This is a genomic window from Escherichia sp. WS1450 (genome assembly GCF_046487395.1).
GTDB lineage: Bacteria > Pseudomonadota > Gammaproteobacteria > Enterobacterales > Enterobacteriaceae > Escherichia > Escherichia coli.
In genome coordinates, this window is the sequence record NZ_JBJQJO010000001.1 from 345,081 (window position 1) to 402,751 (window position 57,671).

The 57,671-nt window shown below is 48.5% G+C and carries 50 protein-coding genes and 5 pseudogenes (2 of these 55 cut by a window edge); 25 read left to right on the forward strand and 30 right to left on the reverse strand.

What is annotated here, in order from left to right; genetic code table 11:
• Positions 1–1,097: the 5' portion of a VOC family protein gene (locus ACJHYR_RS01655; protein WP_000013828.1), read on the reverse strand. The gene continues 247 nt to the left of window position 1, outside the view; 1,097 of the gene's 1,344 nt are visible here — the first part of the coding sequence; it begins with the start codon at positions 1,095–1,097; its stop codon lies off the left edge, out of view.
• Between the two features lie 216 nt (positions 1,098–1,313).
• On the opposite strand from ACJHYR_RS01655, the gene ACJHYR_RS01660 reads away from it, so the two are divergent.
• Positions 1,314–2,237, forward strand: a complete 924-nt coding sequence (locus ACJHYR_RS01660; RefSeq protein ID WP_072837519.1) for a LysR substrate-binding domain-containing protein — start codon at positions 1,314–1,316, stop codon at positions 2,235–2,237.
• A 37-nt stretch (positions 2,238–2,274) separates the two neighbouring features.
• Here ACJHYR_RS01660 and trg read toward each other — a convergent pair whose 3' ends face one another.
• The gene (trg, locus tag ACJHYR_RS01665; protein WP_001587022.1) at positions 2,275–3,915 is read right to left on the reverse strand and encodes a methyl-accepting chemotaxis protein Trg; all 1,641 of its coding nucleotides are present in this window, start codon (positions 3,913–3,915) and stop codon (positions 2,275–2,277) included.
• A 398-nt stretch (positions 3,916–4,313) separates the two neighbouring features.
• On the opposite strand from trg, the gene hokB reads away from it, so the two are divergent.
• Positions 4,314–4,463 (forward strand): type I toxin-antitoxin system toxin HokB, encoded by a 150-nt coding sequence (gene hokB / locus ACJHYR_RS01670; protein WP_001309484.1) that lies wholly within the window; start codon positions 4,314–4,316, stop codon positions 4,461–4,463.
• Here the strand turns inward: hokB and yncP are convergent.
• The 3 genes from yncP to cybB all read right to left on the reverse strand — a co-directional run bounded on the left by yncP (position 4,441) and on the right by cybB (position 5,483).
• A complete protein-coding gene (gene yncP / locus ACJHYR_RS01675) occupies positions 4,441–4,509 on the reverse strand; it encodes a hypothetical protein (protein ID WP_212591405.1) in 69 nt (22 codons plus the stop codon). The two genes, hokB and yncP, sit on opposite strands and share 23 nt — an antisense overlap.
• Before the next feature lie 25 nt (positions 4,510–4,534).
• Complete coding sequence (locus ACJHYR_RS01680; RefSeq protein WP_000731851.1) at positions 4,535–4,708, reverse strand: hypothetical protein; 174 nt, start codon at positions 4,706–4,708, stop codon at positions 4,535–4,537.
• Positions 4,709–4,952: 244 nt separating this feature from the next.
• On the reverse strand, positions 4,953–5,483 hold the full coding sequence (gene cybB, locus ACJHYR_RS01685; protein WP_001306523.1) for a cytochrome b561: 531 nt from the start codon (positions 5,481–5,483) through the stop codon (positions 4,953–4,955).
• Between the two features lie 188 nt (positions 5,484–5,671).
• Between cybB and gap the strand changes: the two genes are divergently transcribed.
• Entirely contained in the window at positions 5,672–6,673 is a 1,002-nt protein-coding gene (gene gap, locus ACJHYR_RS01690; protein WP_000048648.1) for a type I glyceraldehyde-3-phosphate dehydrogenase, read from the forward strand.
• A 41-nt stretch (positions 6,674–6,714) separates the two neighbouring features.
• Here gap and aldA read toward each other — a convergent pair whose 3' ends face one another.
• From aldA to ACJHYR_RS01705, 3 genes and pseudogenes are all read right to left on the reverse strand, one after another.
• Positions 6,715–8,154, reverse strand: coding sequence for an aldehyde dehydrogenase (aldA, locus tag ACJHYR_RS01695; RefSeq protein ID WP_000115926.1), 1,440 nt, complete (start codon positions 8,152–8,154; stop codon positions 6,715–6,717).
• Positions 8,155–8,350: 196 nt separating this feature from the next.
• Positions 8,351–9,151: a DUF218 domain-containing protein YdcF gene (gene ydcF / locus ACJHYR_RS01700; RefSeq protein WP_001027939.1), complete on the reverse strand. Its 801-nt coding sequence runs from the start codon at positions 9,149–9,151 to the stop codon at positions 8,351–8,353.
• A gap of 115 nt (positions 9,152–9,266) precedes the next feature.
• Positions 9,267–9,332, reverse strand: a pseudogene (locus tag ACJHYR_RS01705) (hypothetical protein); the annotation flags it as partial.
• Between the two features lie 208 nt (positions 9,333–9,540).
• On the opposite strand from ACJHYR_RS01705, the gene ACJHYR_RS01710 reads away from it, so the two are divergent.
• Both ACJHYR_RS01710 and ACJHYR_RS01715 read left to right on the forward strand, forming a co-directional pair.
• On the forward strand, positions 9,541–10,035 hold the full coding sequence (locus ACJHYR_RS01710) for an SMI1/KNR4 family protein (RefSeq protein ID WP_000413852.1): 495 nt from the start codon (positions 9,541–9,543) through the stop codon (positions 10,033–10,035).
• Entirely contained in the window at positions 10,032–10,331 is a 300-nt protein-coding gene (locus ACJHYR_RS01715) for a hypothetical protein (RefSeq protein ID WP_001060290.1), read from the forward strand. Before ACJHYR_RS01710 ends, ACJHYR_RS01715 begins: the two co-directional genes overlap by 4 nt.
• A 105-nt stretch (positions 10,332–10,436) precedes the next feature.
• Here ACJHYR_RS01715 and hrpA read toward each other — a convergent pair whose 3' ends face one another.
• Positions 10,437–14,339, reverse strand: coding sequence for an ATP-dependent RNA helicase HrpA (gene hrpA / locus ACJHYR_RS01720; RefSeq protein ID WP_072837521.1), 3,903 nt, complete (start codon positions 14,337–14,339; stop codon positions 10,437–10,439).
• A gap of 200 nt (positions 14,340–14,539) precedes the next feature.
• Here hrpA and azoR point away from each other — a divergent pair, with 200 nt between their 5' ends.
• The gene (gene azoR, locus ACJHYR_RS01725) at positions 14,540–15,145 is read left to right on the forward strand and encodes an FMN-dependent NADH-azoreductase (RefSeq protein WP_000048937.1); all 606 of its coding nucleotides are present in this window, start codon (positions 14,540–14,542) and stop codon (positions 15,143–15,145) included.
• Between the two features lie 53 nt (positions 15,146–15,198).
• Here azoR and ACJHYR_RS01730 read toward each other — a convergent pair whose 3' ends face one another.
• From ACJHYR_RS01730 to ACJHYR_RS01765, 8 genes and pseudogenes are all read right to left on the reverse strand, one after another.
• Positions 15,199–16,491: a phosphatase PAP2/dual specificity phosphatase family protein gene (locus tag ACJHYR_RS01730; RefSeq protein ID WP_024174134.1), complete on the reverse strand. Its 1,293-nt coding sequence runs from the start codon at positions 16,489–16,491 to the stop codon at positions 15,199–15,201.
• A 13-nt stretch (positions 16,492–16,504) separates the two neighbouring features.
• Positions 16,505–18,261: pseudogene (locus ACJHYR_RS01735) on the reverse strand (bifunctional alpha/beta hydrolase/class I SAM-dependent methyltransferase).
• 15 nt (positions 18,262–18,276) lie between these two features.
• On the reverse strand, positions 18,277–19,173 hold the full coding sequence (locus ACJHYR_RS01740) for a phosphatidate cytidylyltransferase (protein ID WP_000890942.1): 897 nt from the start codon (positions 19,171–19,173) through the stop codon (positions 18,277–18,279).
• Positions 19,173–19,778, reverse strand: coding sequence for a CDP-alcohol phosphatidyltransferase family protein (locus ACJHYR_RS01745; protein ID WP_000177497.1), 606 nt, complete (start codon positions 19,776–19,778; stop codon positions 19,173–19,175). The genes ACJHYR_RS01740 and ACJHYR_RS01745 overlap by 1 nt, the downstream gene beginning before the upstream one ends.
• A gap of 170 nt (positions 19,779–19,948) precedes the next feature.
• Positions 19,949–22,249 carry a DUF2773 domain-containing bactofilin gene (locus ACJHYR_RS01750; protein ID WP_000476130.1) on the reverse strand — a complete coding sequence of 767 codons (2,301 nt, stop codon included), beginning with the start codon at positions 22,247–22,249 and terminating at the stop codon, positions 19,949–19,951.
• Between the two features lie 63 nt (positions 22,250–22,312).
• Positions 22,313–23,173 carry a pyridoxine 4-dehydrogenase gene (pdxI, locus tag ACJHYR_RS01755; protein ID WP_000069825.1) on the reverse strand — a complete coding sequence of 287 codons (861 nt, stop codon included), beginning with the start codon at positions 23,171–23,173 and terminating at the stop codon, positions 22,313–22,315.
• Positions 23,174–23,403: 230 nt separating this feature from the next.
• The gene (gene paaY / locus ACJHYR_RS01760) at positions 23,404–23,994 is read right to left on the reverse strand and encodes a phenylacetic acid degradation protein PaaY (RefSeq protein ID WP_001123440.1); all 591 of its coding nucleotides are present in this window, start codon (positions 23,992–23,994) and stop codon (positions 23,404–23,406) included.
• A pseudogene (locus ACJHYR_RS01765) lies at positions 23,976–24,128 on the reverse strand (phenylacetic acid degradation operon negative regulatory protein PaaX); the annotation flags it as partial. The pseudogene ACJHYR_RS01765 and the gene paaY, both read right to left, overlap by 19 nt.
• On the opposite strand from ACJHYR_RS01765, the pseudogene ACJHYR_RS01770 reads away from it, so the two are divergent.
• Positions 24,129–24,335, forward strand: a pseudogene (locus tag ACJHYR_RS01770) (helix-turn-helix domain-containing protein); the annotation flags it as partial.
• A gap of 171 nt (positions 24,336–24,506) precedes the next feature.
• Here the strand turns inward: ACJHYR_RS01770 and ACJHYR_RS01775 are convergent.
• From ACJHYR_RS01775 to ACJHYR_RS01785, 3 genes are read right to left on the reverse strand one after another with little or no spacing between them, the layout of a single operon-like run.
• On the reverse strand, positions 24,507–24,833 hold the full coding sequence (locus ACJHYR_RS01775) for a YdbL family protein (protein ID WP_001306533.1): 327 nt from the start codon (positions 24,831–24,833) through the stop codon (positions 24,507–24,509).
• A 7-nt stretch (positions 24,834–24,840) separates the two neighbouring features.
• On the reverse strand, positions 24,841–25,026 hold the full coding sequence (locus tag ACJHYR_RS01780; RefSeq protein WP_000698145.1) for a YnbE family lipoprotein: 186 nt from the start codon (positions 25,024–25,026) through the stop codon (positions 24,841–24,843).
• The gene (locus ACJHYR_RS01785; protein WP_000900920.1) at positions 25,023–27,662 is read right to left on the reverse strand and encodes a YdbH family protein; all 2,640 of its coding nucleotides are present in this window, start codon (positions 27,660–27,662) and stop codon (positions 25,023–25,025) included. Before ACJHYR_RS01785 ends, ACJHYR_RS01780 begins: the two co-directional genes overlap by 4 nt.
• A 207-nt stretch (positions 27,663–27,869) precedes the next feature.
• On the opposite strand from ACJHYR_RS01785, the gene ldhA reads away from it, so the two are divergent.
• Together ldhA and hslJ are read left to right on the forward strand one after the other, a co-directional pair.
• Positions 27,870–28,859, forward strand: a complete 990-nt coding sequence (ldhA, locus tag ACJHYR_RS01790) for a D-lactate dehydrogenase (protein WP_000762229.1) — start codon at positions 27,870–27,872, stop codon at positions 28,857–28,859.
• Between the two features lie 110 nt (positions 28,860–28,969).
• Complete coding sequence (gene hslJ, locus ACJHYR_RS01795; RefSeq protein ID WP_001306535.1) at positions 28,970–29,392, forward strand: heat shock protein HslJ; 423 nt, start codon at positions 28,970–28,972, stop codon at positions 29,390–29,392.
• Here the strand turns inward: hslJ and ACJHYR_RS01800 are convergent.
• Positions 29,389–29,655: a DUF333 domain-containing protein gene (locus ACJHYR_RS01800; RefSeq protein WP_001295715.1), complete on the reverse strand. Its 267-nt coding sequence runs from the start codon at positions 29,653–29,655 to the stop codon at positions 29,389–29,391. The genes hslJ and ACJHYR_RS01800 overlap by 4 nt on opposite strands.
• Positions 29,656–29,928: 273 nt before the next feature.
• Here ACJHYR_RS01800 and nifJ point away from each other — a divergent pair, with 273 nt between their 5' ends.
• The 4 genes from nifJ (at position 29,929) to ttcA (ending at position 36,634) form a co-directional block, all read left to right on the forward strand.
• A complete protein-coding gene (nifJ, locus tag ACJHYR_RS01805; RefSeq protein ID WP_072837522.1) occupies positions 29,929–33,453 on the forward strand; it encodes a pyruvate:ferredoxin (flavodoxin) oxidoreductase in 3,525 nt (1,174 codons plus the stop codon).
• Positions 33,454–33,814: 361 nt separating this feature from the next.
• Positions 33,815–34,948, forward strand: coding sequence for a porin OmpN (ompN, locus tag ACJHYR_RS01810; RefSeq protein ID WP_000837902.1), 1,134 nt, complete (start codon positions 33,815–33,817; stop codon positions 34,946–34,948).
• Between the two features lie 140 nt (positions 34,949–35,088).
• On the forward strand, positions 35,089–35,523 hold the full coding sequence (gene uspF / locus ACJHYR_RS01815; protein WP_001295593.1) for a universal stress protein UspF: 435 nt from the start codon (positions 35,089–35,091) through the stop codon (positions 35,521–35,523).
• Between the two features lie 175 nt (positions 35,524–35,698).
• Complete coding sequence (gene ttcA, locus ACJHYR_RS01820; RefSeq protein WP_000081418.1) at positions 35,699–36,634, forward strand: tRNA 2-thiocytidine(32) synthetase TtcA; 936 nt, start codon at positions 35,699–35,701, stop codon at positions 36,632–36,634.
• A 128-nt stretch (positions 36,635–36,762) separates the two neighbouring features.
• On the opposite strand, the gene dbpA is transcribed toward ttcA, so the two are convergent.
• The 4 genes from dbpA to ydaN all read right to left on the reverse strand — a co-directional run bounded on the left by dbpA (position 36,763) and on the right by ydaN (position 39,658).
• Positions 36,763–38,136: an ATP-dependent RNA helicase DbpA gene (gene dbpA / locus ACJHYR_RS01825; RefSeq protein WP_000123754.1), complete on the reverse strand. Its 1,374-nt coding sequence runs from the start codon at positions 38,134–38,136 to the stop codon at positions 36,763–36,765.
• 29 nt (positions 38,137–38,165) lie between these two features.
• Positions 38,166–38,339, reverse strand: coding sequence for a protein YnaL (ynaL, locus tag ACJHYR_RS01830; protein WP_001296046.1), 174 nt, complete (start codon positions 38,337–38,339; stop codon positions 38,166–38,168).
• Positions 38,340–38,613: 274 nt separating this feature from the next.
• Complete coding sequence (zntB, locus tag ACJHYR_RS01835; RefSeq protein WP_000387388.1) at positions 38,614–39,597, reverse strand: zinc transporter ZntB; 984 nt, start codon at positions 39,595–39,597, stop codon at positions 38,614–38,616.
• A 13-nt stretch (positions 39,598–39,610) separates the two neighbouring features.
• Positions 39,611–39,658, reverse strand: coding sequence for a protein YnaN (gene ydaN / locus ACJHYR_RS01840; protein WP_211180494.1), 48 nt, complete (start codon positions 39,656–39,658; stop codon positions 39,611–39,613).
• 193 nt (positions 39,659–39,851) lie between these two features.
• Here ydaN and dgcM point away from each other — a divergent pair, with 193 nt between their 5' ends.
• Positions 39,852–41,084, forward strand: coding sequence for a diguanylate cyclase DgcM (dgcM, locus tag ACJHYR_RS01845; RefSeq protein WP_001306539.1), 1,233 nt, complete (start codon positions 39,852–39,854; stop codon positions 41,082–41,084).
• 20 nt (positions 41,085–41,104) lie between these two features.
• Here dgcM and smrA read toward each other — a convergent pair whose 3' ends face one another.
• Positions 41,105–41,668 (reverse strand): DNA endonuclease SmrA, encoded by a 564-nt coding sequence (gene smrA / locus ACJHYR_RS01850; protein ID WP_001046824.1) that lies wholly within the window; start codon positions 41,666–41,668, stop codon positions 41,105–41,107.
• 329 nt (positions 41,669–41,997) lie between these two features.
• Positions 41,998–42,906: a LysR family transcriptional regulator gene (locus ACJHYR_RS01855; protein WP_000885449.1), complete on the reverse strand. Its 909-nt coding sequence runs from the start codon at positions 42,904–42,906 to the stop codon at positions 41,998–42,000.
• A gap of 175 nt (positions 42,907–43,081) precedes the next feature.
• On the opposite strand from ACJHYR_RS01855, the gene abgA reads away from it, so the two are divergent.
• From abgA to tnpA, 7 genes are all read left to right on the forward strand, one after another.
• Positions 43,082–44,392 carry a p-aminobenzoyl-glutamate hydrolase subunit AbgA gene (gene abgA, locus ACJHYR_RS01860; protein WP_000444920.1) on the forward strand — a complete coding sequence of 437 codons (1,311 nt, stop codon included), beginning with the start codon at positions 43,082–43,084 and terminating at the stop codon, positions 44,390–44,392.
• The gene (gene abgB, locus ACJHYR_RS01865) at positions 44,392–45,837 is read left to right on the forward strand and encodes a p-aminobenzoyl-glutamate hydrolase subunit AbgB (RefSeq protein WP_001156413.1); all 1,446 of its coding nucleotides are present in this window, start codon (positions 44,392–44,394) and stop codon (positions 45,835–45,837) included. Before abgA ends, abgB begins: the two co-directional genes overlap by 1 nt.
• Positions 45,838–45,873: 36 nt before the next feature.
• Positions 45,874–47,400, forward strand: coding sequence for a p-aminobenzoyl-glutamate transporter (gene abgT / locus ACJHYR_RS01870; protein WP_000062984.1), 1,527 nt, complete (start codon positions 45,874–45,876; stop codon positions 47,398–47,400).
• Positions 47,401–47,410: 10 nt separating this feature from the next.
• On the forward strand, positions 47,411–47,926 hold the full coding sequence (gene ogt, locus ACJHYR_RS01875) for a methylated-DNA--[protein]-cysteine S-methyltransferase (RefSeq protein ID WP_000945046.1): 516 nt from the start codon (positions 47,411–47,413) through the stop codon (positions 47,924–47,926).
• A 194-nt stretch (positions 47,927–48,120) separates the two neighbouring features.
• On the forward strand, positions 48,121–48,873 hold the full coding sequence (gene fnr, locus ACJHYR_RS01880) for a fumarate/nitrate reduction transcriptional regulator Fnr (RefSeq protein WP_000611911.1): 753 nt from the start codon (positions 48,121–48,123) through the stop codon (positions 48,871–48,873).
• 151 nt (positions 48,874–49,024) lie between these two features.
• Positions 49,025–49,975, forward strand: a complete 951-nt coding sequence (gene uspE, locus ACJHYR_RS01885) for a universal stress protein UspE (RefSeq protein ID WP_001262123.1) — start codon at positions 49,025–49,027, stop codon at positions 49,973–49,975.
• 190 nt (positions 49,976–50,165) lie between these two features.
• Positions 50,166–50,624 carry an IS200/IS605-like element IS200C family transposase gene (gene tnpA, locus ACJHYR_RS01890; protein WP_000526113.1) on the forward strand — a complete coding sequence of 153 codons (459 nt, stop codon included), beginning with the start codon at positions 50,166–50,168 and terminating at the stop codon, positions 50,622–50,624.
• 112 nt (positions 50,625–50,736) lie between these two features.
• Here tnpA and ACJHYR_RS01895 read toward each other — a convergent pair whose 3' ends face one another.
• Positions 50,737–50,994: a DUF2534 family protein gene (locus ACJHYR_RS01895; RefSeq protein ID WP_059328018.1), complete on the reverse strand. Its 258-nt coding sequence runs from the start codon at positions 50,992–50,994 to the stop codon at positions 50,737–50,739.
• Between the two features lie 243 nt (positions 50,995–51,237).
• On the opposite strand from ACJHYR_RS01895, the gene ynaI reads away from it, so the two are divergent.
• Positions 51,238–52,269, forward strand: coding sequence for a low conductance mechanosensitive channel YnaI (ynaI, locus tag ACJHYR_RS01900; protein WP_000559899.1), 1,032 nt, complete (start codon positions 51,238–51,240; stop codon positions 52,267–52,269).
• A gap of 50 nt (positions 52,270–52,319) precedes the next feature.
• On the opposite strand, the gene mppA is transcribed toward ynaI, so the two are convergent.
• Together mppA and pgrR are read right to left on the reverse strand one after the other, a co-directional pair.
• A complete protein-coding gene (gene mppA, locus ACJHYR_RS01905) occupies positions 52,320–53,933 on the reverse strand; it encodes a murein tripeptide ABC transporter substrate-binding protein MppA (protein WP_059328019.1) in 1,614 nt (537 codons plus the stop codon).
• Between the two features lie 336 nt (positions 53,934–54,269).
• On the reverse strand, positions 54,270–55,169 hold the full coding sequence (gene pgrR / locus ACJHYR_RS01910) for a DNA-binding transcriptional regulator PgrR (RefSeq protein WP_000817700.1): 900 nt from the start codon (positions 55,167–55,169) through the stop codon (positions 54,270–54,272).
• Between the two features lie 137 nt (positions 55,170–55,306).
• Here pgrR and ACJHYR_RS01915 point away from each other — a divergent pair, with 137 nt between their 5' ends.
• The 3 genes and pseudogenes from ACJHYR_RS01915 to mpaA form a co-directional block, all read left to right on the forward strand.
• Positions 55,307–56,227: an alpha/beta hydrolase gene (locus ACJHYR_RS01915; protein WP_014639165.1), complete on the forward strand. Its 921-nt coding sequence runs from the start codon at positions 55,307–55,309 to the stop codon at positions 56,225–56,227.
• Positions 56,228–56,297: 70 nt separating this feature from the next.
• A complete protein-coding gene (locus tag ACJHYR_RS01920; protein ID WP_000800177.1) occupies positions 56,298–56,936 on the forward strand; it encodes an SDR family oxidoreductase in 639 nt (212 codons plus the stop codon).
• Positions 56,937–57,226: 290 nt separating this feature from the next.
• A pseudogene (gene mpaA / locus ACJHYR_RS01925) lies at positions 57,227–57,671 on the forward strand (murein tripeptide amidase MpaA) (it continues 285 nt past the right edge of the window).

Genomic DNA, 57,671 nt, shown 5'->3' on the forward strand with positions numbered 1-57,671 from the left:
CCGGGATGAATCGCCTGACGATGCGCCTCACCTGAAGGCGTCAGACGGTACCGGAACCATGCCAACCCTTGCTGACGCATTAAAAACTCACTGTCAGGAAAAGTGCGGAAGGTTTCCTGTAAATGCATTTGGTGAGTGAGATTATCCTGCCCGGTTCCAGCGTTACGCAGAAGATCATCATACAGTTGTCGCCCTTTCGGCGTTAATGCCACACCACGCTGCTCTATTTCACCAAAGCGCGCGGTATGCGTGCCCTGTTTCTGCCCTGCAAACAACACCGTCTCTTCCAGTGCTTTAAAGCTGGTCTGGCGTAGTAAAATGGGTACCTCGCGGCGCGGCGGCCCTTCGATCAGAATTTTGGGTTCAATCCCGCATTCAGGCATCATCGACTGCACCCGGTCAATATCCAGCGTGCGTGGCGTCAGGTGGTTGATATGGCATCCAGGAAAACAGACCACATCAGCAATCAGCCGATGTTCGTTATGCAAGGCGCGATAGGTTACTTCATCCACCGTTGCTGACTGGTGCCAGCGAAACGTTTCCAAGGCTTCCTGCACAAACTCCTGTGCCTGTGTTTCGTTAAAACCGCCCCGCTGCTCATATTCCTCTAACAGTTGTCGACAACGTGGGGTGAAGATATCGCGCTGACGCAGAATCTCCGCCGCTTTCTGGCGCAAAAATTCGTTCTCGATAAGCTCTAGGCGGAGTAATGAGGTAAAAATGCGGAAGGGATTACGCGCCAGAGAAGCATCATCAATGGGCCGAAATGCTGTGGAATGTACCGGCACTCCCGCCTGCGAGAGATCGTAATAGCTCACCGGGTACATCCCCATAATGGCAAACATCCGCCGAAGAGTAGCAAGCTCTTGTGCAGTCCCAACGCGAATTGCCCCATGACGTTCAACATTCAGTCGCGCCAGCTCGTCTGCATTTACCATTTTTTCGTGCAGTTGAGGATTGTTTTCCAGCACAGTCAGATTCACATCAGCTACCAGTTCCAGCAGCGTGCCGTACTGCGGAACTTCTTGCTGGTACATGGCTGACATTGCCTGCGAAAACTGTTCCCGAATCTCATCCGCCGTGATGCTGTTCGCCATAATGTCTGCCTCCAGTGGTCAGTAATCTGGAGTGTAGGTAACCGCATTCACTCTGGCGGGAAGAATTTGCAAACTGTGATCTCGCCGCGAAAACATCAATATTATCCATTTTGCTGTAACATAATTGCTTTAATTGTTAATAATATTTTGCAATCAAGTTATCATAATCAAACAACTTCACTTGTCAGCGACACCGCTTCGTTTTTAACATCGCTTATGGAAAATAATAGTCTGTTTAGTCAGCGCATCCGTCTGCGCCACCTTCATACATTCGTAGCTGTCGCACAACAAGGAACTTTGGGGCGCGCGGCTGAAACCCTTAATTTGAGTCAACCTGCGCTCTCTAAGACATTGAATGAACTGGAGCAGCTGACGGGCGCTCGCTTGTTTGAGCGTGGTCGTCAGGGGGCGCAACTTACCTTACCCGGCGAACAATTTTTAACGCATGCAGTCAGAGTTCTTGACGCCATCAACACTGCCGGACAGTCGCTTCATCGTAAAGAAGGTCTTAATAATGATGTCGTCAGGGTTGGTGCACTACCTACTGCGGCACTGGGGATATTACCTTCGGTTATAGGTCAGTTTCATCAGCAACAAAAAGAGACGACCTTGCAAGTTGCGACAATGAGTAACCCTATGATTCTGGCGGGTTTGAAAACCGGGGAAATCGATATCGGCATTGGTCGGATGTCAGATCCTGAACTGATGACCGGGCTTAATTATGAACTGCTGTTTCTTGAATCGCTGAAGCTGGTTGTCCGCCCTAATCACCCGCTACTTCAGGAGAACGTAACGCTAAGCCGGGTGCTGGAATGGCCGGTTGTTGTATCACCAGAAGGCACTGCGCCACGCCAGCATTCAGATGCATTAGTGCAGAGCCAGGGCTGTAAAATTCCTTCGGGCTGTATCGAAACACTGTCTGCTTCTCTATCTCGTCAACTTACGGTTGAATACGACTACGTGTGGTTTGTCCCTTCTGGCGCTGTAAAAGACGACCTGAGTCATGCCACGCTGGTGGCCCTGCCTGTTCCGGGTCATGGTGCAGGCGAACCGATTGGAATACTGACCCGCGTAGATGCGACGTTCTCTTCTGGTTGCCAGTTGATGATTAACGCTATTCGAAAATCAATGCCGTTCTGAAAGGTGAAGGGATCTGTCGATCCCTCCTTCAACATTTTCACACCGTAGCGAAACTAACTTGTTCACCCGCTCCGCGAGGTTCTGCCGACACAGAATGTTTGTTCAGACGGAATACGTCCACCGCCTCAGTTAATCGTGCAGCCTGTTCTTCAAGGGACACCGCCGCTGCTGAGGCCTCTTCTACCAGAGAAGCATTCTGTTGCGTCACCTTATCCATTTCAGAAATCGCCTGGCTAACCTGAGTTATGCCTCTACTTTGTTCATCCGAGGCGGCGGCGATTTCCTGCATGATATGTGTGACACTCGCGACGGCATCAACAATAGTGCTCATGGTTTTCCCTGCCATTGCCACCTCATCCGACCCCAGGTCAATTAACCTGACTGATTCACTGATCAAGCCTTCAATCTCTTTCGCCGCCTGGGCGCTGCGGCTTGCGAGTGTCCGTACTTCGCTGGCGACAACGGCAAATCCACGTCCTTGCTCACCCGCTCGCGCGGCTTCAACGGCAGCATTCAGTGCCAGAATATTCGTCTGGAAAGCAATACTGTTGATGACGGCGGTGATCTCGGAAATTTTCTTCGAACTCGTGGAGATAGCGCCCATCGTTTTTACTACACCGGAAACCGTCTGCCCGCCATCGCTGGCTTTAATAGAAGCCTCCTGCGCCAGTTTGCTGGCATGATGCGCGTTATCCGCATTCTGTTTCACCGTCGCAGTGAGTTGCTCCATGCTGGCGGCAGTTTGTTCAATTGCCGCCGCTTGTTCTTCAGTGCGAGATGAAAGGTCCGCATTGCCAGCGGAAATTTCGCTGGTGCCACGATAAATCTCTTCCGCACCCTGTCGAACAGTCCCTACTGTCATCCCCAGTGAATGCTGCATTTGCTGTAAATGACGACTTAAGCGACCGATTTCATTACGACCCGCCGGTTCATCATTCATCGTCAGATCGCCACTGGCGATTTTTTCAATCCGTTGTGCGGCATGTTGCAGTGGACGAATGACGATCCGACGTAGCACCATAAATGTTATCAGCGTCATGACCAGGGCAAGCACAAACGCGCCAATCATGAACATCCCACCCAGGCGGGTGCGCTGATGGGCCAGTTCCGCCAGTTGGTTGGCTCTGGTGCTACGTATCTTAACGGCTTTGCTCAAAATATCGGTATAAGCATTATCCAGCGGTCGGATTTGCTCACTTTCATGATTGATAATCGCTTCAAACATGCCATTTTTGGCATATTTCAACATCGGTTGCATACCCGTGATATAAGCCTGGAAGCGTTGATTTAATTCAGTGTCAAGGGCTTCATCAGCAGGTGTTTTCACCGACCGATTCTGATAAGCACGATAACCTTGCTGCGACTGTTTAATCTCCGATTCGGCTTGCGCAATATTTCGCTTCATTGCTTCCATTTCAGCAATACGACTCGCAGCACCAGCCTGAATCATATTGATCCGGGCTGAACGCAAAAAATCTGAACTGTTCGCTAACCCGGTCCGAATCTCAATCTCCGCAGTAACATCACGCTGATCGCGATCGGCCTGCCAGAGGAAATAGCCAGCCAGAGCTGAACTTAATGCGAATAGAACTAAGATACCGCCAAGAATGCAGGCAAATAACGGAACCAGCCTGATGTGATGCAAAAAACCTAATCGCTGTGAGGGAGTTGTATTCATTACCGTTGTCTCTCGTCCAGGTTTACTCCTGATAGAAAGTCATCGGCACTTGACGATAATTACTTATGACCAAAAACCTCTTTGCGTCACATTTTTACAACAATTATTGTAGAGAAAATTAATGCTATTGGAATGAAGAGAGTAACGAATGGCTAAACTGGCTAACCCGAATGACGAAAAATTCTGGAAAACAGCACGCAATTTCGTCAGGTGATTATTTTCGTCCCTAAGGAAACCACATAGGATGCTCACGGGTGCCTGAGACTTTCTGTTTTCAGGCTAACCGGGAATCAGAAAGACGAAGGCCCCGACCGATATTTCTATCAACCGAGGCCAACGAATGAACCAAGCAATTCAGATGTTAGCCTCTTACCCGCCATCCGGCAAGGAGAAAGGCTATGAAGCGCAACCCTCTGGTGGTGTGTCTGCTCATTATCTGCATTACGATTCTGACATTCACACTCCTGACCCGACAAACGCTCTACGAACTGCGGTTCCGGGACGGTGATAAGGAGGTTGCTGCGCTCATGGCCTGCACGTCCAGGTAAGGGCAAGCGCGGGGATTTTCCCCGCGCATCTGACTAGCAGATTCATTTTCTCATGGCACCCCTTTTACACTTCAGTTAGTGCATGTTTTTTTCGATGCACTAATAGAACCATCATTACAGACAAATTTGCCGCCTGCCGTACAGTGTGAGATCCCCCCTTTCGAACCAGAACAGGGTTTGCGCCCGGCATCGGCATAAAAGGAAACAAGCGCTCCTATAACCAAGATGAGTGCCAGTTTTTTCATATAACCTCCATGGTTTATCGAATCTTATGTTCGATTTGAACGTTATACGCTGGTTTATTTTGATACCGTTGATGAGATCAAAGATCGGGTGAATTGATTAAAGATAAGCCAGATGGACGTATGGACCAGGATTATGGTTTTATTTGTCATACAAATAAATATAATAGGCGCTTCCGATGTAGGCCCGTATTCTTCGCCTGTACCACGGGTCGGTTTTAGTACAGGCGTTTTCTTTAAATATCCTTCAGGAACGTTTACGCGGCATCATGCGTAGAAGTGTGTTGTCCTTCCAGAAATAGTGGTGTGCCAGTGCAGCCGCAGCGTGCAACCCGATGACAAAGTATCCCAGATTCGCCAGCATTTCATGCCACGACTTTAAGCTATCAACCCGTTCGAAATTGGCCTCTGATGCATAAGGCATCGTCAAACCAAACGCAAACCACGGGTTGCCTCGGTTATACATCATCACCAAACCAATCACTGGCAGCGCAATAAACAGGAGATAAATCACCAAATGTCCCAAATGCGCCAGTCCCGTCATCATCGGTTTTGGCTTAGGTATAATCGGCGGGGTTGGGTATTTCAGCCTTAACAAAAGACGAACGACCATCAGCACGAGAATTGATATGCCACAGGAAACATGAATCATGTTGATGAGCGGCCGATCGCTACGTGGGAAGAAACCACGAAACTCCATTGCGCAATACGCTGCGATAACCAGCAAAAAGACCAGCCAGTGAATGCTGATTTGTAACCTTGAGTATTTATTTTCCATAACATTTCCTGCTTTAAAACAATTTGCCGTTAACATAACGAGCTTTTCTTAAAATTTCATTAAATATTGTTCACCCGTTTTCAGTACGTTACGTTTCACGGCAAGAATGTAGATTGCCCATCCCGCCATCCTGGTCTAAGCCTGGAAAGGATCAATTTTCATCCGAACGTTCCTGACAGGAGAAAACCATGAGTAAAGTTGGTATTAACGGTTTTGGTCGTATCGGTCGACTGGTATTGCGTCGATTACTTGAAGTCAAAAGCAACATAGATGTTGTCGCTATTAATGATCTCACTTCCCCAAAAATTCTCGCCTACCTGCTGAAACATGATTCAAACTATGGACCGTTCCCCTGGCGCGTTGATTTTACGGAAGATTCACTTATCGTTGATGGGAAAAGTATCGCGGTTTACGCCGAAAAAGAGGCTAAAAATATTCCGTGGAAAGCGAAAGGCGCAGAAATCATTGTCGAATGTACTGGCTTTTATACCTCCGCCGAGAAATCGCAGGCGCATCTTGATGCTGGTGCGAAGAAGGTGTTGATTTCCGCCCCTGCCGGTGAAATGAAAACCATCGTTTATAACGTCAATGACGACACACTGGATGGCAACGACACCATTGTTTCCGTGGCGTCATGCACCACTAATTGTCTTGCACCGATGGCCAAAGCCTTGCACGACAGTTTCGGAATAGAAGTCGGCACGATGACGACCATTCATGCCTATACCGGCACTCAGTCACTGGTGGATGGCCCGCGTGGTAAAGATCTACGCGCTTCACGTGCAGCGGCAGAAAATATCATTCCCCACACTACGGGGGCGGCAAAAGCCATTGGTCTGGTGATCCCAGAACTGAGCGGCAAACTGAAAGGTCATGCACAACGCGTACCCGTGAAAACCGGTTCGGTGACTGAACTGGTGTCTATTCTTGGAAAAAAAGTGACTGCCGAAGAGGTGAACAACGCGCTTAAAAACGCGACAAACAATAACGAGTCATTTGGTTATACCGATGAAGAAATAGTCTCTTCTGATATCATAGGCAGCCATTTCGGGTCGGTGTTTGATGCCACGCAAACCGAAATTACCGCCGTGGGCGATTTACAACTGGTGAAAACGGTCGCCTGGTACGATAACGAATATGGCTTCGTCACACAGCTCATTCGCACCCTCGAAAAATTCGCTAAACTCTGACGCACACAGGCGGAGGAAAAAACCTCCGCCTCTTTCACTCATTACGACTGTAAATAAACCACCTGGGTCTGCAGGTATTCATGCAGGCCATGTTTGCCATCTGCGCCGCCAATACCGGATTTACGCCATCCGGCGTGGAATCCTTGCATAGCTTCGAAGTTTTCACGGTTGATGTAAGTTTCACCAAACTTCAGCCCTTTAATGGCTTTCATCGCGACGTTCAGATTTTGGGTATAGAGTGATGAGGTCAGGCCGTAATCACTGTCATTAGCCATTGAGATAGCCTCTTCCAGCGTGTCAAATGCGACCACTGGCAGCACCGGGCCAAAGGTTTCCTCGTGCATAATCGACATTTCCTGGCGAACATCCAGCAGCAATGTCGGCGGATAATAATATCCTTTCCCCTCTACTGCCTTGCCCCCCAACGCCACTCTCGCCCCCTCTTCTACTGCGCGCGCCACTTTTTGCTCGACCCTTTCCAGCGCCGCGGCGTTAATCAACGGCCCCATCGCAATGTCGTTGCGCTCAGCGGGGTTACCAAATTGCACCGCCTGCATCGCTTCACCCAGCCGATTGACGAACTGATCATAAATGCCTTTCTGTACATAAACACGTTCTGCACAGTTACACACTTGTCCACTATTAATGACGCGTGAATCAACGATGGCTTTGACTGCCAGTTCAAGATCGGCATCGTCCATTACGATAGCTGGTGCTTTACCACCCAATTCCAGACACACTTTTGTGATGTTTTTTGCTGCAGTCGCCATGATCTTTTCACCTGCAGAGACGCTGCCTGTCATACTGACCATTGCGACCTTTGGGTTACCCGCCAGTTCTTGCCCAACGGTTTCACCACGCCCCAGCACAAGGTTAAACACACCGCGTGGAAGGCCTATTTCATCGACAATTTTGGCAAAAGCAATCGCATTGTTTGGTGTAAATTCACTGGGTTTAATGACGATGGTATTACCGGTCAAAAGAGCGGGAGCCATTTTGCGGGCAATGAGGAAGAACGGGAAGTTCCACGGCAGAATGCCGGTAGTCACGCCAAGCGCACGTTTAAACAGAAGAATATTTTCTCCTGGACGATCGCTTTGAATAATCTCACCTTCATAACGCCGTGCCCACTCCGCCATGTAATCGATATAGTCCGCAGTAAAAGCCACTTCAACTTCAGCCAGCTGCTGGATCTTGCCCCCTTCTTCAACAATCAGCGCACTGATTTCACCGGCGCGTTCGCGGATCCCGGCGGAGATTTTGCGCAACCAACTGGCGCGTTCAATGGCAGGCAACGCTTCCCATTCTGGTTGTGCACGTTCTGCTGCATCGATTGCCTTACGGGCATCCTCGGCCTGACCATCGGGTATGCGGGAAATGACCGCCTCTGTAGCAGGGTTTACCACATCAATCCATGCGTCTCCACGCCAGGTAACAAACTGTCCATCGATATACATAGGATGTTGAACGGGTACTGACATGGGCGACTCCTGTGATTTATATGTTTGTTTTTGGTAAATGCATTGTTAATTAACATCAATCATCATAGAGACGGCATCGTGAAAGGACAATTCTGTGAAGGGCTTCATAAAAACAAGTGTAAAAGGAATAAAAGGCAGAAATAAACGTCAGGAGTCATGCCCGTTTGCAAACAAGTGGTTCACAAACGGGCAATTTTTAACGTAACGAGCGACTTTCCATCGCCTCGATGAGCACCGCATCGTGTTTCAGCGTTTGCCATGCCTGGATGACTTCTGCCGGAAAATCAACGTGAACAATAAAATCTCGCCCGCGGGGACCGTAGCCATCGCTATCATCGTGTAAACGCGGCAGCTCGCCAGTGAGTAGTGATAGATAACGCTCAACCGGCCATAATCCTTGTAACTGATTAATAAAGATTACACTGTCTGCGTTATTTCCTAACTGAGGAACGAATCCGGGATAACTCAACCAGCGTGGTGCATCGGGATTGTCCCCGGTCATACGGCGGAACGTCGCCATCGTGCGCCGCTGCATGGTGGGGTCCTGAACAACGATAGCTGTGTGAACTCGTTCTACGGCCTGATTCAATAGCGCGATGCTAAAGCGTGCGTTTTCACCACAGTTTGTTGACTGGTCTTCAATCCAGATTTTTTCATGCGGAATATGCCAGAACTGATGAGCGATATCCGCCAGGATGGTCGCTTCTGCTCTGCCAGTGGTGCGGATAGTGTTGTAGTGCGGATGCTGTGCGATGGCGCTATACAAAAAAGTTGTCGAGTGACCGATACCACCACTAATCAGTAAAGGAATTTGCTGATCGCGAGCAATCTTACATGCCGCGTCGATAGTCGGCATAACCGCATTGCCTGCAAGGATCACGCAATCGGCCTGATACGGCACCTCACCGGAGAAATCATCCTGCGCCAGCCACTGTCCGATAACATTTATAGCATCTATGGTTGCCGGCGAAAGCGTCGGAAACGGGGTAATGTTCATGGTTCCTCCTTATCGTTCCTTTAAGAATACTGCGTGAGATAATAGTGAGAAGCGGAGCACTCTGAAAGGAAGATGATCCTTTTTCTATCGCGCCATCGCGAACCAGACACTGGTTTTAGTCATACTGTATTTGCGGAGAAACTGTTGATAAAACATCAATAACATAATGTTCTATCATTTTTAAGTGACAGATAAGTTGGTGTGATATTTATGAAATATTCATTCTTATATTTCTCAATCAATGGGAACATTTGCAACACGCTCATTAATGGGAAATCCTTAAATTTAAATTGAATAATATCTGGCCTGAGCTATAAACTACTATCCGTCTAAGGAGACAAATTGTCCTTTTTATTCATCAACATAATACTATATGTCGAGAAACATACATGGAAAAAATGTTTCAAATTTTAGAAACCGCCTGGCCTGCCGTAAAAACAACAGGACTTACAGGTTGCGTAACCGCTCCGGAAACTGAAGATAACCTTCTTTTATTTGAGGATAAATACGCAACACATATTCCAAAAGACTATCGGCAGTTATTGTCTCATTTTGGCGCATGTCATTTTGTCGATCCTCAAATTTATACTTTGAAGGATCTGGACAGATATTACCCTCTATTTTTGCAACAATGGGAAGATTATAAAAAAGAATATCCATTATTGAACAACATTGATCCTTTTCCTGTTGGCAGTTTTGGCGATGGGAGTGTAGCTTTTCTTGACCGCAACAGCCTAAAAATTTATATTCTCATTCATGATTTTGGTATATTTTCCGATGATGTCGGTGATTTCCCTTGTGAGTTATGCTTTGAAAATTTTGGTGAGTTAGTGGAAATGCAAGTTGAAATTATTCTTTATTTACAGCAATGTGGAGTCTCATGAATAATAAAATAATCGCTCCTATTCTTACTGAAAACAAAGTGAATTCGATAGCAGAAAAATATTGTAAAAAGTATAATCTTAATGGCTCGCTGGCATACAAAATCACTGCTATTAAATTTCTTCCTGATGGTATGAAATCATACGGCCTTGATATTCCATTATGGATGGTAGTCAGAGATGTTAAAGGTTGGGATGATATGGAAATTACGATTTTTATTTCTGACAAAAACAGTGAAGTTCTTTGTTGCAGTAATATTTGGTATCCAGTATATCGTCCTCATCAAGCAGATTTGTAATAAGCACGTAAGGAGTATCTCCCTTGCTATTTTTCAGAATTCATAAAGAAAAAACCCGGCGCTAAATGCTTACCGGGTTTTAGATTTATCAGGCAAATAGCAGTGTTAACCGCTAATCTGCTCCATCGCCTGCAAAATACGCTTATCTGAAATCGGATAAGGCGTACCAAGTTGTTGAGCGAAGTAACTAACGCGCAGCTCTTCTATCATCCAGCGGATCTCTTTCACGTCTTCATCCTCACGACGTGCGGGCGGCAGTTTGTTGATCCATTGCTGCCACGCCTGCTGGACATTTTCGACTTTCAGCATCTGAGCTCGGTCGCGATGTGGGTCAACCGCCAGTTTTTCCAGCCGTTTTTCAATCGCCTGCAAATAACGCAGCGTGTCGCCCAACCGTTTGAAGCCGTTACCAGTGACGAAACCGCGATATACCAACCCGCCCATCTGCGCTTTAATGTCAGAAAGCCCCAGCGCCATGGTCATATCCACCCGCCCTTTCAGACGTTTATTGATATTGAACACCGCAGTAAGGATTTGCTCGACCTGCTTCGCAATATCCACCACCGTGTCGTTCAGTTCAGCACGGACTTTTTCATGCAGCGCAGCAAAACCTTCTTCCGTCCAGACCGGGCCACCATTGGCGTCGATCAGTTGATCCACACCGCAGGAGATACAGTCGTCTATCAGCTCCAGCACTTTGCCATACGGGTTAAAGTACAGCCCAAGTTTGGCTTTGTTTGGCAACTTCTCATGCAAATACTTGATCGGCGATGGAATATTCAGCAGCAGTAGACGGCGAAGACCGTTCCACATTGCCTGTTTTTGCTCCAGCGGGTTATCAAACAGTTTGATCGCCACACTGTCGCGCTCATCCACCAACGCTGGCCACGCCTTCACTTTGTAGTTGCCACGCTTCTGTTCGTAGCTTTCCGGCAGCTGACCAAAACTCCAGATATGTAAGCCACTCTGCTCGATACCGTCATCCGCCACGGCAGATAGCGTTTCCTGTACTTTGCCTTTCAGAGCATCTTTCAGATCTTGTAATGAGCGCCCTTCTTTTAGCTTCTTGTTTTTGTCATCCACCACGCGGAATGTGATTTTCAGGTGATCGGGCACCTGATCCCAGTGCCAGTCTTCGCGGTCAACGGTGACGCCAGTCATCCGCCGTAGCTCTCGTTCAAGGCTGTCGAGCAACGGCAATTCCAGCGGTGTGACGCGGCCTAAAAACGCTTCGGCATAGTTTGGCGCAGGTACAAAATTACGGCGTACTGGTTTCGGCAATGATTTAATCAGTGCGATGATCAGTTCACGACGCAGGCCGGGGATCTGCCACTCAAACCCACTCTCCTCAACCTGGTTAAGTAACGGCAGCGGGATATGCACAGTCACACCGTCAGCATCCGCGCCGGGCTCAAACTGATAGCTCAAACGCAGCTTGAGATTGCCCTGATGCCAGAAGTTCGGATAATCCAGCTTGCTGATCTTTTCCGCCCCTTCTTTGATCAACATGCTCTTTTCAAAGTTGAGCAAATCAGGCGTTTCGCGGCTGACTTTTTTCCACCAGCTGTCGAAGTGACGTGCTGAGATCACATCGTGGCTGATGCGCTGGTCGTAAAACTCAAACAGCGTTTCGTCATCAACCAGAATATCGCGGCGACGTGATTTGTGTTCCAGCTCTTCCACTTCGGCCCGCAGTTTCAGGTTTTCACGGAAGAATGCGTGACGCGTCTGCCAGTCACCTTCCACCAGCGCGTGGCGAATAAAGAGTTCACGACATAACGCCGGATCGATCTGGCTGTAGTTGACCTTACGCGCAGCAACAATCGGCAAACCATAAACAGTGACTTTTTCCGTTGCCATCACCGCGCCCTGCGCCCGTTCCCAGTGCGGTTCGCTGTAGGTGCGTTTAATCAAATGCTGAGCAACGGGTTCTACCCATTCAGGGTCGATACGTGCCGCAATGCGCCCCCACAGGCGGCTGGTTTCTACCAGTTCCGCCACCATTACCCATTTCGGCGGCTTTTTAAATAAGCCGGAACCGGGGAAAATGGAGAAACGCGCGTTACGTGCGCCGGTATATTCTTGTTTATCGGCATCTTTCATGCCGATATGGGAAAGTAAACCCGTCAGCAACGCAATGTGAATTTCACGATACTCCGCCGGTTCGCTGTTAACCGGAATGCCAAGTTCTTTCACCACCTGGCGCAACTGGGTGTAGATATCCTGCCATTCGCGCACGCGCAGATAGTTGAGATAATCGGTACGACACAGGCGACGGAAGGCGTTGGAAGAAAGCGCCTTTTGCTGCTCGCCAAGATAATTCCACAGATTTACAAACGCGAGGAAATCGGATTCTTTGTCGTGGAAGCGACGATGTTTTTCATCCGATGCCTGCTGTTTATCTATCGGACGTTCGCGCGGATCCTGAATGGAGAGCGCGGACGTGATAATCATCGCCTCACGCACACAGCCATGTTTTTGCGCTTCCAGCACCATACGCGCCAGACGTGGGTCGACAGGCAACTGCGAGAGCTGGCGACCGAGCGGCGTCAGTTTATAGGCGCTGGCCTGTTCATCAGTGGTGATCGCGCCCAGTTCTTCGAGCAGACGCACGCCATCCTGGATACTGCGTTTATCCGGTGCTTCGACAAACGGGAACGCCGCGATATCGCCCAGCCCCAGCGCGGTCATCTGCAAAATAACCGAGGCCAGGTTGGTACGCAGAATCTCCGGATCGGTAAACTCCGGGCGCGAGAGGAAATCGTCTTCGGAATAGAGACGAATACAGATCCCTTCGGACACACGACCACAGCGGCCTTTACGCTGATTGGCAGACGCCTGCGAAATCGGCTCAATAGGCAAACGCTGCACTTTGGTGCGATAGCTGTAGCGGCTGATACGTGCTGTACCGGGGTCGATAACGTATTTAATCCCCGGTACGGTCAGCGAGGTTTCCGCGACGTTGGTCGCCAGCACAATACGCCGTCCGCTGTGCGACTGGAACACGCGGTTCTGTTCGCTGTTCGAAAGCCGCGCATAAAGCGGCAAGATTTCGGTATGCCGCAGATTTAGCTTGTTCAGCGCATCGGCGGTATCGCGAATTTCCCGCTCACCGCTCATAAAGATCAGAATGTCGCCGGGGCTTTCCTGACTAAGTTCGTCTACGGCATCGAAAATCGCCTGCAACTGGTCGCGTTCGGTGTCATCGGCTTCTTCAACAATCGGGCGATAGCGCACTTCCACCGGATAGGTCCGACCGGAGACTTCAATAATCGGCGCATTATTAAAGTGTCGCGAAAAGCGTTCCGGGTCGATAGTCGCGGAAGTGATAATGATTTTTAAGTCAGGACGCCGCGGCAGCAACTCTTTCAAATAGCCGAGCAGAAAATCGATATTCAGGCTGCGTTCGTGCGCTTCGTCAATAATGATAGTGTCGTACTGCATCAGCAGGCGGTCTTGCTGGATCTCCGCCAGCAGGATACCGTCGGTCATCAGCTTGACCATCGTGTTATCACTAACGTGATCACTGAAACGCACTTTGTAACCGATGCAACCGCCCGGCTCCGTTTTCAGCTCTTCCGCAATACGGTTCGCCACCGTTCGTGCCGCCAGGCGACGCGGTTGGGTATGACCGATCAGCCCTTTAATACCGCGCCCCAGCTCCATACAGATTTTCGGTAGCTGAGTCGTTTTACCGGAACCGGTTTCCCCGGCGACGATCACCACCTGGTGATCACGAATCGCTTCGAGAATGTCCTGCTTTTTCTGACTAACCGGCAAATTGTCCGGATAAGTGATTTCCGGTCGTGCCGCTTCACGCAGCAGGACTTTCCCTGCCGCATGGTCAATCTCTTTCGCCATCTCCTGGAAAATGGCCTGTTGTGCATCAGGATTTTTAACCTTCTTCACACCGTGCAGACGGCGTAAAAAACGCTGTCTGTCGCGCAGCATCAGCGAATCCAGCCGCTGCTGCAAGGCAGTAAAGGTCAATTTTTGTTGTTCTGTCATAACGTTAGTGGGCAGTAGTCTGCCTGATTAATTTTCTTTTAAATGATAGATATAGAGTACCACATCGCGGCTTTCTATGCGTTGTTCAATAAATTCGAACATAGGCTTCGATTTATTGCGCTATCTCTGTGGCAGGATTGTGAATAAAGTGTCAGCAAGCAACGGGGCATCGCCCATTCAAACATCTATAAGGAAACACCATGAGCAAGGTATTAGTTCTTAAATCCAGCATTCTGGCAGGGTACTCTCAGTCTAATCAGTTGTCCGATTATTTTGTTGAACAATGGCGCGAAAAGCACTCCGCTGATGAAATCACCGGTCGCGACCTGGCTGCAAATCCGATTCCGGTGCTGGATGGCGAACTGGTTGGTGCGCTGCGTCCGAGCGATGCACCGCTGACTCCGCGTCAGCAGGAAGCTCTGGCACTTTCCGATGAGCTGATTGCCGAGCTGAAAGCCCACGACGTTATCGTTATTGCGGCACCGATGTATAACTTCAACATCTCGACTCAGTTGAAAAACTATTTTGACCTGGTTGCACGCGCGGGCGTTACTTTCCGCTATACCGAGAACGGTCCGGAAGGTCTGGTAACAGGTAAAAAAGCCATCGTTATCACCAGCCGCGGTGGGATCCACAAAGATGGACCAACGGACCTGGTGACGCCGTATCTGTCCACGTTCCTGGGCTTTATCGGCATTACTGATGTGAAATTTGTCTTCGCCGAAGGGATCGCATACGGTCCGGAAATGGCAGCGAAAGCGCAGTCTGACGCGAAAGCAGCCATCGACAGTATTGTTGCTGCATAACCGGACACGGTCTTGATGTGGACTGTAGATATTCAGTCCACATCTCAATCCACTTACCTGTTTTCCCATAATCTCAGCATCGCTTTGTGCTCGTCTGTCAGCACAATCTGCGGGCGTCTGGCTCGAATATAGCTAATCGCTTCATTAACGGTTTTACAGTGTCCGTAACATAACAACCATGCCGCCACCACCAGCGCACTGCGCGATAATCCCAATGCACAATGGACCAGAACGCTGCCTTGCTCTTCGCGTAATGTTTCCAGCATCGCCACGGCCTGTCGGAGCTCCCCCTCTTCCGGAACCACCAGATCCAACATCGGTACACAAAAATAGAGTCGATCTTTTGTCGCTCGTCCGCGAGGGAATTCAAAGGTGACGTCCAGAACCGCATTCTGTGCCGGAATATGTCGTGGAAACGCCCCTAAATAAACACCAGCCGTAATTTTGCTTACCGGCTCCAGGCGAAGGCAAAACCAACGCATAGACAGCCACATCCCGATGCGCCATGGCAATGTCAGCCAGTAAACGGCGGGCGGGAGTTTCCCTTGACTATCTTTACCTGTTGTTATCGCGCCAAGCCCACCGTACCCACGGCCAATAATGAGTAGCGATAATACTGGCCAACATAACCAGACTGACCACCATAACTGAAGCATTATCATTAGCTCCATCAACACAATGCACGAGCACGCGCCTACGACATAGGGCAGTGCTATTTTGATTCGACGTTGATCAGGTTTCTGATAATTCCAACGACGGTCGACGGGCACCATCCAGTCAATTAACATACCTACCGCCAGCCCTGTGATGACATCAATAAAATGATGCTGCCAGGTCGTCAGCGTCGAAATGGCGATGAGTAAAAACCATCCGCCGCAGACTTTACGCCACCTCACAGCCAGATGCTGACGAAAGTGACGCCAAAGTAGCCAGCAGAGAATAATATGCAGCGAAGGAGACTGGTTATAAGGCAGATCAAACAATTCAAGTTGCGAAAATAACCATCCTGTCACCCCACTCACTTCAGGACGGATAAAACTAAACTTCAGCGGATAGAGAAAAAAACCGCAGCAGGCCATTACCGTTGCCAGAATAAGCCGGTGGACCAGTCGGCGCTGCTCAAATGTCGAGCTACAAACGAACAGCGAAAATCCATATAAAAGATCCAGACTCCAGTAAGGAACAATAGTCCAGGGAAGAAAAGGGATCGCCGTCTCCCAACCGAATACCTGACTGGGGATATCATGGTTGTTAAGATCCTGAGTCGCGGTGAACTGATTAAGAAATCCATAGGTGAAGAAGAAAAACGGGGCCAGCAACAATAACCAGCCAGCTCCTTGTAGCAATACGTTCCGGCGTTCAGTTGTCACGACGCACCGCCATCGAAACCGTAAAAATGCCCCACTCATCAATCCGTTGGGTGCATTTATCAAATCCGGCATCATGCACAAGCGAATCCATCTCCGCTTGAGAACGCACGCGCATTACCCACGGTTTACCATCTTTATGACTGGTTAACACCCCGGCAATCAGCTCCAGTTGTGGGTGCCACGGCTGCCCGGTGTAGATGAGAATGCCACCCGGTTCGATGGCCTTGGCAAGACCTGCGAGTGAGTTTTTTACCTGCTCATTTTCTGGAAAAAGCTCATACAGGCCAGAGACAATCGCCAGCGTAGGCCGCGGAGTTAACGTGCTGAGTTCTGCCGGATTAAACGCATCGCCCTGTTCAAAACGCGCCCGACCAGACATTCCCCGTTGGCAATCATCTCTTGCCCTTGTGCAACATTTACCTCACTGTAATCACGTAACAAAATATCGCTTACGGCAGGCTCGTTTACCAGCGCATCCAGTACATAGCGCCCATGCCCTGCGGCAATGTCAACCACGCGGACGGCTAAACCTTTGGCGTGGAGATGGGCAACGGCTTGTTTAATCAGCATTTGTAAATGGGTTTTGCGCTGGCGAATACCGCGCCAGCCAACACTGTTCAGGTAGATTTTGTCGATAAAGCGCCCGAATGCGTTACTGCCTTGCGGTTGATTTTGATAGACATAATCCAGCGAACTGCCTGAATCAAAGCCGGTACTCATTCCGAGATGCAGGCCCGCAGAGTGCGCCCCGAACAGTTTCATCGCCTTTCGCATAAAGCGATACGCCAAATCAACCGGCGATAATGGCACGGGTCCACCAGAAAGGAGCCGCCATCGATCCGCTGATGGTCCTGTGCGGTCTTCATGCTGATAATCAAATTTTTGCGACTTGTTAGCATATAAGCGACTAATAAAGCTTTGCATTTTTTCAAATGCCTGCGCCCTTTTCTCTTCACCCAACGTGTCGTGATAAAAGCCTGGCAGCAGATGCAGCTCTTTCAGAGGACTACGTAAACGCTGATAAAAATCAATCTGCGGTTGGCGATGCACCACATAGTCATCGCCTGATATCAGAAGTTGCGTGGGGAGCGTAATCGCCGCCGCATCGCTAACAATACGTTCAGACGTTTTATAGAGATCGAGCAAGATATTGACGGCAATCGCCCGTGTGATCAGCGGATCATTATTGAAACTCGCCACCCGTTGCCGATCGTGGGTCAGATAACGCCCTTTCACATAGGAATTAATAAAAAACAGACCACGCAGACGATGCCATAACGCCAGTCCAGGACGTGCCAGCGGCACATACAATTTAACCTTAAAGGCCGGAGATACCAGCACTAGTCCGCGAATAGCAGGCGCATAATCATGAACCCATGTGGCAACCATCACTGCGCCGACGCTTTGCGCGATCACAACCACCTCTTCCAGTCCGACCTGGCTGTCGCTGGCAGCAAAACGGACAAATTCATCGACATCCTGCACTGAACGCGCAAGAGACGGACTATAACCACGCGGCCCCGAAGTTTGTCCATGCCCTCGGGCATCCCATGCATAAAAAGCAGTATCTGGCATCGCCAGTTCATCAACGATATGTTGTAGACGACCAGAATGTTCATGACCGCGATGAAATAAGACGATGACCTTTTTCGCCCCTGGCTGTAAAGTGGGCCAGTGCCGATAAAACAACGCTGTATTATCACTGGTGGTAAAAAAATGTTCCCCAGGGATGCGTGAATTTTCCATTTTCTCTATTTTCCTTCAGTAACAGCAGTAGCGAATAAAATAAAAAAATACCGGAGCGGTGAAAATTAATGAGTCAATCCTGTCAAGGAGTCCGCCATGTCCTGGTAATAGTTTTCCACTATCTTTAACACCAATATCTCGTTTGATGGCTGACATCACTACATCGCCGCAAAAACCACTAATACCAATTAACAAACCCGCTAATAATGCCTGTAATGTATCTAGCGGTGTCAGCAACGGTCCAATAATCAGTGACGCAATCATGGTGGTGATTACGCCGCCCATCAGACCTTCCAATGTTTTTCCCGGGCTGACTTTAGGGACCACTTTTCTTCTGCCGCAGGATTTTCCCCATAAATACTGTGCAATATCGTTTGACTCGGTTAATGCCAAAAGAAATAACACCAGTAACGCCCCGCCCTGGATATTTGTGGTTGGCAACATTAATAACCAGGCGGCATGACTCAAGGCGAAAACGGTCATTATCCAGCCACAAAAAATGGCGCTCACGGTATGCAGAAAACCGGAGGGGTCACCCACTAAAACTCGCCAGGTGGCTAATATCAGAAACCCAGCCAAAGGTATAAATAACAGAAACAGCTCAAAGCAATTAAAACCGATAAGCAAATAGTTAAGAGGAATACCCCAATATAACCAACGCGGAAAATGTACAGATATAAGCGTACAATATTCTTTCAATGCCAGAAAACTTATCAGCGCAAAAAACGTCAACGTCATCCAGCGTGGACCTGAAATCACCATTGAAAAACAAATGACGATGCCCCACCAAGTACGAATACGTAATGTAACTTCATCCCCTTTTCTCTCCGGTAACCGCCATACCAGAAAACGGTTTATCAGCGTTGCTAAAATTAACAACGCGAAAAGTGTTGCAAGAGATTTTTCCAGCATTATCTTTCAGCGCTCATAAGAAGCACACTCCGACAACGATTAATCGCAGTCCAGAGAAGCAGAATTGAAGCAATGCTCCATAAAAGATTATTCCATTGCATCCATTGTGGATAAATGGCAATGGCCAGCCCCCACAAACCAAATATTAACGCGCGATCGCTTTTGCCAAATGGACCGACATAACTACGAATACCGTTAATCGTCTGCGCGAGTAAACCGCAAAACTCAGTCAATATGGTGCAAAATAACATGAGTATTACGAGTGATGCGTTACTTTCCGGTAAAAATAAAAACGGTAAATAAAGCGCAATATCGGAAATAACATCGCCTGTTTCATTCAAAATCGCCCCAAGATGTGTTTGCTGATTGCACTCACGCGCCATCATGCCATCCAGCGCATTGAGCGCCATACGGATAAAAAGCACGATAGGCAATAGCAAAAAGAGGATGGGTTGTGCCACCAACATCAACAGCAATCCGCTAAGAAGAGAAAGTGCCAGTGCAGCAAGAGTGATGTGATTCGCTGTAACATGGTGCTTATTAAGCCAAAACATCGTCGGCCTTAACAGCGACTGAAAGAGCGGTTTTATCTGGTAGAGCGTCATTATCAATCCTTGATAATTCGGTTTGCGCTATGGTGCATCAATTCCCCTGACGGAGATATCGTAACACGCCGCTTCATTAAAAATTCAGAATATATCAAGGTATTGGGGACTCACCGTCAGGAATGATTATCCCCAATAAATCAAGTGGTTAAAAATTATTACGCTGTTATTCAATACAACTCATCAAGTTTTCTCATCGCTTGTTCCCGTATTGCGCGCGTCTTACCGTTAAGCGCCAGCTGCCGAACTAAATCCAGTTCAGGGTTAACAAGCTCTAACGCCAGCAAAGGATCACGTTTCAGCCTCGCCTTTAATATATCAACTGGAAAACGGGGATTATTCATCGCCACAATCCACCACTCGGGATCAATTTCTGCCGCCAGTACTGCAGGCGGTGTGTGGTGGTTGTTAAGTGCGCCGAACTTGAAAAATGTGAGATTGCTTTTCGCCAGTGTACTCCACCATATACGATCCGGTTGTTTTGCCAGTTTATCCAGTTGTGCTAATGCATCGGGGTCAAGTGCATAATAAACACGTAACGCTTCGTTAACCTGCGCACGAGAGCTGTTTTCCTGCCTCAGAAAAAACTTCGCCCAAATATCATTGCGTGGCATATTTTGCTGTAATTCCTTGAGGACAACAGCGGGTAAATTATCCCAACTAACTAATGCACTCTCTAAAAAGTCCCAGCCTTCCGAACGTATCAGAGAGGTGGCATTTAATAGCATCTGGTCATCAACTTCACCGTGGCTAATCAGCTCAGACAAAATCATATCAGCGCTGGTTTCATATGCTGCAGAATCTGCTTTCGGATTATTTTTCCGATGCGATAAAGCACGTTGCCAAATTTTTTGTTTCATCGACGTGCTCAGATACTGATTTTTCGCCAAATTACTCCACCCCTCAGGATCGTTGAAACGTGTCAATAACCGTTGTAAAGCAGCGTCAGAGTGAATTATCTGCATATCCCGACAGCAAAAGTAGGCAGGGGATTTTTTCTCCATCCTTTTAACAAAATTAAACTGTAAGTTATCTGGCAACGCTAAAAATAACGTACCTATTAGATCATCGTCATTCTCGAATTTTTGGTATAAATATACTGCTATTTTGTCACTCTCTTGTGGTGTCATCCGCAACAATTGACCATGGTGTTTCATCTCTGCCAGCTTGAACGCTAAGTTTGTGACAACATTTTTTGATGAATCTTTCGCCAACTGCATTGCCTGATTGTAGGTGAGTTGTCCTCCAGCACCGACCTGACGAATTGTGGGATCATCACTGCGGATATAGCCATCTATAATGGATTCGGGCAATAACCATGCATCTTTATAAAGCCCCTCAATGACCCAATCTCTTTTCGCCAGAGTCATGACGATATCCAGAGGGAGATTTTCACGTAGCGCAAGATTCAACGGACCGGCACCATCAGGTAGATGGCTAATTCGCGTCATTATTTCGACAGAGAGCGGTTCACGGTTGAGCAACCCCAGAACCACAGGCTGGTAACCCAATTGCTGATCGGTCAACTCCAGAATCTCATTGTCAGGCATATATCTCGCCATACTTTCAATCGTTTGTTCATCATTGCTATTAATAAGTTGTTTGCGTAGGTTAGCTGAAATTCCTTTAAGCCTTGGGAGAGTTCGCATTATGGCAAGATCAAATGTCGCAATGTCTCGCCCTTCAAATGCAGCAACTTTGCCTTCATCCAGCATTTGCAATTCCTGCACTAATTCAGGTGAAGGCTTAGGGCGAAACAGCGCTTCTTTTTTCATCTGATTACAGACATTCCCTGCTATGCGAATATTGCTTCGCTTAAAAATTTCTTTCAGAGCATCTTCATCATTTATTAGGCCCCAATAATATGCATCAGGATTTATTATCGTCAGCGCTTTTTTGACATTTTCAGTGTCATTTTTGTCTCCCGCACGGACCATGAATTCACTATTTGTCGAAGACACAACAACAGGTGCAATTATGTCATTGATAAATATCCCACGCGCATTAATACTCCCCTTAATCGTAGACGGATTATCGTAATATGAGTCGATAAATACCAGTCCACTTGCATTTATCGAACCGGTAATTAACAGTGGTGAATCCGTAACTATATTCGTTGCCGTCACGTTACCGAGAATAATCCATGGATTAGAAAGAGAGAAAGTGGAAATATTACCTTTGACTGTCAAATTGCCAAGAACAATCAATTTTTGATTACTCTCTATATTACCGTCAACCACTAAATCGCCACGATGCACTTTCCAGTCCGATGCAGATAAACCGAAGGGGACAAGATTCACGCTACTGTTGATAGCTTGTTCAACTTGTTGTTTATCTTCAGCGGTAGCCGCAGAAAAAAATGGTTCAATATCAACTGCATTTGCAACACATCGAAGTTCCGCCTGTACTGGAAGACTCAGCATAAACAGGGGAAGTAAACCTATCCAGCTGCAAATCCTGGGCTTAAACATATGCACTCCATGCCATTAAAAAAGAAACAAAAGGGAAATGCATCTTTCCCTTTTGTATATTCGTTATTCTCGCGAAATACCATCCAACGTAGACAACACTTCCTCAGAAAGATGCAATTTTTCAGCAGCCATATTCTCCCGTAAATGCGCAACAGAAGACGTCCCTGGGATCAGCAAAATATTCGGTGAACGCTGTAACAGCCACGCCAGCGCCACCTGCATTGGTGTTGCGCCCAGGCTCGCTGCTACATCCGAAAGTGTGGAGGATTGCAGCGGCGTAAAGCCCCCAAGCGGGAAGAACGGCACGTAAGCAATGCCATCGCGGGCCAAATCATCAATCATTGCGTCATCAGCACGATGAGCAATGTTGTATTCGTTCTGCACACAGACGATTTCGGTAATCTTACGCGCCTCTGCGACCTGCGTCGGTGTGACGTTGCTCAGGCCAATATGTTTTACCAGGCCTTGTTGTTGCATCTCTGCCAGCACGGTCAGGCTGGCTTCAATCGATCCTTCCGCCGGGCCATGACCATCCCCCATCATGACGCGCAGGTTAACCACATCCAGTACGTCCAGGCCGAGATTACGTAGATTATCGTGTACCGCTTTTTGCAGCTCTGCCGGAGAAAATGCGGGCAACCAGGATGCGTCCTCTCCACGCCGCGCACCAATTTTAGTGACAATTGTCAGATCGTCAGAGTAAGGATAAAGCGCTTCGCGGATAATCTGATTGGTGACGTGCGGACCATAAAAGTCGCTGGTATCAATGTGATTGACACCCAATGCCAGCGCCTCACGCAGCACGGTTATAGCAACGTGGCGATCTCTTGGGGGGCCAAAAACCCCAGGGCCTGCCAGTTGCATCGCGCCATAACCAAGACGGTTAACGGATTTTGTACCGAGAGTAAATGTGTTGTTGCTCATCGCACCCTGCCCTGTAATAAAACGGATTAAGAAAAATCAGTATAGAAACGAAAAGAGATAAATAATGCGAAGGCGTAAACAAGATTACTGGATGAGTTGCTCTATTGCCCTGAAAGACACCAAAACAAAACGCGTCAAGTACCGCATCCGGCAATAAAAAACCGCAACCTGTATCAGCGTTGCGGTTTGTGTATCACATGCTAAAAATTAGAACGTCCAGCATCAGGACGTTACTGTTTCGGTCGCAGATTCTCATCAAATACCAGGCGCTGCCTGCCAGGTTCAACTTCCCGCAATGGCTCGACTTGATGTAACGTCTGCTTACAGCGTGTCACCAGCACCTGGTACTCATGCGCACCCTGCTTTTTCCATGCCAACTCCTGCTCACTGAGTTCACGAATCGCTTTCGCCGGGCTGCCGACAATCAGGTAATTAGCTGGCATTTCTGCTTTGGCTTTCACAAATGCGGATGCGCCAACAATGCTGTTCTCGCCAATCACCGCACCGTCTATCACTACCGCGTTCATTCCCACTAATGCATTGCGGCGGATAATGCAGCCGTGAAGGATAGCGCTATGACCAATATGTCCATCTTCTTCCACGACAGTATCCTGCTCGGGAAAACCGTGCATAACGCAATTATCCTGAATGTTCGCGCCATCTTTCACCACGATACGACCAAAATCGCCACGCAGGCTGGCATTTGGCCCAACGTAAACACCCTTGCCGAGAATAACATCGCCGATCAATACCGCTGTCGGATGAACAAAACTCTCTTCTGGCACAACCGGAGTCAGACCGTCTATCTGATAAATTGGCATAACGCGTCCTGTTCAATATTCAAGCCGCCAAAACGTTGAAAATACAGGCTTCCCGGCGCAGGCAGTTCACCGACCGAGGTTTCACCTTTTTCACTAACGAACGCTAAAGCAGCAGGCGCTACGCGCTGATAAAGTTTGCCGATAAAGGTTTGGTAGTCGCGCAATATATCCGTAACCGTCGTCTCGATTTTTGTGCAGATGCGATTCGCCATGCCGCAGATGATGAAAAACTGGCAGGCATTGGCTTTCATTGGGGATTTTCCGACCAGAGTCATTTTTCAACGGTATTTAATCAACGCTTTGGGATGACGCCAGGCGAGTATCGACGTAAATTCCGCTAACTAATTCGCGTTGCATGTACAGCAACGCGAATTAGTTAAAACAGATATTTGACTATGCATTTTTCAGGGCGAAAGGCAATTTGACAGGAATTTTTGAATATTCACCTTGTTTCCGGAAAATAGAATAATCGCCTTCTCCTGTAGCGTTATCCCGATATTGCGGTTTTGCTATTAAAATTTTCGCACCCATTTACCGTTTATCCCTTGTACATATTCCCCCGGTTTAGCCCGAGCTACGAGCTTTTGCCCGGCGAGTTTCGCGATATCATCTACCGAGACATTATTTTGCTTTGCCAGTTGTTGGTAACTCGCTTTACGTTCGGCATTAATGTCGTTTACTAATTTCTCTGTTTCAGCATCTGTTTTCAGCGCAACCAGATAACCATAAAATGTTTCCCCTACCCGCCCCTGAGTTCTGGCTTCATCCAGAGTCAATGCCATTACATTGCTGCTTACCAGCCCAACAAGAAACGCACAAAGAAGTAATGTTTTCTTCATCATCGCCTCAGAAAAGATCGCTACGAGTCTCAAGCAGCTCTTCGACATCTTTGTCTGCCTTGATGATGATCTCATGCTCAATTTTAACGTTCATATTGATAGTGATCGGTTCCTTAGGTGCAGCGACTTCAATGCGAGGCGTACAGCCAACCAGCATAAAAGATGACGTCAACGCAGCCAGTAAAATTTTCATTGTTTTTCCTCACACTCTTTTCCTTGCGGACAGTCATTTCCCGGCAGACGCGCGTTCTGCTCCAACCATGCCTGGAGATTATCGCCAAAGCGTAAACTGCGCCACAGCGTAAAAATATTCTCTTCGTGATGGTAATTAAGGTTTACCGTACCGCTTTTACCATCAACGCGACTGGTACCTGTAATGTTGGCCTGCATGGTTAATAAACCGAGATTATCTAAATTAATTTTTGTCGATGAACGGCTAATTTCCATATAGCGCAACCAGTTAATTGCTGAACCCGCAGTCATATTGTCTTTTACCACCGCATCTGCGGTGTCTTTATCCAGCCGCAAGGTCATTGGCCCGCTATTTGCCAGCCAACCATCTTTCACTATCCATTTTTCGTTGTTTAGCCATAACGGCAATGCACCACTAAATGCCCCGGACATGGCGAATTGTTTCGGATTGACGGCGCTAACCAGTTCGCTGGATGAGAGATTATTCAGCCGCAACAGCGCCGGGTCATGTTGCGGCATACGTAATTGTTTCATCAGCACGTTACCGCCTAACACATCGACGCTAACATCAGTCAACAACAATGGTTCTTCTTCTGTCCACGGATAGCGCCCTTGCAAATCAGCCGTAATATTTTTCGCTGTCACCAGATTAATCACTTCGGCAATTCGCAACGTAACGGGGCCGCGAGTCCCCAGATGCCAGGCTCCATCGGCAAAACGGAAAGGCAGGACAAAATCGACACCGTTAACCTGATTATCTGGCATCCAGGCACTACCGCCTTTCAACACACCGTGCCCTCCCGCGCGGAATCCTTGTTCAGGCGCAGCAGAAAATGCGACCTGAGCATACAGTTCGCCATCGCGTAAGTTCATCTTCCAGTCGGGTGGCACCAGCGGCTGGAATACGGTCAGTGATTGTTTAGGCCACCAGGCGTTACCGCGCAGACGAATACCGTCCCAGCGACCATTTACCCGAACCGGGCCAATCTCACCAGCATGTAAATCGCCTTTATATAGGAAATACGTCGGATCGCGTCCATCGACGCTAAATTTTAAGGTTGATGGCGGTAACACACTGCCGCCAGTGAACAGCGTTTGCCCGGCGTCCAGTGACAGCGCGCCGCTAAAGGAGGGATGCTGTGCGTCACGTACCCAGACGACGGGCTTGTCGAGAATTAATCGCGGCTTTTCTACCGTCATCGTACCGTATTGTAACTGGTCGAAACCGGTGGAGAGATCGGTCAGCGTAATCGTGCTGTCATGCCACTCACCTTTTCCTGCAACATCCCAGGTGGCATTCATCGGTGTAAAACTGCCTTTTCCCCAGTAGCGCCACTGCCAGCGGCCAGCGTCAGGGAGAAAATCATTCGCCAGCCCATCCATATGCAGCACGAAATCGCCCAGTTCATTTTCATGCGCCTGCAAAATGGCCTGCAAACGTCCGTCAACACCACGTTGGGTGACTTTTACACCCGCTAAAGGCCAGCGGATTTCATCGATGTCCAGCGAATCGATGACTCTTCCCTTCGAACGTAATAACGCGCCTGGCTCAAAGGCCAGCGTTGGGTCAGTCAGACTTCCACTTAGCTGCGCAGGTAAACGGGCATATAAAATGAGGTCCGCCTGTTTCGCTTCACCGGTCAGTTGCATAGGCAGCTGGCTGTTATCCATGCTTAATTTTCCTGGGCCAAAATTTAGCACCGCGTTGCCTTTACCTGCTTGCCCCTGGGTCAGCACACTAAGTCGTCCGCTGACCAGAGCGTTCTCGAGCCCTGCCTGCCAGTTGTCGACTTTGACACCCAGTCGGCCACTCAAAGGAAAACCTGCATACGGCCAACTCCAGCGACCATCGCTTACGGTCAATTGTTGACGAGTAATTTGCCACGGCAAATCGAGCAACGGATCGCCGTTATCCCGTGCCAGCACAATCAATTGCCCGCTATTTTCCTGCCAGTCCAGCTCGGCATCCACCAGTGACGGTTCCTGCGGCAAGTTTAACGTCGCAGTAGCATGGCCACTGACAGGAAGTCCATCCGGCACGAGCGGCATAGTAAATTCCCCCACCAGTTTTACCGGTGGCTGATTTTCAAACGCGGCGACATCCAGTTCGCTGACTGTAAGTTGTTGCCCTTTCAGCTGGCCTTGAAATTTAACTTTTTCGCCCTGATAACGCAGTTGCTGAATATCAGAGGTTAATGCGAGAGAGAGTTTTCCCTGCCATTCCTGCCAGGGAGAAAAAATCAGTTTATCGATATTGATCCAGGTGTTAGGCAGCATGGACTGCCACTGCGCGAGGGTTTTTGGAGCAGCTGGCGATTGCTCCGTCTGCGGCAATTTCGCCAGACAAGCAGAATCAAATTCTACCGTGCCGACGTTCAATAACCAGCGGCTGGGATGTGAAAGGCTGGCGTTGGTGATATGCGCAAGCTGACAATCTCCCACCAGATAACGGAGATCGGGAATGATTAAACCTTTACGCGTAATGCGTGGGCTTTCATCTAATGCAATACGTGTCCCGAGCGGTAGCCAGATGCCCGCCAGCGTGGGAACCCACAAGCCGAGCGTCATCAGCAGCGTCAACGGCACAAGAATAATCAGTAATAACAGCGCGAGAACGGCTTTATATTTACCCAGCATGGGTAGTTAATATCCTGATTTAGCGAAAAATTAAGCATTCAATACGGGTATTGTGGCATGTTTAACCGTTCAGTTGAAGGTTGCGCCTACACTAAGCATAGTTGTTGATGAATTTTTCAATATCGCCATAGCTTTCAATTATATTTGAAATTTTGTAAAATATTTTTAGTAGCTTAAATGTGATTCAACATCACTGGAGAAAGTCTTATGAAACTCGCCGTTTATAGCACAAAACAGTACGACAAGAAGTACCTGCAACAGGTGAACGAGTCCTTTGGCTTTGAGCTGGAATTTTTTGACTTTCTGCTGACGGAAAAAACCGCTAAAACCGCCAATGGCTGCGAAGCGGTATGTATTTTCGTAAACGATGACGGCAGCCGCCCGGTGCTGGAAGAGCTGAAAAAGCACGGCGTTAAATATATCGCCCTGCGCTGTGCCGGTTTTAATAACGTCGACCTTGACGCGGCAAAAGAACTGGGGCTGAAAGTAGTCCGTGTTCCAGCCTATGATCCAGAAGCCGTTGCTGAACACGCCATCGGTATGATGATGACGCTGAACCGCCGTATTCATCGCGCGTATCAGCGTACTCGTGACGCCAACTTCTCTCTGGAAGGTCTGACCGGCTTTACTATGTATGGCAAAACGGCAGGCGTTATCGGTACCGGTAAAATCGGTGTGGCGATGCTGCGCATTCTGAAAGGTTTTGGTATGCGTCTGCTGGCGTTCGATCCGTATCCAAGTGCGGCGGCACTGGAACTCGGTGTGGAGTATGTCGATCTGCCAACCCTGTTCTCTGAATCAGACGTTATCTCTCTGCACTGCCCGCTGACACCGGAAAACTACCATCTGTTGAACGAAGCCGCCTTCGATCAGATGAAAAATGGCGTGATGATCGTCAATACCAGTCGCGGTGCATTGATTGATTCTCAGGCGGCAATTGAAGCGCTGAAAAATCAGAAAATTGGTTCGTTGGGTATGGACGTGTATGAGAACGAACGCGATCTGTTCTTTGAAGACAAATCCAACGACGTGATCCAGGATGACGTATTCCGTCGTCTGTCTGCCTGCCACAACGTGCTGTTTACCGGGCACCAGGCATTCCTGACAGCAGAAGCACTGACCAGTATTTCTCAGACTACGCTGCAAAACTTAAGCAATCTGGAAAAAGGCGAAACCTGCCCGAACGAACTGGTTTAATCTTGCCGCTCCCCTGCATTCCAGGGGAGCTTATTCAGATAATCCCCAAAGACCTTTCATCCTCTATTCTTAAAATAGTCCTGAGTCAGAAACTGTAATTGAGAACCACAATGAAGAAAGTAGCCGCGCTCGTTGCGCTAAGCCTGCTGATGGCGGGATGTGTAAGTAATGACAAAATTGCTGTAACCCCAGAACAGCTACAGCATCATCGCTTTGTGCTGGAAAGCGTAAACGGTAAGCCCGTGACCAGCGATAAAAATCCGCCAGAAATCAGCTTTGGTGAAAAGATGATGATTTCCGGCAGCATGTGTAACCGCTTTAGCGGCGAAGGCAAACTGTCTAATGGTGAACTGACAGCCAAAGGGCTGGCAATGACCCGTATGATGTGCACTAACCCGCAGCTTAATGAACTCGATAACACCATTAGCGAAATGCTGAAAGAAGGTGCACAAGTGGATCTGACCGCGAACCAGTTAACGCTGGCGACCGCGAAACAGACATTAACTTATAAGCTGGCGGATTTAATGAATTAATAGCTGCCACAGCTCCCGGCGGCAAGTGACTGTTCGCTACAGCGTTTGCCGTTGGGTAATGCACACATCCCAATCGCCGTACCATCCAGTTGACGGGCAACAGAAAGCGAACCGCCGATCATTGCACAATTTGCTTCTCCACTACTGGACATCGACGCTTTTAAACCTGGCGCTACGTGCGCCGCAGTCGCCTGCTGAACAGGTTCACTACTACACGCCGACAATAATAAAGCGGCACACCCTACCCAAAACGCTGCTCGCATCTTTTCTTCCTCTGATCTTCAAGCCAAACGACACCGCCATAAATAATAGGCAGCACAGAGGGCGGCGTCGAGAGCTGTCCTGCGCGTTGCCCCGCATTTTTACTTTTTTATGGCTATTTTTTTGCCCTCTGTTTGATCAAAACATTCATTACGCTGATGTGGGGGACACAAAAGCGAAAATGCAGAAGAAAGCCATTTGCTAAAATTGAAAGATAACTACTGGGCGCGCAGCAATTTCGTGCGCCCCTCATTTGCGCAATGTAAGGGTGTCATATGATTACTATTGACGGTAATGGCGCGGTTGCTTCGGTGGCGTTTCGCACCAGTGAAGTTATCGCCATCTACCCTATTACCCCCAGTTCCACGATGGCAGAACAGGCTGATGCATGGGCCGGAAACGGCTTGAAAAACGTCTGGGGAGACACACCACGCGTGGTTGAAATGCAGTCGGAAGCGGGTGCTATCGCTACCGTGCATGGCGCTTTGCAGACGGGCGCCCTTTCAACATCGTTTACGTCATCGCAGGGTTTGCTGCTGATGATCCCGACGCTGTACAAACTGGCAGGCGAACTGACGCCATTTGTCCTGCATGTAGCGGCACGTACCGTTGCCACACATGCACTCTCTATTTTTGGCGATCATTCCGACGTTATGGCGGTGCGCCAGACGGGTTGCGCGATGTTGTGTGCGGCAAACGTCCAGGAAGCGCAAGACTTTGCTCTCATTTCGCACATCGCGACGCTGAAAAGCCGCGTTCCATTTATTCATTTCTTTGATGGTTTCCGCACGTCCCACGAAATCAATAAAATTGTCCCGCTGGCCGATGACACGATTCTTGAACTGATGCCGCAGGCCGAAATTGATGCCCATCGCGCCCGCGCGCTCAACCCGGAACATCCGGTGATCCGCGGTACGTCCGCCAATCCTGACACTTATTTCCAGTCTCGCGAAGCCACCAACCCCTGGTACAACGCAGTCTATGACCATGTTGAACAGGCGATGAATGATTTCGCTGCCGCGACAGGTCGTCAGTATCATCCGTTTGAGTATTATGGGCATCCGCAAGCGGAACGGGTGATTATCCTGATGGGCTCAGCCATTGGCACCTGTGAAGAAGTGGTTGATGAATTGCTAACCCGTGGCGAAAAAGTCGGCGTGCTGAAAGTTCGCCTGTACCGTCCCTTCTCCGCCAAACACTTGCTACAAGCTCTACCGGGATCCGTACGCAGCGTGGCGGTACTGGACAGAACCAAAGAACCCGGTGCCCAGGCAGAACCGCTCTATCTGGATGTGATGACCGCACTGGCAGAAGCCTTTAATAATGGTGAGCGCGAAACCCTGCCCCGTGTCATTGGTGGGCGCTATGGTCTTTCATCCAAAGAATTTGGCCCGGACTGTGTACTGGCGGTATTTGCCGAGCTCAACGCGGCTAAACCGAAAGCGCGCTTTACGGTTGGTATTTACGATGATGTGACCAATCTGTCACTGCCGTTGCCGGAAAACACCCTGCCAAACTCGGCGAAACTGGAAGCCTTGTTTTATGGCCTTGGTAGTGATGGCAGCGTTTCCGCGACCAAAAACAATATCAAGATTATCGGTAATTCCACGCCGTGGTACGCACAGGGCTATTTTGTTTACGACTCCAAAAAGGCGGGCGGCCTGACGGTTTCTCACCTTCGCGTGAGCGAACAGCCGATTCGTTCCGCTTATCTCATTTCCCAGGCTGATTTTGTTGGCTGCCACCAGTTGCAGTTTATCGATAAATATCAGATGGCTGAGCGTTTAAAACCTGGCGGCATTTTCCTGCTCAACACGCCGTACAGCGCAGATGAAGTGTGGTCGCGCTTGCCGCAAGAAGTTCAGGCCGTGTTAAACCAGAAAAAAGCGCGCTTCTATGTGATTAACGCGGCGAAAATCGCCCGCGAATGTGGCCTGGCGGCCCGTATTAATACCGTCATGCAGATGGTTTTTTTCCATCTTACGCAAATTCTGCCTGGCGATAGCGCCCTCGCAGAATTGCAGGGTGCGATTGCCAAAAGTTACAGTAGCAAAGGTCAGGATCTGGTGGAACGCAACTGGCAGGCTCTGGCGCTGGCACGTGAATCCGTAGAAGAAGTTCCGTTGCAGCCGGTTAATCCGCACAGCGCCAATCGACCGCCTGTGGTTTCCGATGCCGCTCCTGATTTCGTGAAAACCGTTACCGCGGCGATGCTCGCCGGGCTTGGTGATGCCCTCCCCGTTTCGGCGCTGCCGCCAGACGGCACCTGGCCGATGGGCACCACGCGCTGGGAAAAACGCAATATCGCCGAAGAGATCCCCATCTGGAAAGAGGAACTCTGTACCCAATGTAACCACTGCGTCGCCGCTTGCCCACACTCAGCTATTCGCGCAAAAGTGGTACCGCCTGAAGCGATGGAAAACGCCCCTGCCAGCCTGCATTCGCTGGATGTGAAATCGCGTGATATGCGCGGGCAGAAATATGTCTTGCAGGTGGCACCGGAAGATTGCACCGGTTGTAACCTGTGCGTCGAAGTTTGCCCGGCGAAAGACCGTCAGAATCCAGAGATTAAAGCCATCAATATGATGTCGCGGCTGGAACATGTCGAAGAAGAGAAAATCAATTACGATTTCTTCCTCAACCTCCCAGAAATCGACCGTAGCAAACTGGAACGTATTGATATTCGTACATCGCAGCTGATTACACCGCTGTTTGAATATTCAGGTGCTTGCTCCGGTTGTGGCGAGACGCCGTATATTAAATTGCTGACTCAGCTGTATGGCGACCGGATGTTGATCGCTAATGCCACTGGCTGTTCTTCAATATACGGCGGTAACCTGCCCTCTACACCGTATACCACCGATACCAACGGTCGCGGGCCGGCATGGGCGAACTCGCTGTTTGAAGATAACGCCGAATTTGGCCTTGGTTTCCGCCTGACGGTCGATCAACACCGTGTCCGAGTGCTGCGTCTGCTCGATCAATTTGCCGATAAAATCCCGGCAGAATTACTGACTGCGTTGAAATCAGACGCCACGCCAGAGGTTCGTCGAGAACAGGTCGCAGCTTTACGCCAGCAACTCAACGATGTTGCCGAAGCACATGAACTGCTACGTGACGCAGATGCACTGGTGGAAAAATCAATCTGGCTGATTGGTGGCGACGGCTGGGCTTACGATATCGGCTTTGGCGGTCTGGATCATGTATTGAGTTTGACGGAAAACGTCAACATTCTGGTGCTGGATACGCAATGCTATTCCAATACCGGTGGTCAGGCGTCAAAAGCCACGCCGCTTGGCGCGGTGACTAAGTTTGGCGAGCACGGCAAACGTAAAGCGCGTAAAGATCTTGGCGTCAGTATGATGATGTACGGTCATATTTATGTGGCGCAGATATCTCTCGGCGCGCAGCTCAACCAGACAGTAAAAGCGATTCAGGAAGCGGAAGCGTATCCGGGACCATCGCTGATCATCGCTTATAGCCCGTGTGAAGAGCATGGTTACGATCTGGCACTCAGTCACGACCAGATGCGCCAACTCACTGCCACCGGCTTCTGGCCGCTATATCGCTTCGATCCACGTCGAGCCGATGAAGGCAAACTGCCGCTGGCACTGGATTCACGCCCGCCGTCAGAAGCACTGGAAGAAACGTTACTTCATGAGCAACGTTTCCGTCGTCTGAATTCGCAGCAGCCAGAAGTGGCAGAGCAGTTATGGAAAGATGCTGCAGCTGATTTGCAAAAACGCTATGACTTCCTGGCACAAATGGCCGGAAAAGCGGAAAAAAGCAACACCGATTAAATGCTCTGGATAAGAATTATCCAATTCTAAAAAAAAGCCCGAACGACTGTTCGGGCTTGTCTCATTATTTGTTGGATAAACAGTAACAAGGGTCCAACAGAAAATAATCTTTGTGACAATAAAGGCATATAACCCGCGAAGAATAACGCATCACTATTTAAATGTATAATTTTTATTTTGTATATGTCACCAACAATATATTCACCAAACTTATCATCATTTCCGTAGAATTATTTGATTAAGGTTTTACTTAAGGCGTAACAAATGATATTTATCGGCTAACGGAACTTCTCCTTTAGGATGTTTTCACTCCCCAAAATGGGGATGAAAAGGCAAATAAAATAACTAAAGGATTTATTCAATGAAAAGCAAAGTACTGGCATTTTTAATTCCTACCCTGCTCGCCGCAGGTGCTGCACATGCAGCCGAAGTTTATAATAAAGACGGCAACAAATTAGATCTGTATGGCAAAGTTGATGGACTACATTATTTTTCTGATAATTCAGCGAAAGATGGCGACCAGAGCTATGCGCGTCTGGGTTTTAAAGGCGAAACCCAAATTAACGATCAACTTACTGGCTACGGTCAATGGGAATACAATATTCAGGCAAACAACACTGAATCTTCAAAAAACCAGTCATGGACCCGTCTGGCATTTGCCGGATTGAAATTTGCAGATTACGGTTCTTTCGATTACGGACGTAATTATGGCGTAATGTACGACATCGAAGGCTGGACCGATATGCTGCCTGAATTTGGCGGTGACTCTTATACCAATGCAGACAACTTTATGACTGGTCGAGCCAATGGCGTCGCGACTTATCGTAATACTGATTTCTTCGGTCTGGTAAATGGTCTGAACTTCGCGGTGCAGTATCAAGGTAACAACGAAGGTGCCAGTAATGGTCAGGAAGGCACCAACAACGGACGTGATGTTCGCCATGAAAACGGTGACGGCTGGGGTCTTTCCACAACATATGATTTAGGCATGGGCTTTAGCGCTGGTGCGGCATACACCTCTTCTGACCGCACCAATGACCAGGTTAACCATACTGCGGCGGGTGGTGATAAAGCAGACGCGTGGACTGCTGGACTAAAATACGATGCTAACAATATTTACCTGGCAACCATGTATTCAGAAACGCGTAATATGACCCCGTTTGGCGACAGCGATTATGCTGTTGCAAACAAAACCCAGAACTTTGAAGTTACTGCACAGTACCAGTTTGATTTTGGTCTGCGTCCGGCAGTCTCTTTCCTGATGTCTAAAGGCCGTGACCTGCACGCTGCCGGTGGTGCAGACAACCCGGCAGGTGTTGATGATAAAGATCTGGTTAAATACGCCGATGTTGGCGCGACTTACTATTTCAATAAAAACATGTCCACTTATGTTGACTATAAAATCAACCTGTTGGATGAAGATGACAGCTTCTACGCTGCCAACGGCATCTCTACCGATGATATTGTCGCTTTAGGTCTGGTTTATCAGTTCTAAATCCTCCTGCCCGCTGTTATGGCGGGCTTTTTCTGCTTATTCTTCCTCCTTTGATCTAAATTAAAAATGTGAACTCCGTCATTACACAAAAAGTGTCATCTGGCGTTACACTTTATGCGGATACTAAAACAGGAGGTTTTATGAACAGAACGATTCTTGTCCCTATCGATATTTCCGATTCAGAATTAACTCAACGCGTGATTAGCCACGTTGAGGCAGAGGCAAAGATTGATGATGCAGAGGTTCATTTCCTGACGGTAATACCTTCACTGCCCTACTATGCCTCTCTGGGTTTAGCGTATTCCGCAGAATTACCGGCAATGGATGACCTGAAAGCGGAAGCCAAATCGCAACTGGAAGAGATCATTAAAAAATTTAAACTGCCAACCGACAGAGTGCATGTCCATGTTGAGGAAGGCTCGCCCAAAGACCGCATTCTGGAATTGGCGAAGAAGATCCCCGCTCATATGATCATCATTGCTTCCCATCGACCGGATATCACCACTTATCTGCTCGGTTCTAACGCCGCAGCTGTAGTGCGTCACGCAGAGTGCTCCGTGCTGGTTGTGCGCTGACACTAACGCCCGCACATTGCTGCGGGCTTTTTGATTCATTTCGCAAATGTGCTGACATTTTCCCCTCTAATCCGTACCATACACGCCACAGTTTTTATATCAGATTTCTTATGCTGGGCGTTCCGGCATGACGCATACTCTTCTGATGCCATATAACGAATTGAGTCGCTTTTAAATGTCGCAAAATCAAGAAATTAGTAAGAAAGAACAATACAACCTGAACAAATTACAAAAACGTCTGCGTCGTAACGTGGGCGAAGCCATTGCTGACTTCAATATGATTGAAGAAGGCGATCGCATCATGGTTTGCCTCTCCGGGGGTAAAGACAGCTATACCATGCTGGAGATACTGCGCAATTTGCAGCAAAGCGCGCCAATCAATTTTTCGCTGGTGGCTGTTAACCTCGATCAAAAGCAACCGGGCTTCCCGGAACACGTTCTGCCCGAGTATCTTGAAAAGCTGGGCGTTGAGTACAAGATTGTTGAAGAGAACACTTACGGTATCGTGAAAGAGAAGATTCCAGAGGGCAAAACCACTTGCTCACTGTGTTCTCGTCTTCGTCGCGGTATCCTTTATCGTACCGCAACGGAACTGGGAGCGACGAAGATCGCGCTGGGTCACCATCGTGACGATATCCTGCAAACGTTGTTCTTAAATATGTTCTACGGCGGCAAGATGAAAGGTATGCCTCCGAAACTGATGAGCGATGATGGCAAACATATCGTGATTCGCCCGCTGGCCTACTGCCGCGAGAAAGATATTCAGCGCTTTGCCGATGCAAAAGCGTTCCCGATTATTCCGTGCAACCTGTGCGGTTCACAGCCTAACCTGCAACGTCAGGTGATTGCTGACATGTTGCGTGACTGGGATAAACGTTATCCGGGGCGTATCGAGACGATGTTCAGCGCGATGCAGAATGTGGTGCCGTCGCATCTGTGCGATACCAACCTGTTCGATTTCAAAGGCATTACCCACGGTTCTGAAGTGGTTAACGGGGGTGATCTGGCGTTTGATCGCGAAGAGATCCCTCTACAACCGGCAGGTTGGCAGCCTGAAGAAGATGAAAATCAGTTGGATGAGTTACGGCTGAATGTGGTTGAAGTGAAATAACCCGGATAGCGCCCGATGCGTAAGCGTATCGGGCTACTCTTATGGAGGCCGGATAAGACGCGGTCAGCGACACATCCGGCAATGCCGAAGAAGATGTTTACTCTTGCACCCGGCGATTCAACATTTCATTATTTTAATAACCGCACCCGGCACGTTTTTCCTTTAATCCTCCCGCCCTGTAACTGTTTCCATGCTTTATGAGCAACAGCCTGACGCACCGCGACATAGACATGCGCCGGATGCACGGCGATTTTGCCAATATCTGCGCCATCAAGCCCGATATCTCCTGTCAGCGCACCTAATACATCACCCGGGCGCATTTTGGCTTTTTTCCCGCCATCGATACATAACGTTGCCATTTCGGCTTCCAGCGGCACAATGGAACTATTAACTGGCGGCGTTTGCCAGTTAAGTTTTATCTGCAACATGTCAGAAATGATATTGGCCCGCTGTGCTTCTTCCGGAGCACAGAAACTGATCGCCAGACCGCTATTTCCTGCACGCGCTGTACGACCGATGCGATGTACATGAACTTCAGGATCCCACGCCAGCTCAAAGTTCACCACCAGCTCAAGCGATTTAATATCCAGACCTCGCGCAGCAACATCAGTCGCAACCAGTACACGGGCGCTACCGTTAGCAAAACGTACCAGGGTCTGATCGCGATCACGTTGCTCCAGATTGCCGTGTAACGACAATGCACTTTGCCCTACTTCATTCAGCGCGTCGCAGACAGCCTGGCAATCTTTTTTGGTATTGCAAAACACCACGCAAGAGGATGGCTGATGCAAACTTAATAACCGTTGCAACAACGGAATTTTGCCTTTGCTGGATGTCTCATAAAATTGTTGTTCAATAGGTGGCAGAGCATCTGTTGAGTCAATTTCAATCGCTAAAGGATCGCGTTGCACTCGTCCGCTGATTGCGGCGATGGCTTCCGGCCAGGTTGCCGAAAACAGAAGCGTCTGTCGAGATGCTGGCGCAAAACGGATGACATCATCAATGGCATCGCTAAATCCCATATCCAGCATGCGGTCGGCCTCATCCATCACCAGCGTATTCAACGCATCCAGTGATACCGTGCCTTTTTGCAGATGATCCAACAAACGGCCCGGCGTTGCCACGATAATATGCGGCGCATGTTGCAACGAATCACGCTGCATACCGAACGGTTGACCACCGCACAACGTCAAAATTTTGGTATTTGGTAGAAAACGCGCCAGCCGACGCAATTCACCTGCCACCTGATCCGCCAGTTCACGCGTAGGACACAGCACTAAAGCCTGGGTTTGAAATAGCGACGCATCAATTTGCTGTAACAAGCCGAGGCCAAAAGCCGCCGTTTTGCCGCTGCCGGTTTTCGCCTGCACGCGAACATCTTTTCCGGCAAGGATCGCCGGAAGCGCGGCGGCCTGCACCGGCGTCATGGTTAAATAACCCAACTCATTAAGGTTCGTGAGTTGGGCAGGAGGCAAAACATTCAGGGTAGAAAAAGCGGTCACAATCTATTCTCGTGGTCATCGACGCAAAGTTAGCAGGCGCGTATCCTCGCAGATCTACGCTCACGATGCGACAATTTAATCGGTTCTTCGTCGGGTGGTGGGTCAGGCATGGGTTGCGGGCGAGGGATCGGATCGGGCACTGGAACAGGATCGCCAGGAATCGGTTCAGGGACAGGAATTTGCAAATAAATAAGTGTCGTCATATTTCCCTCCGGTCATTGGGTGGACTCTTAAAGGGTAGACGCTGATAAATAACAGGCAAAAAAAAGCCGACTCATCAAAGTCGGCGTCGTACGAATCAATTGTGCTATGCAGTAATTCAAAAAAGGAAGTAAGACAATATGGAGCGCAACGCCCATCGCTTGACGTTGCATTCACCTGCAAGAGAGATATTGCCCTGAATGGGTAGAGAGTTTATTGACTTCGCTCAAACTTTGCGGCGTTTTTGTATACAGACAGCCGGGAAAATTGCTTTTGTTACAACCATTTACTACGATGCAACCATAAAGCAACACCACCAATAAGAACAACTAACAGAATACAAAAAATTGAAAATCCGAATTGCCACCCGCCGCCAGGGATCCCACCAAGGTTGACGCCAAATAACCCGGTCAGAAAGGTACTGGGTAAAAAGACCATTGCCATCAACGACATTGTATAGGTACGACGCGCTAAATTTTCCTGCATCACCTGAGCGATTTCATCAGCCATCACGCCAGTCCGTGCTATACAGGCGTCGATTTCGTCAAGGCCGCGCCCAAGGCGATCGGCAATATCCTGCATCCGACGGCGTTGGTCATCGCTCATCCACGGCAAACGTTCACTGGCAAGACGAGCATAAACATCACGTTGCGGTGCCATATAGCGACGCATCACAATTAATTGTTTGCGCAGCAGAGCCAGGAATCCACGCGGTGGAATTTGCTGATCAAGGAGATTATCTTCAAGGTCGATAATTTTATCGTGCAGCTGCTCGATAAATTCGCTGGAATGATCGGTCAACGCATCGCACACATCCACCAGCCATCCCCCGCAATCGGTCGGACCAGTGCCCTCTTCCAGATCGCTTACCACATCGTCCAGCGCCAGCACTTTGCGTTGTCGGGTCGAAACAATTAACCGCCCGTCCATATATACACGCATGGCGACCAGTTGATCGGGGCGTTCATCGGTGCTGCCGTTTATACAGCGCAATGTAATCAGCGTACCTTCACCGAGACGGCTGACTCGGGGCCGTGTGCTCTCGCCCGCCAGCGCATCACGTACGTTATTGGGAAGCAGCGGTGTTGTCGCCAGCCATTGGGCGCTATCATGGTGTACATAATTAAGGTGGAGCCAGCAGGGATGCGCTTCATCAATCACATCTGTATTTTCCAGCGGTTTAACGCCGCCTCTACCATCCAGCATCCAGGCAAATACTGCATCCGGGACATTAACGTCCGATCCCTTAATCGCTTCCACAGTGCCTCCATCATCAACGCATTATTTTGTAGTCTAGCCTTCTGGCCCTGTTACGCAACATCTCATCACCCCATTACCCTGAAATGATTAATAAAATTCTGTCTAAATTGAATACAAAAAGCAAAATGCTTTTCCGTATACAAACCGTGTGAAGTGTTAAATAGCGTCTATCATTATCAGAATTATCTGATCATATGACGTGGCTTTTTTGCGATCGGATAGCAACAAAAATTGATAAAAATAACGGGATCTCAATGATTACGCACAACTTCAATACCCTGGACTTACTCACCAGTCCTGTCTGGATCGTTTCGCCCTTTGAGGAACAGTTAATTTATGCCAATAGCGCGGCGCGACTGTTGATGCAAGACCTCACGTTTAGTCAGCTACGAACCGGTCCCTATTCCGTCTCCTCACAAAAAGAACTGCCAAAATACCTCTCCGATCTGCAAAACCAACACGATATTATCGAAATCCTCACCGTTCAGCGCAATGAAGAGGAAACAGCATTGAGCTGTCGGCTTGTTTTGCGAAAGCTGACAGAAGCAGAACCGGTGATTATTTTCGAAGGTATCGAAGCACCGGCAACGCTGGGTTTAAAAGCCAGTCGCTCGGCAAATTATCAGCGCAAAAAACAAGGTTTTTATGCGCGCTTTTTTCTGACTAACTCTGCACCAATGTTGTTGATTGACCCGTCACGAGATGGACAAATCGTCGATGCTAACCTCGCCGCGCTCAATTTCTATGGTTATAACCATGAAACGATGTGCCAGAAACATACCTGGGAAATAAATATGCTCGGGCGACGCGTCATGCCTATCATGCATGAAATTTCGCATTTACCCGGTGGCCATAAGCCTTTGAATTTTGTTCATAAACTGGCGGATGGTTCGACTCGTCATGTGCAGACCTATGCCGGGCCGATTGAAATTTATGGCGACAAGCTCATGTTATGTATTGTGCATGATATTACTGAGCAAAAACGGCTGGAGGAGCAGCTGGAACATGCTGCCCACCATGACGCGATGACCGGATTACTGAATCGGCGACAGTTTTACCACATTACCGAGCCAGGCCAAATGCAGCACCTCGCCATCGCTCAGGATTACAGCTTATTGCTCATCGACACCGATCGTTTTAAACACATTAACGATCTCTATGGGCATTCTAAAGGTGATGAGGTGTTATGCGCCCTCGCCCGCACCCTCGAAAGTTGCGCTCGCAAAGGCGATTTGGTGTTTCGTTGGGGAGGCGAAGAGTTTGTCTTATTGCTACCAAGAACCCCACTGGATACCGCGCTTTCGCTGGCTGAAACTATCCGCGTAAGCGTGGCAAAAGTGAGTATTTCGGGCTTACCACGCTTTACCGTCAGCATTGGTGTGGCGCATCACGAAGGAAATGAAAGCATCGATGAACTGTTTAAACGCGTTGATGATGCTTTGTATCGGGCGAAAAATGATGGACGCAACCGCGTGCTGGCGGCATAAGCCGCGGATGCGTCTCGAGATCAACGACTGCGCTTAGCGTGGCGCTCCCAGTTTTCTTGCTTCGCCTGCGCCGTTTTACGTAGTGCGACGTAACACGCCCCGCTGCCGCCATGATGCGGTAGCGCGGTGCAATATGCCTGAACATCATCAAATTCGGTCAGCCAGCGCGCCACATAGCTGCGGACAATATTGGCATGCGATTTATCTTCCCGCCCTTTACCATGAATAATCAGCACATTACGCAAACCATCCGCCATGGCTTGTTGAATGAAACTGAACATCATTTTGCGGCACTCTTCCACCGGCTGGCGCAAAAGATTCAGGCTCGCCTGTTGCGGATATTTACCACTGCGCAGCTTATCCAGCACCCCATGTTGCAACCCTTCCCGCCGAAACTCCAGCGGCTGACTTAGCGGGATGATGTCGAGAAATCCAGTGGTGAGGAAATTATCAAGTTGCAGCGTGTCGATACGCTGCGGCGCACGTTGGTTACGCGTTGGATGCCAGTGGACATCTGTAGCACGTTTCAGCGGCTGGACATCTTCCATGGCGTCAAGAAACAGCGATTTGTCGTCAAGGTTCATGTTACATCCTCCCGCAATTAAGAGCGCGATATGATAACCAGACCGGGTCGGTCCAACAACGTATTACCCAAATTTCCAGTAATAAGTTCCAAATATTGCCGATATTTTAAGCAAAATGCTTATGCATGATTATTCATTCACGATATTAATAATGTAACTTATATTTTCGTGAAATCTGTCACTGAAGAAAATTGGCAACTAAAGGTTAAAACCGTTATAACACAGTCACCGGCGCAGAGGAGACCATGCCGGATTTAAGACGCGGATGCACTGCTGTGTGTACTGTAGAGTCTGGCGGATGTCGACAGACTCTATTTTTTTATGCAGTTTTAACTTTGCAGATAGCCGCATTCTCGCCGAAATTGCGTGATTAATGACGCGGTCAGTGGTGTCTGGCGACTATCACGCCGCTGAATCAAATAATAGGTCGCTTTCGGTAAAATTTCGCTAACCGGCAACATCACCAGCCCCTGTCCGTGTAAGGGATCGCAGCCCATTTCTTCAGGTAGTATGCTGAGAAAATCGCTTTTTGCCACCAGACTGATACAGGCTGAGAACGTCTCGCAGACTACGCCGACCTGTGGCGTTTGCGCCTGATCGTCAAGCAATTCACTCAAGTGTTTGTAGTAGCTGCCGTGTGGCGTCGGCATTGTCCAGCTGTAGTCCAGTAACTGTTTGATCGAACGGGCACCAATGGCGGGATGTCCCGGGCGGCAAAAGATCGCGAATTGCTTTTCCAGTAATTTCTCAAAAGTAAATTCGTGGTCGTAGGGTCCCTGATAATAGGTATTGATGGTGAAATCCAGTTCCCCCTGGCGCAATTCATTAATCATCGATACCAGTTGCCCTTCCATAATGCGTACTTTTACCTGCGGATGCTGCTGATGAAAACGAGATATGACAGCTGGCATCAGACTGCGGGAAATACTGGCCCCCATGCCGATATTAATTTGCCCTGCCAGTTGCCCTTGTCGTTGGCGAATATCCTCTTGCGCTGCGCGCAGCTCTTCAAGAATAAGACTGGCGTGCTGATAAAAACTTTCACCGGCATCAGTTAACGTCACGCCTTTACTACGGCGAAAAAAGAGTTGTGCCGCCAACCCTTCTTCCAGCTCCTGAATAGATTTACTCAGTGCCGGTTGCGACATATTCAACATTCGGCTCGCTCCGCGAATGCTGCCCTGACGAGCCACTTCAACAAAAGCCCGAATTTGATGAATTTTTACCTGAAAAGCCATGACGCCACCGATAACCGTTATTTATCAGACCAAAGAAACTGGCATCTACTTTAATGCAGATGATTGTGTCAGGGTAATTTATGAACGGTTAAAACTGTGAAAAATCAGTTAGTGATAAGTAAAAACTATCGCTACGTGAACCGGGTCACACTTTTTACTGATGACGGGAAAGGTTATGGAGTCTTTGAATCAATTTATTAATTCGCTTGCCCCAAAATTATCGCACTGGCGACGTGATTTTCACCACTATGCAGAGTCTGGCTGGGTGGAATTCCGCACTGCCACCCTTGTTGCGGAAGAATTGCACCAGCTCGGTTATTCACTGGCGCTGGGCCGCGAAGTAGTTAATGAAAGTAGCCGGATGGGATTACCTGATGAATTCACTCTACAACGCGAATTCGAGCGCGCTCGTCAACAGGGTGCGCTAGAACAATGGATTGCGGCTTTTGAAGGCGGTTTCACTGGCATCGTCGCTACCCTGGATACCGGTCGCCCCGGTCCGGTGATGGCTTTCCGTGTCGATATGGACGCGCTGGATCTCAGTGAAGAACGGGATGTCAGCCATCGCCCCTACCGCGACGGTTTTGCGTCATGTAACGCCGGAATGATGCATGCCTGTGGTCATGATGGACATACCGCCATTGGACTTGGGCTGGCGCATACCCTTAAACAGTTCGAGTCCGGACTACATGGCGTCATCAAACTGATTTTTCAACCTGCAGAAGAAGGTACGCGTGGCGCGCGGGCGATGGTCGATGCAGGTGTAGTGGATGATGTTGATTATTTTACTGCCGTGCACATTGGCACTGGCGTACCTGCGGGCACCGTGGTGTGCGGCAGTGATAATTTTATGGCAACCACCAAATTTGACGCGCACTTCACCGGGACCGCCGCTCACGCAGGCGCAAAACCAGAAGACGGTCACAATGCCTTGTTGGCGGCAGCACAAGCAACTCTTGCACTGCATGCAATCGCCCCGCACAGCGAAGGCGCTTCCAGAGTAAACGTGGGCGTTATGCAGGCAGGAAGCGGTCGTAATGTTGTTCCCGCCTCAGCGTTGCTGAAAGTGGAAACACGCGGGGCCAGCGACGTCATTAATCAATATGTTTTTGAACGTGCACAACAAGCGATTCAGGGCGCAGCAACCATGTATGGTGTCGGCGTTGAAACTCGTCTGATGGGTGCAGCTACCGCCAGTTCTCCTTCGCCGCAATGGGTCGCATGGTTGCAAAGTCAGGCAGCTCAGGTCCCGGGGGTCAATCAAGCCATTGAACGTGTTGAAGCGCCTGCGGGTTCCGAAGATGCCACATTAATGATGGCCCGCGTGCAGCAACATCAAGGGCAAGCCTCCTATATGGTGTTTGGCACACAGCTGGCGGCAGGTCATCACAACGAAAAATTCGATTTTGACGAGCAGGTTCTCGCTATTGCCGTCGAAACGCTGGCGCGCACCGCGCTCAATTTTCCCTGGACGCGAGGTATCTGATGCAGGAAATCTATCGTTTTATCGACGATGCGATTGAAGCCGATCGCCAACGTTATACCGATATTGCCGATCAAATCTGGGATCATCCAGAAACACGTTTTGAAGAGTTCTGGTCAGCGGAGCATCTGGCTTCGGCGCTGGAGTCTGCAGGCTTCACCGTTACCCGCAACGTAGGCAATATCCCAAATGCCTTTATTGCTTCGTTTGGTCAAGGCAAACCGGTTATCGCCCTGCTGGGGGAATATGACGCCCTGGCAGGTTTAAGTCAGCAAGCAGGTTGCGCGCAACCTACATCCGCGACGCCCGGTGAAAATGGTCACGGTTGCGGACACAATTTGCTGGGAACCGCCGCCTTTGCCGCAGCAATAGCCGTCAAGAAATGGCTGGAACAATATGGGCAATGCGGCACGGTGCGCTTTTATGGTTGTCCTGGCGAAGAAGGCGGCTCGGGTAAAACGTTCATGGTCCGCGAGGGGGTATTTGATGATGTGGATGCGGCACTCACCTGGCACCCGGAAGCCTTTGCCGGTATGTTCAATACCCGCACGCTGGCAAACATTCAGGCATCATGGTGCTTTAAAGGGATCGCAGCACATGCCGCGAATTCCCCTCATTTGGGACGCAGCGCCCTTGATGCCGTAACGTTGATGACCACTGGCACCAACTTCCTCAACGAACATATTATTGAAAAAGCGCGCGTACACTATGCCATCACAGATAGCGGCGGGATCTCGCCCAACGTGGTCCAGGCGCAGGCAGAAGTGCTTTATCTTATCCGCGCCCCCGAAATGACCGATGTGCAGCAAATTTATGATCGGGTCGCCAAAATCGCCGAAGGTGCGGCATTGATGACCGAAACCACGGTTGAATGCCGCTTCGACAAAGCCTGTTCCAGTTATCTCCCGAATCGCACCTTAGAAAATGCCATGTACCGAGCCCTATCCCATTTTGGTACCCCGGAATGGAACTGCGAAGAACTGGCTTTTGCGAAACAAATTCAGGCTACGCTCACCCTCAACGATCGTCAAAACAGTCTGAATAATATCGCTGCAACCGGTGGCGAAAACGGCAAGGCTTTTGCACTACGTCATCGTGAAACGGTACTGGCGAATGAAGTCGCTCCATATGCCGCCACCGATAACGTGCTTGCGGCATCAACTGATGTCGGCGACGTCAGTTGGAAACTGCCTGTTGCCCAGTGTTTCAGTCCCTGTTTTGCCGTCGGTACCCCGCTACATACATGGCAACTGGTTAGCCAGGGGCGAACATCTATTGCTCATAAAGGAATGCTGCTGGCGGCGAAAACTATAGCAGCAACCACACTTAATCTCTTCATTGATTCAGGGCTATTGCAAGAATGCCAACAAGAGCATCAGCAAGTTACGGACACGCAACCGTATCACTGCCCTATCCCGAAAAACGTGACACCGTCACCTTTAAAATAACAACAACAACGCAAACACAACAAACGAGGAATGCCCATGAGTATGTCATCCATACCGTCGTCCTCCCAATCCGGGAAGCTCTATGGCTGGGTCGAAAGAATTGGTAACAAGGTGCCCCATCCTTTTTTGCTCTTTATCTATTTGATTATCGTACTCATGGTGACGACAGCAATTTTGTCGGCCTTTGGCGTCAGTGCGAAAAACCCGACCGATGGTACGCCGGTGGTCGTGAAAAACCTGCTCAGTGTGGAAGTATTACACTGGTTTTTACCCAATGTTATTAAAAACTTTAGCGGTTTTGCTCCACTTGGAGCGATCCTGGCGCTGGTTTTAGGTGCCGGTCTGGCGGAGCGCGTCGGCTTACTGCCAGCGTTGATGGTTAAAATGGCATCGCATGTGAATGCCCGCTACGCCAGTTATATGGTGCTGTTTATTGCTTTTTTTAGCCACATTTCTTCCGATGCGGCGTTAGTGATCATGCCACCGATGGGTGCGCTGATTTTTCTGGCGGTGGGCAGGCATCCAGTTGCAGGTTTACTGGCCGCCATTGCAGGCGTAGGTTGCGGCTTTACGGCTAATTTACTGATTGTCACAACCGACGTGTTGCTGTCGGGGATCAGCACGGAGGCTGCGGCTGCGTTCAATCCGCAAATGCACGTCAGTGTAATTGATAACTGGTATTTTATGGCCAGCTCCGTAGTCGTACTGACGATTGTTGGCGGCCTGATAACCGACAAAATCATTGAGCCACGTTTAGGTCAATGGCAGGGAAACAGCGATGAGAAACTGCAGACATTAACCGAAAGTCAGCGTTTTGGTTTACGCATAGCAGGTGTCGTATCGCTACTTTTTATTGCTGCGATTGCGCTGATGGTGATCCCGGAAAACGGGATATTGCGCGATCCGATTAATCACACCGTGATGCCATCCCCCTTTATTAAAGGTATCGTGCCACTGATCATTCTTTTTTTCTTTGTGGTCTCGCTGGCTTATGGCATCGCTACCCGCACAATTCGACGTCAGGCGGATTTACCGCATTTAATGATTGAACCGATGAAAGAGATGGCGGGATTTATCGTGATGGTTTTTCCCCTCGCCCAGTTTGTCGCCATGTTTAACTGGAGCAACATGGGGAAATTCATCGCCGTGGGGCTGACCGATATACTGGAAAGTTCAGGGCTTAGCGGCATCCCGGCGTTTGTCGGTCTGGCGTTGCTTTCCTCTTTCTTATGCATGTTTATCGCCAGCGGTTCCGCAATCTGGTCGATTCTGGCCCCCATTTTCGTACCGATGTTTATGCTACTTGGCTTTCACCCGGCATTTGCGCAAATCCTCTTTCGTATTGCCGACTCATCCGTATTGCCTTTAGCGCCGGTATCTCCTTTTGTTCCACTGTTTCTTGGATTCCTGCAACGTTACAAACCAGACGCGAAACTGGGTACTTACTATTCGTTAGTTTTGCCCTATCCACTTATCTTTTTGGTGGTATGGCTGCTGATGTTGCTGGCGTGGTATCTTGTCGGTCTGCCGATAGGTCCGGGGATTTACCCACGTTTGTCTTAAGAGAGAACGGATGCTGAGATTACTTGAAGAAAAAATTGTCACGCCACTGGGTCCACTGTGGGTGATTTGCGATGAGCAATTTCGCCTGCGGGCGGTTGAATGGGAAGAGTACAGCGAACGCATGGTGCAGCTGCTGGACATCCATTACCGCAAAGAAGGCTATGAACGCATTTCTGCCACCAACCCAGGTGGTTTAAGCGACAAGCTTCGTGAATATTTTGCCGGTAATCTTAGCATTATTGATACGCTTCCCACTGCCACGGGGGGGACGCCATTTCAGCGCGAAGTCTGGAAAACATTACGCACAATCCCCTGCGGGCAGGTAATGCATTACGGCCAACTGGCTGAACAATTGGGCCGCCCTGGTGCGGCGCGTGCCGTTGGTGCGGCAAACGGATCGAATCCCATCAGCATTGTTGTGCCTTGTCATCGGGTCATTGGCAGAAACGGTACCATGACCGGATATGCAGGCGGAGTTCAGCGAAAAGAGTGGTTATTACGCCACGAAGGTTATCTTTTGCTGTAAACATTAAACAATTTGTGCCAGCTTGTTCACACTTTTATGTAAAGTTACCCTTAACAACTTAAGGGTTTTCAAATAGATAGACATATATTTACATCTAATATCGGAATTCTCTGCTGTTAAGGTTTGCTTAGACTTACTTGCTCCCTAAAAAGATGTTAAAATTGACAAATATCAATTACGGCTTGAGCAGACCTATGATCCCGGAAAAGCGAATTATACGGCGCATTCAGTCTGGCGGTTGTGCTATCCATTGCCAGGATTGCAGCATCAGCCAGCTTTGCATCCCGTTCACACTCAACGAACATGAGCTTGATCAGCTTGATAATATCATTGAGCGGAAGAAGCCTATTCAGAAAGGCCAGACGCTGTTTAAGGCTGGAGATGAACTTAAATCGCTTTATGCCATCCGCTCCGGTACGATTAAAAGTTATACCATCACTGAGCAAGGCGACGAGCAAATCACTGGTTTCCATTTAGCAGGCGACCTGGTGGGATTTGACGCTATCGGCAGCGGTCATCACCCGAGCTTCGCGCAGGCGCTGGAAACCTCGATGGTATGTGAAATCCCGTTCGAAACGCTGGACGATTTGTCTGGTAAAATGCCGAATCTGCGTCAGCAGATGATGCGTCTGATGAGCGGTGAAATCAAAGGCGATCAGGACATGATCCTGCTGTTGTCGAAGAAAAATGCCGAGGAACGTCTGGCTGCATTCATCTACAACCTGTCCCGTCGTTTTGCCCAACGCGGCTTCTCCCCTCGTGAATTCCGCCTGACGATGACTCGTGGCGATATCGGTAACTATCTGGGCCTGACGGTAGAAACCATCAGCCGTCTGCTGGGTCGCTTCCAGAAAAGCGGTATGCTGGCAGTCAAAGGTAAATACATCACCATCGAAAATAACGATGCGCTGGCCCAGCTTGCTGGTCATACGCGTAACGTTGCCTGATTTTTCCGCATAACTCACTATCCTTCTGTCATATCATTAAATTTTTCTGATTTATTGATCTGACAGAAGGTTCATCACTGTTTCATTCACCAGATATGGGTTAATCTTTTAATTACAAACTGCGTTGACAGTTGTTGTAAGGAGACCCTGTATGGCTATGTATCAGAACATGCTCGTTGTTATCGATCCTAACCAGGACGACCAACCAGCATTGCGGCGAGCTGTTTATTTACATCAACGGATTGGTGGCAAAATTAAAGCCTTTTTGCCGATCTATGACTTCTCATACGAAATGACCACCCTGCTCTCTCCGGACGAACGTACCGCTATGCGTCAGGGCGTCATCAGCCAGCGTACAGCCTGGATCCACGAGCAGGCAAAATATTATCTCAATGCTGGCGTTCCCATTGAAATTAAAGTGGTATGGCATAACCGTCCTTTCGAAGCCATCATTCAGGAAGTGATCAGCGGCGGGCACGATTTGGTGCTAAAAATGGCGCACCAACATGACCGTCTGGAAGCGGTGATTTTTACGCCAACGGACTGGCATCTGTTACGCAAATGCCCAAGCCCGGTGTGGATGGTGAAAGACCAGCCGTGGCCGGAAGGGGGTAAGGCGCTGGTGGCGGTGAATCTCGCCAGTGAAGAGCCGTACCATAATGCGCTCAATGAAAAACTGGTCAAAGAGACGATCGAACTGGCGGAACAAGTCAACCATACCGAAGTTCATCTGGTTGGCGCTTATCCGGTAACGCCAATTAATATCGCGATTGAACTGCCGGAATTTGATCCGAGCGTTTATAACGATGCCATTCGTGGGCAACATTTGCTGGCAATGAAAGCCCTGCGGCAGAAATTCGGCATTAATGAAAACATGACGCACGTAGAAAAAGGTCTGCCAGAAGAGGTGATTCCTGATTTGGCGGAGCATTTACAGGCGGGGATTGTGGTTCTGGGCACGGTCGGACGCACCGGTATTTCAGCAGCATTCCTCGGCAACACGGCGGAACAGGTGATTGATCATCTTCGCTGCGACCTGCTGGTCATTAAACCTGACCAATATCAGACACCCGTTGAACTGGATGACGAAGAAGACGATTAACGACTCTTCAATAACTGACAAGGCCCGAGTTAACGGGCCTATTTTTTGTGCACAGAAAACCCCCAGCTAGGCTGGGGGTTCCGGAAAGCTTTCAGCTTTGAGCCAGTTATTAAAACCCCTTTTGATTTGTTAAAACACCTTGCGGTCTGGCAACTGCAAGTGTCAAACAAGAAATCAAAAGGGGGTCCCAATGGGGAACGAAAAGAGCTTAGCGCACACCCGATGGAACTGTAAATATCACATAGTATTTGCGCCAAAATACCGAAGACAGGTGTTCTACAGAGAGAAGCGTAGAGCAATAGGCTGTATTTTGAGAAAGCTGTGTGAGTGGAAAAGTGTACGGATTCTGGAAGCTGAATGCTGTGCAGATCATATCCATATGCTTGTGGAGATCCCGCCCAAAATGAGCGTATCAGGCTTTATGGGATATCTGAAAGGGAAAAGCAGTCTGATGCTTTACGAGCAGTTTGGTGATTTGAAATTCAAATACAGGAACAGGGAGTTCTGGTGCAGAGGGTATTACGTCGATACGGTGGGTAAGAACACGGCGAAGATACAGGATTACATAAAGCACCAGCTTGAAGAGGATAAAATGGGAGAGCAGTTATCGATTCCCTATCCGGGCAGCCCGTTTACGGGCCGTAAGTAACGAAGTTGGATGCAAATGTCAGATCGTGTGCGCCTGTTAGGGCGCGGCTGGTAAGAGAGCCTTATAGGCGCATTTGAAAAACCTCCGGCTATGCCGGAGGATATTTATTTACTTACTGCTCTTCGCCGCCAAGGAAATAAATTCCCAACGGGATTGCCAGTAACACAGTAAAGACCAGGCTATAAACAAAAATCATCGATGACTGAATCACATACATTGATCTCGTCCACTCAGACAGCGGAATATTGTACTGTTCTATCACGCCGCCGATGGTCGCGCGAGTCACAACCGACGCCGCAATAATGAAAACCGCCAACAAACCAAAGAGAAATTTCTTCCCTTTCGCTGACTTCAGTTTCGCCATAATCATGATGTAATCCTTGTGCAGACAAATTTCTTGTTACCTAAACATAACAATACCATGACATTTTACCGTTGTCTGCTCTGAAAACCTCACCTCTTAGCTGGATTTACAATCAACGCATTGATTAGTTAGCTAATGTTGCTACTTCCTTCCCTGACTATTGATGATCTGAATGAATTGTCGCGGTAAAATAGCCCCGCCAGGGGTTTCCGGCATGACGACAATTATCTGGAGGAGCCTGATAAAACAATGATCGCTGAACTGTTTACAAATAATGCGCTTAATCTGGTCATTATTTTCGGTAGCTGCGCAGCATTGATTCTGATGAGCTTTTGGTTTCGCCGCGGAAATCGTAAAAGAAAAGGATTTTTATTCCATGCGGTGCAATTTTTAATCTACACCATAATTATCAGTGCTGTTGGTAGCATCATTAATTATGTTATAGAAAACTATAAACTCAAATTTATCACCCCAGGCGTTATCGATTTTATCTGTACGTCCCTGATTGCGGTTATTCTGACGATTAAACTATTTCTGCTGATAAATCAGTTTGAAAAACAGCAGATTAAAAAAGGTCGCGATATCACCAGTGCGCGGATTATGTCGCGTATCATCAAAATCACCATTATTGTTGTGCTTGTTCTGCTTTATGGCGAACATTTCGGCATGAGCCTTTCTGGCTTGTTGACCTTTGGTGGTATTGGTGGTCTGGCTGTCGGTATGGCCGGTAAAGATATTCTGAGTAACTTCTTTTCCGGGATTATGCTCTATTTCGACCGTCCTTTTAGTATTGGCGACTGGATCCGTTCACCGGACAGAAATATCGAAGGTACAGTAGCGGAAATTGGCTGGCGAATTACCAAAATTACGACTTTTGATAATCGTCCGTTGTACGTACCGAACTCGCTGTTTTCGTCAATCAGCGTAGAAAACCCAGGACGAATGACCAACCGGCGCATTACCACGACCATTGGTTTACGTTATGAGGATGCGGCAAAAGTGGGCGTTATTGTCGAAGCCGTACGTGAGATGCTGAAAAATCACCCGGCCATCGACCAGCGACAAACCTTACTGGTTTATTTCAACCAGTTTGCTGACTCTTCATTGAATATTATGGTTTATTGCTTTACCAAAACCACGGTATGGGCTGAATGGCTTGCTGCACAGCAAGACGTTTATTTGAAGATTATCGATATTGTACAGTCACACGGCGCGGACTTTGCCTTCCCCAGCCAGACGCTGTATATGGATAACATTACACCGCCGGACCAGGGTCGCTAAATCAGACATCACTGGCGTTATCCACAAGGGTAACGCCAGTTCCCATCACATCAATGCTTCACAATATACATAGTCCGACTGTACGCCACATCTTCCGGGTTATTAATGGGATAACCTTTCAGCCACGGCTTGATTAATCGTCCATTGGTATATTGATAAATTGGTGCAATCGGTGCTTGCTCCATGAGGATTTTTTCTGCCGTATTGTAATCGGCATTACGCGCTTTAACGGTATTTTCCGTTGATGCCTGGGCCAGTACTTTGTCGTATGCCGGATTGTTAAAGCGTGAAATATTCCCGGAATGCGTTGACGTTAATAATGTCAGGAAAGTGGAGGGTTCATTATAATCCCCTACCCACGAGGCTCGGATAACATCAAAATTGCCGGTGTTACGGCTATCGATATAGGTTTTCCATTCCTGATTTTGCAATTTAACATCTACGCCAAGGTTCTTTTTCCACATCGATGCTACAGCAATCGCAATTTTTTGATGGTTTTCTGAAGTGTTATACAAAAGCGTCAGCTTCAGCGGTTTTTGCGGACCATAACCAGCTGCGCTCAACAAAGTTTTTGCCTGCGCATTCAGTTCTTCCTGACTCATTTGTTCAAACGGCGAAGGCTCCGGCGTAAAACCGGCAGTAACATCTGGTGTAAAATGCCACGCTGGCTTTTCCCCCGTCCCCAACACTTTTTCGGTCATCAGGCGGCGATCTATCGTCATACTTAATGCCAGGCGAACGCGCTGATCTGCCGTCGGCCCTTTTTGCGTGTTAAACGCATAATAATAGGTCCCGAGCTGCGGCGGCGTATAAACCTGCCCCGGAATATCCTTCAACAGCTTCTGATACATATTTTTCGGGAAGGATTCGGTGATATCAATATCCCCCGCGAGGTAACGCTTAGTGGCTGCGGATTCCTGATTAATTGGCAGGAAGGTCACTTTTTGCAGTACCGTTTTGGCGTTATCCCAATAATGGGTATTCGGCACCACGACCAGTTTTTCATTGACTACGCGCTCTTTAAGAACATAAGCGCCATTGCCGATCAGATTTCCGGGTTTCGTCCACTCTTTACTGCTTTCTACGTTGGCTTTTTGCACCGGGAAGAAGGCAAAGTTAGCGGTTAAATTCACAAACCACGGCAACGGTTTATCAAGCTGGATTTTCAAAGTATGGGCATCAACTGCGGTGACGCCAAGCTGGTCAGGCGTGGCTTTACCATCAATAATCGCCTGTGCGTTGTTGATTCCCGCCAGCGCGGCAAACCATGCAAATGGCGACAATGTTTTTGGGTCCACCAGACGTTGCCAGCTGTAGACAAAATCTTGCGCCGTTACCGGTGTGCCATCCGCCCATTTTGCGTTATCGCGCAGGGTAAAAGTCCAGATACGGTTGTCATTACTTTTCCACTGAGTCGCAACGCCGGGGACAATCTCCCCTTTCTCGTTCTGATTCACCAGTCCTTCAAACAGATCGCGAATGACCTGAATCTCCGGCAGGCCCACGGCTTTAGCGGGATCCAGCGACGCTGGCTCATCTTTAATGTGGCGCACCAGCTCCTGCTTCTCTGCCAGTACTGTGCCGCTCGGAACTTCAGCAGCATACGAAAGAGAAATGCTGCTGACCAACAGCGCACAACACGTGACTGAAACAGAGTGCTTCATAAGTTTCCCTCTAACCGACATTAAAATTGATGCGTAATTATTTGTTTCGCCTTAAAGAAATGCAAACAACTTCCATCAAAAAAGTGACAAAGGAAGCATCAAATGTTTTAAGTATCAATATATCAAATCAGATTTAGTGTAAATAATAGTCTCCAAAATGCGGTAAAGCACATAGAACTCCGAACACTACGTTCGGGCTTCGCACGTTCAAACCCGTTTTCGGTATCATAATCAGCATCTGTCGCCATTGTACGAAGAATAAAAAATAACCAAAACGTTGAAAGGAACTGAGAATACGTTAAGAGAAGAATTAAATTAATGTATCAGCAAGTAGTGCTAAACAGCACCTTTATACTTCAGCCTATCTATAAATAATGAGAATGCCGAGCCAGCATGTCGACGGTGTGGATAGTACAGGTGATAACCGGGTAAATCTGGTGTGAATTTATCCAAAACACGTATCAGTTTTTTTTCTTTAATAGCCCGCTCAACCTGATCATAAGGTAGATACGCCAATCCATGCCCATCAATTGCAGCATCAATGATCAGGTCTATCGTATTCAGTAAAAGCTGACCTTCCATGCGAACACGAACTTCACGTCCACCGCGTATTAATCTCCAGCGATTTGCTGTACCCGATGTGGGAAGATACAAATTAATTGCCTGATGATCTATTAATTGTGACACTGACGTTGGAGCACTTCGACGAGAAAAATAATCCGGTGAGCCAACAATAGCCATTGGTATATCTGGCCCGATTCGAATGGCGATCATATCTTTATCCATCTCCCCACCCAGACGGACGCCTGCATCAAAACGTTCAGAAACGACATCGGTCAAACCATAATCAATGGTAAGCTGGATATCAATTTCAGGATGCGATTTCAGGAATGTGCGCATAGCTGGTAACAATATCGTTTTTGCTGCATGTTCTACAGTAGTAATACGTATTGTCCCGGATGGGCGGTTCTGCAGATCGCTCAGGGATGTCAGGGCAGAATCTATGTCATGCAACATAGGGCCAAGAACAGACAAAAGATGCTCGCCCGCTTCAGTGGGTACAACGCTGCGCGTGGTTCGCGTCAGAAGCCGCAATCCCAATCGTTCTTCTATACGGCGCACTATCTGGCTTAAAGCTGACTGCGCCATGCTCAGGCGGGCTGCTGCGCGAGTGAAGCTACGCTCCTCTGCAACGACGACAAACGCCATCAGATCAGCGATTTCTTCACGCTTCATTCAGTATCTCCATACAATCTATTAATCATTTAAATGATAGGTCTAATCATGATTTTGGGTCTAATCAACTTAATGATCAATATCTATAGTGATATCACCAACCGTTAAAACGAACCGACAACTCCATGAGGAACGGAATGATGAATAATAAAGTCAGCTTCACTAACAGCAATAATCCAACCATCTCTTTGTCTGCAGTGATCTATTTCCCTCCAAAATTTGATGAAACCCGTCAGTATCCGGCAATTGTGGTATCTCACCCAGGTGGGGGCGTTAAAGAGCAAACGGCTGGAACCTATGCCGAAAAACTGGCGGAAAAGGGATTTGTCACTATTGCTTATGACGCATCTTATCAAGGTGAAAGCGGCGGCGAGCCGCGTCAGTTAGAAAACCCATACATTCGTACTGAAGACGTCAGTGCCGTGATTGATTATCTGACAACGCTTTCTTATGTCGACAATAGCCGAATTGGTGCGATGGGAATTTGTGCCGGTGCAGGATATACAGCCAATGCTGCAATTCAGGATCGCCGCATCAAGGCCATCGGTACTGTTAGTGCGGTCAATATTGGTTCGATGTTCCGTAATGGTTGGGAAAACAATGTGAAATCTATTGATGCCCTACCATACGTTGACGCGGGTTCAAACGCCCGAACCAGCGATATTAGCAGCGGAGAATACGCCACCATGCCACTGGCACCAATGAAGGAGTCCGATGCGCCGAACGAAGAACTGCGTCAGGCCTGGGAGTATTACCACACCCCTCGCGCGCAGTATCCAACAGCACCGGGTTACGCTACTTTGCGCAGCCTTAACCAGATTATTACCTATGATGCTTACCATATGGCGGAAGTGTACCTGACTCAGCCGATACAGATTGTGGCGGGCAGCCAGGCAGGGAGCAAATGGATGAGTGACGACCTGTACGATCGAGCATCAAGCCAGGATAAACGCTATCACATTGTTGAAGGCGCAAACCATATGGTTCTTTATGACGGCAAAGTCTATGTGGCTGAAGCAATTTCAGTATTAGCGCCGTTCTTTGAGGAAACTCTGTAATGAAACATATTCAAATCCGTAATAGTGATATGGCCTGGCATATTGCTGCCAATAATCTGGGAAAAGTTTCATGAAAAATGTACTGATTCTTGGTGCTGGCGGTCAGATAGCCCGCCATGTGATTAATCAACTGGCAGATAAACAAACCATTAAACAAACTTTATTTGCCCGTCAGCCAGCAAAAATCCACAAACCCTATCCAACTAATAGCAAGATTATTATGGGGGATGTACTGAATCATGCAGCACTGAAGCAGGCCATGCAGGGACAGGATGTTGTGTATGCCAACCTTACGGGGGAAGATTTAGATATTCAGGCAAATTCAGTGATCGCTGCGATGAAAGCCTGTGATGTTAAACGTCTGATCTTTGTTCTTTCCCTCGGTATTTATGATGAAGTTCCAGGAAAATTTGGCGAATGGAATAATGCAGTTATTGGTGAGCCCCTAAAACCATTCCGCAGGGCTGCGGATGCAATTGAGGCTTCTGGACTGGAATATACAATTCTTCGCCCTGCCTGGCTGACTGATGAAGATATTATTGATTATGAGCTTACCTCACGCAATGAACCATTCAAAGGTACGATCGTATCACGTAAGAGTGTCGCAGCATTAATTACAGATATCATCGATAAACCTGAGAAACACATTGGTGAGAATATAGGCATCAATCAACCCGGGACTGATGGCGATAAGCCATTCTTCATGTAAATCAATTATATAGCTACCATCGTACTGTACTATGTGCAGTACGATTTATTAAACTTATTAAGGTGAACTGATCAATCAGATGCGATTAACATGTGTAGAACCAGTAAGAATAAAATACGCCATGTATATAACATTACGACAATTCTAATATCTGCACATCAATGAAAATGCAAACAACTTCCGGCAAAAAAGTGATACAAGATCGATGACATAGCGTTGAAGAAAAGGATTTGATAATCCGCAAAATTTGCACAACACTGCCTGTAATACTTCCTGAACCAGAGACGATCATGACCGTAACCCGCCCACGCGCCGAACGCGGCGCATTTCCGCCCGGAACAGAACATTACGGACGTTCATTATTGGGCGCGCCGTTAATCTGGTTTCCTGCCCCTGCAGCCAGCCGCGAAAGTGGTTTGATTCTGGCTGGCTACTCACGGTGATGAAAACTCTTCGGTCGTCACGCTCTCCTGTGCTCTGCGGACGTTGACACCTTCTTTACGCCGTCATCATGTGGTGCTGTGTGTGAATCCTGACGGCTGCCAGTTGGGGTTACGGGCCAATGCTAATGGTGTGGATTTAAACAGAAACTTTCCGGCGGCGAATTGGAAGGAAGGTGAAACCGTTTATCGCTGGAACAGCGCCGCTGAAGAACGTGATGTCGTATTGCTGACAGGTGACAAACCTGGCTCCGAACCTGAAACCCAGGCGCTGTGCCAGCTTATACACCGCATT

Excerpts from the sequence above, each read along its gene's own strand:
- ACJHYR_RS01660 (WP_072837519.1), top strand. The coding sequence starts at position 1,314 with ATGGAAAATAATAGTCTGTTTAGTCAGCGCATCCGTCTGCGCCACCTT.
- trg (WP_001587022.1), bottom strand. The coding sequence starts at position 3,915 with ATGAATACAACTCCCTCACAGCGATTAGGTTTTTTGCATCACATCAGG.
- hokB (WP_001309484.1), top strand. The coding sequence starts at position 4,314 with ATGAAGCGCAACCCTCTGGTGGTGTGTCTGCTCATTATCTGCATTACG.
- ACJHYR_RS01680 (WP_000731851.1), bottom strand. The coding sequence starts at position 4,708 with ATGAAAAAACTGGCACTCATCTTGGTTATAGGAGCGCTTGTTTCCTTT.
- cybB (WP_001306523.1), bottom strand. The coding sequence starts at position 5,483 with ATGGAAAATAAATACTCAAGGTTACAAATCAGCATTCACTGGCTGGTC.
- gap (WP_000048648.1), top strand. The coding sequence starts at position 5,672 with ATGAGTAAAGTTGGTATTAACGGTTTTGGTCGTATCGGTCGACTGGTA.
- aldA (WP_000115926.1), bottom strand. The coding sequence starts at position 8,154 with ATGTCAGTACCCGTTCAACATCCTATGTATATCGATGGACAGTTTGTT.
- ydcF (WP_001027939.1), bottom strand. The coding sequence starts at position 9,151 with ATGAACATTACCCCGTTTCCGACGCTTTCGCCGGCAACCATAGATGCT.
- ACJHYR_RS01710 (WP_000413852.1), top strand. The coding sequence starts at position 9,541 with ATGGAAAAAATGTTTCAAATTTTAGAAACCGCCTGGCCTGCCGTAAAA.
- ACJHYR_RS01715 (WP_001060290.1), top strand. The coding sequence starts at position 10,032 with ATGAATAATAAAATAATCGCTCCTATTCTTACTGAAAACAAAGTGAAT.
- hrpA (WP_072837521.1), bottom strand. The coding sequence starts at position 14,339 with ATGACAGAACAACAAAAATTGACCTTTACTGCCTTGCAGCAGCGGCTG.
- azoR (WP_000048937.1), top strand. The coding sequence starts at position 14,540 with ATGAGCAAGGTATTAGTTCTTAAATCCAGCATTCTGGCAGGGTACTCT.
- ACJHYR_RS01740 (WP_000890942.1), bottom strand. The coding sequence starts at position 19,173 with ATGCTGGAAAAATCTCTTGCAACACTTTTCGCGTTGTTAATTTTAGCA.
- ACJHYR_RS01745 (WP_000177497.1), bottom strand. The coding sequence starts at position 19,778 with ATGACGCTCTACCAGATAAAACCGCTCTTTCAGTCGCTGTTAAGGCCG.
- ACJHYR_RS01750 (WP_000476130.1), bottom strand. The coding sequence starts at position 22,249 with ATGTTTAAGCCCAGGATTTGCAGCTGGATAGGTTTACTTCCCCTGTTT.
- pdxI (WP_000069825.1), bottom strand. The coding sequence starts at position 23,173 with ATGAGCAACAACACATTTACTCTCGGTACAAAATCCGTTAACCGTCTT.
- paaY (WP_001123440.1), bottom strand. The coding sequence starts at position 23,994 with ATGCCAATTTATCAGATAGACGGTCTGACTCCGGTTGTGCCAGAAGAG.
- ACJHYR_RS01775 (WP_001306533.1), bottom strand. The coding sequence starts at position 24,833 with ATGAAGAAAACATTACTTCTTTGTGCGTTTCTTGTTGGGCTGGTAAGC.
- ACJHYR_RS01780 (WP_000698145.1), bottom strand. The coding sequence starts at position 25,026 with ATGAAAATTTTACTGGCTGCGTTGACGTCATCTTTTATGCTGGTTGGC.
- ACJHYR_RS01785 (WP_000900920.1), bottom strand. The coding sequence starts at position 27,662 with ATGCTGGGTAAATATAAAGCCGTTCTCGCGCTGTTATTACTGATTATT.
- ldhA (WP_000762229.1), top strand. The coding sequence starts at position 27,870 with ATGAAACTCGCCGTTTATAGCACAAAACAGTACGACAAGAAGTACCTG.
- hslJ (WP_001306535.1), top strand. The coding sequence starts at position 28,970 with ATGAAGAAAGTAGCCGCGCTCGTTGCGCTAAGCCTGCTGATGGCGGGA.
- ACJHYR_RS01800 (WP_001295715.1), bottom strand. The coding sequence starts at position 29,655 with ATGCGAGCAGCGTTTTGGGTAGGGTGTGCCGCTTTATTATTGTCGGCG.
- nifJ (WP_072837522.1), top strand. The coding sequence starts at position 29,929 with ATGATTACTATTGACGGTAATGGCGCGGTTGCTTCGGTGGCGTTTCGC.
- ompN (WP_000837902.1), top strand. The coding sequence starts at position 33,815 with ATGAAAAGCAAAGTACTGGCATTTTTAATTCCTACCCTGCTCGCCGCA.
- uspF (WP_001295593.1), top strand. The coding sequence starts at position 35,089 with ATGAACAGAACGATTCTTGTCCCTATCGATATTTCCGATTCAGAATTA.
- ttcA (WP_000081418.1), top strand. The coding sequence starts at position 35,699 with ATGTCGCAAAATCAAGAAATTAGTAAGAAAGAACAATACAACCTGAAC.
- ynaL (WP_001296046.1), bottom strand. The coding sequence starts at position 38,339 with ATGACGACACTTATTTATTTGCAAATTCCTGTCCCTGAACCGATTCCT.
- dgcM (WP_001306539.1), top strand. The coding sequence starts at position 39,852 with ATGATTACGCACAACTTCAATACCCTGGACTTACTCACCAGTCCTGTC.
- smrA (WP_001046824.1), bottom strand. The coding sequence starts at position 41,668 with ATGAACCTTGACGACAAATCGCTGTTTCTTGACGCCATGGAAGATGTC.
- ACJHYR_RS01855 (WP_000885449.1), bottom strand. The coding sequence starts at position 42,906 with ATGGCTTTTCAGGTAAAAATTCATCAAATTCGGGCTTTTGTTGAAGTG.
- abgA (WP_000444920.1), top strand. The coding sequence starts at position 43,082 with ATGGAGTCTTTGAATCAATTTATTAATTCGCTTGCCCCAAAATTATCG.
- abgB (WP_001156413.1), top strand. The coding sequence starts at position 44,392 with ATGCAGGAAATCTATCGTTTTATCGACGATGCGATTGAAGCCGATCGC.
- abgT (WP_000062984.1), top strand. The coding sequence starts at position 45,874 with ATGAGTATGTCATCCATACCGTCGTCCTCCCAATCCGGGAAGCTCTAT.
- ogt (WP_000945046.1), top strand. The coding sequence starts at position 47,411 with ATGCTGAGATTACTTGAAGAAAAAATTGTCACGCCACTGGGTCCACTG.
- fnr (WP_000611911.1), top strand. The coding sequence starts at position 48,121 with ATGATCCCGGAAAAGCGAATTATACGGCGCATTCAGTCTGGCGGTTGT.
- uspE (WP_001262123.1), top strand. The coding sequence starts at position 49,025 with ATGGCTATGTATCAGAACATGCTCGTTGTTATCGATCCTAACCAGGAC.
- tnpA (WP_000526113.1), top strand. The coding sequence starts at position 50,166 with ATGGGGAACGAAAAGAGCTTAGCGCACACCCGATGGAACTGTAAATAT.
- ACJHYR_RS01895 (WP_059328018.1), bottom strand. The coding sequence starts at position 50,994 with ATGATTATGGCGAAACTGAAGTCAGCGAAAGGGAAGAAATTTCTCTTT.
- ynaI (WP_000559899.1), top strand. The coding sequence starts at position 51,238 with ATGATCGCTGAACTGTTTACAAATAATGCGCTTAATCTGGTCATTATT.
- mppA (WP_059328019.1), bottom strand. The coding sequence starts at position 53,933 with ATGAAGCACTCTGTTTCAGTCACGTGTTGTGCGCTGTTGGTCAGCAGC.
- pgrR (WP_000817700.1), bottom strand. The coding sequence starts at position 55,169 with ATGAAGCGTGAAGAAATCGCTGATCTGATGGCGTTTGTCGTCGTTGCA.
- ACJHYR_RS01915 (WP_014639165.1), top strand. The coding sequence starts at position 55,307 with ATGATGAATAATAAAGTCAGCTTCACTAACAGCAATAATCCAACCATC.
- ACJHYR_RS01920 (WP_000800177.1), top strand. The coding sequence starts at position 56,298 with ATGAAAAATGTACTGATTCTTGGTGCTGGCGGTCAGATAGCCCGCCAT.